The following is a 55,941-nucleotide window of genomic DNA, read 5'->3' on the forward strand; positions in this document are numbered from 1 at the left end:
TTTCCTTTTCCATGGCAGAGTCGCACCTCTGCCCTGCCCCAACTCAGGGCTAACGCCCTGATGAGGGGCTGTTTTTATTTAAGACTTTCTACAGAGCCCAATATAAAACAAACTCAAATAATGGCTTGCTGAAATTTTCAGGCATTCTTATCTGTCTCCTTTTCCGCATATTTTGAATTTACGCGCCCAACTATCATTTCATAGCCATCACGAATGCATGCACATTTTAAAATAAAAATACCTTCTTTGTAATAATCAGCTAACCTATGCACCCGTCTCCTGAAAATAAATTTAAAGCATAACGCGCCCAACAAAACCGGCGTAAAAATAGTCACTAATACAATAAACACCAGGTACAACATAATGCCCTCTGGTAAACTGAAAATCCTACTGATAATATGAGAAATAGCCAGCGAGCCTAGTATGGCAAAAACAATTGCAAGTGAAATCAATATGAAAAACTTCAGTTGAAACCCTGAGTTATCTTCCTGGATTTTTTCCATCTGTTTCATCTAAGTCAAATTATCACTGTACGACTCAAAAAAATGTAAATGGGCCCGACCAGATTTGAACTGGTGACCTTCTCCGTTCTCAGCCTTGCGATGCCGGGAACCCCGCTTCGCCGTGCTTGTAAAGGAGACGTCATACCGGACTAGACCACGGGCCCATGCACCCATGAAACTCCGACCTTTTATTAATATTTGCTTGCAACAGCAGCATAACCCACATCAGCTATTCCTCCTAAAGTATTCTGGACAGCGATATTGTCCGAGGCATTCACGGCTATCCAATTGGGGATGCCTGAATACAAAAATGAGTCCATGTTAAACCTCCACCAATTTTTCCTAATGTGGGGAAACATTCCTGAAAAAACTTCCCTCCTATCATGAATGATATTCCTAACTGCATTTGAGATGGTATTGTGCCTGTCTTTGAGATGCCTAATCCCAAGATAGATGGTGTTGTACAGCCAGGTATAGACTGGGTTGAACAGCACCCCTTTCCAAACTTTTTGCAGAAATGTGCTGCCTGGCAGGCTGTTAATGTACGACAGCGCGCCATAATCAAGGAAGCCAAGCAGGTTTCCAATGTTATAGTATGACAGGAATTCACGGAATTTTGTTGATGCGCCTTTTCTCGCATTTCTTATCCACCTTGCCATGGCTATCATGCTTCCGTATCCGATCCCTGTAAAGCCAATTGTGGCATAAGTCAACACGCTGGAGCCTAAAGTAAACAAGGCGCTTCTCCCTGCCGAAACAATTTTCTGCGCCAACCCTTCTTCTGCATAGTTCTCTGTCCTGCTCACAGCTTCGTCGAGTGTCATTTTCCAGCCTGACCTTCATTTTGCCCTCTGGTGGGGTTTCATTTTACGGCTTTAAGAACTTTATTCAATATTTTTACTTATAATACGCAATATTTATATAATCTATACGTTTAATATGTATAATATGGCGGAATTTAAGCTTGATAAAAAGGACAGGGCAATCATAAGGGCTTTGGAGGAAAACGGCCGTGCCATGATAAAGGACATATCCAAAAAAACAGGAATCCCGCGGGACAGCGTGAATTACAGGATTAGAAAACTGGTGGGCCAAAAAGTCATCAAGGGGTTTGTCCCTGTCTGCGACACCCTGAAGATGGGATACCCTATCTATTCATGGGTGACCATGCAGCTCCAGAATTTCAATGAGGAAACTGAAAAAAAATTCAGGAATTACCTGCACCATAACAGGAATGTAATCTATATCGCGAGGGTGACCGGCGATTTTCACTACATAATCACCGTTGCTGCAAAATCCATCCCGGAATTTGACATCGTGCTCAGGGAATTGCTGGCAAAGTTTCCAAATCTCATCAAATCCTACACAACTTCCCTCCTGATTGAGGAAGCGCAGTATGACACCTTTTACAGGCTGATAGAGTGATAATTTATAAGGCAGCAAACTGACACAGCCTTATAGCAGGCAAGGCAAATGCAGGACAAAATACTTGAAATTATCTTTGACAAGGATGATGTTACGTGGCAGACCATGATCTATGAGCTTGTCAAGACAGAGCAGATGGACCCCTGGGATATTGACCTGTCAGTTATATCAGAAAAATTCCTGGAAATGGTCAGGCAGCTCAAGGAGATGGACTTCAGGATTTCCGGAAAGGTTATCCTTGCTGCAGCTGTCCTGCTGAAAATCAAGGCAGTAAGGCTGGTCAGGGACGACCTCAGCGAATTTGACAAGCTTCTGATTGCCACTGAGGAAATGTCAGAGGAGCAGTTCTATGGCGATTTGGAAGAGGAGCAAAAGCAAAAGCAGCAGCTGCCTGAGGGCGAGGAGTTCAAGCTCATTCCCAGGACTCCGCAGCCCAGGAAACGTAAGGTTTCTGTCTATGACCTTGTAAATGCCCTGCAAAAAGCCCTGGAAGTGAAGCACAGGAGGGTCATGCGGGAAATTCCGGAAATAAAAGTGCACCTTCCTGAATATCACGTAGACATCAGCGTAATCATAACAAAACTATTTGACAGGATTGACAATTATTTCAAGAAAAAGGGCAAGGACAGGCTGAATTTCAACCAATTGGTGCCATCTGATGAAAGGCTTGACAGGGTTATGACCTTCATACCATTGCTTCATCTTACCAGCCAGCGGAAAATTGACCTCGAGCAAAAGGAGCATTTCGGGGAAATATGGATCACTTTGCCTATGGCCAGGCCGACAGATATTGAGCTGGAAGAAGAGGAAGAAGAAAAAACCGGGAAAAGGAAAGGCAAAAATGCGCAGCCAGCGGAAAGCAATGGCAATAAAAAGCCAACAAGAAAAAAAGGTCCATCAAAAAAACAGGCAGGGTATGATACGACCAAAGAGCCACAGGAGACAGAGCCAACAAAAATTGAATCCACTGGTGAACCAGAAAGCCCGCTGAAAATGGGCAAAATTGATGAGCCCGGTACAAATCCTGAGCCAGAATCCAGAGGTCAGGATATATAAAGCTATATAAATGACCCATTTTTCTAATGTTTCACCTATACGGGCACTGAAGCTGATAATCATGCAGCCAGAGTCAATGCAGCAGCATCGGCAAGGCATTTGTTTAGCAAAATAATTTGAGCAAAAAAGGCAGCTTCATCTGCCGGGCAGCGGGGTGTTAAAAATCCATGAACTGAAAATTTTTTCGGGAAATGCCCATCCTGAGTTGGCTTCTGAGATTGCCACATACCTTGGCGAGCCAATGGGCAAGCTAACGGTCAAGCCCTTTGCCGACGGGGAAATTTATGTCAAAATCGACGAAAGCGTCAGGGGCTGCGATATTTTTGTTGTCCAGCCAACCTGCAAGTCTGTCAACCATAACCTGGTTGAACTGGCAATCATGATTGATGCATTTCGCAGGGCATCTGCCGGAAGAATTACCGCAGTAATCCCCTACTATGGCTATGCCAGGCAGGACAGAAAAGCCTATCCCAGGGAGCCTATCACTGCAAAGCTTGTGGCAAACCTGTTGGTTGCAGCTGGCGTCCAGCGTGTTCTCACACTTGATTTGCACAGCGGGCAGGTACAGGGCTTCTTTGACATTCCAGTGGACCATCTTTATGCATTGCCTCTCATTGTGACTCATTTCAGGAGGCTGAAACTCACAGACCTGGTCGTTGTCAGCCCGGATGCAGGCGGAGTGAAAAGGGCAAGCAGGCTGGCACAGGAGCTTCAGGTCCCGCTGGTCATACTTGACAAAAGGAGGCCTACGCATAACACCGCTGAAATTACAAATGTGATTGGCGAGATAAAGGGCAGGAATGCAATTATTATCGATGACATGATTGACACTGCGGGAACAATTTGTGAGGCCGCCAAGGCAATAAAAAAAGCTGGCGCAAAAGACGTATTCCTGACAGCCACCCATGCCTTGCTGTCTCCTCCATCGATAGACAGGCTTAAGGCCGCCCCTGTGAAGGAGGTTGTTGTCACCAACACAATCCCAATTCCAGAGGAATCGCGATTTGAGAATCTTACAGTGCTTTCAGTGGCTTCACTTATCGGGGAAGCAATCAAGAATATCCACACTGAGGGGTCTGTGAGCCACATATCTGAAAAGCAGCTAACACTTAATACAAAGGATTACTGACTGGCAGGACATGGGCCCGGCATGCCTTAAGAGTTGATCAGAGCCATGGAAAAAAACAAACAAATGCTTCAGGAAAAATACCTGGAATTTCAGACTCAGGAGCAGAAAATCAAGCAATTGCAGGCAAGCCTGCAGAACATTGATTCGCAAATACTTGAGCTTAAATCCATGCAGGATGCCATAACTGACCTGCAGAAAGTCAAGGACGGCTCTGAAGTCCTCATGCCTGTCACCCCCGGGATGTTTGTAAAAGGGACTATCACTGACAGCAAGAAAATATTGGTCAATGTGGGCAGCAATGTTGTTGTTGACAAGACAATCAAGGAAACCCTGGGGCTCCTGGATAAGCAGAGCAGGGAGGTTGAAAGCATCCGCCAGCAATTCATCGGTGAGATGCAGAAGGTCACAGATCGCATGCAAGCCCTTGAAATGGAGCTTCAATCCCTGGTATCAGGGGAAGAATAGGCAAAATGTTCAATTTCTTAAAAGACAAGCTGAAGAACGCCATCTCCAAATTTAAGAAAACCATAGAAGGCGAGCCCAGGGAAGAAATAAAACCTGAGCCGAAGCAAGAAAAAAAGCCAGCTGAAAAAAAGCCCGCAGATGCAAAAAAACAGGCTGAGGCAAAAAAGCCCGCTGAAAAGAAAAAAATTGCCGAGCCAAAGCCAAAACAGATTCCTTCTAAAAAACCTGAACCAAAACCGGTTGAGTATAGGGCAAAGCCTGCCAAGCAGGAAATCGAGCCGGGAATAAATCAGGAGATAAAAAGAGAGACAAAACAGGAGATTAAACCGGCCCGGCCTGAAGAGGGGCCGGCTGAAAAAAAATCATTTTTCTCCCGCATAAAAGAAACTTTTACTGGCAGGAAGGAACCGGAAAAAGAAGAAAAAATCGCAGAAAAGGAAGAAAAGGTTGCCGAGCCAGCACCAAAAAAGCATGAAGAAAAACCGGAGGCAAAAAAGCCAGAAGAGGCTGAGCTGGAAGAAAGGAAAGAAATAGAAACCAAGGAAGAAGAAAAGGAAGAGGCCAAGGAAGAGCCCGAACCAGAGGCCATAACTGATAAAGCTGTCAAAGAAATCGAGCCTGAACCAGAACCTGAACCAGAATCTGAGCCAGAGCCTGCTACTGAAAAAAAAGGATTCTTTGAGAAAATTGCCGAGGCTGTGACCACAAAGCCGCTTTCAGATGAAAAATTCGAGGAATTGTTCTGGGAGCTGGAGGTTGGCATGCTCGAAGCAAATGTGGCAGTTGAGGTTATCGAGAAAATCAAGGACGACCTGCGAAAAAACCTCGTCAACACAAAAATTAAGTTCGGCAAGGCAGGGGATATAATCGTTTCATCCCTTGAAAAGTCAGTTGACGAATTATTCAATGTTGAGAACATCGATTTGCTTTCCAGGATAAAGGCAAAAAAGCCTTACATCGTGTGTTTTTTCGGAGTCAATGGCTCCGGCAAGACGACTTCAATAGCCAAACTATGCCATGTCCTGCAGAAAAATAATGTATCAGTTGTTATTGCTGCTGCTGACACTTTCAGGGCAGCAGCCATCCATCAGCTTGAGGAGCATGCAAAAAAACTGGATGTCAAGCTGATCAAGCATGACTATGGCGCAGACCCTGCTGCTGTTGCGTTTGATGCTGTTGAACATGCAAAATCCAAAGGCAAGGATGTCGTACTGATTGACACGGCCGGAAGGCAGCATTCCAACACAAACCTTGTGGATGAAATGAAGAAGATTATCCGCGTTGTCAAGCCTGACCTAAAGATTTTCGTGGGTGATTCCCTGACAGGCAATGATGTGGTAGAGCAATCCAAAACATTTGACCAGGCTGTCGGGATCGACGCAATTATCCTGACCAAGGCAGATGTTGATGAGAAGGGAGGGGCAGCCCTTTCGGTTTCTTTTGTTACCGGCAAGCCCATAATATACATTGGCATGGGCCAAGCCTATGATGACCTCAAGCCATTTGATAAGACAATTGTTATCAAAAGCCTGGGCCTTGAAGCATAGCACATTCAGGGATGGAATCAAACCCTGGCCCATGTCCGCCTATTAAGTCTGCACAATGCATTCCATTGGTGGTCATTATGAAAATTGTGTCATTGGCGCCGTCGAATACTGAAATCCTGTTCGCATTAGGCATGGGGAAGTACATAGAGGCAGTAACAAGATTCTGCGATTACCCGGATGATGCGAAGTTCAAGAAGAAAGTGGGAGGTTGGCTTGACATCAGGACGGAAATAGTGGAAAAGGCCAGGCCCGACCTTGTCTTCACAAGCAACTACCTGCAATCTGAAATTGTGGAAAGGCTGCACAAGGCTAAATTAAAAGTCATTCATGTCGATCCGAGATCCCTGGATGAGGTTTATGAAAGCATATTGACCATCGGGGATGCAGTTGGCAAAAGCGAACGGGCAGCGGGGCTTGTAGATGAAATGAAACGGCGGCTGAATTCGATTGCAGAAAAATCCAGAAAACGCCAAAAATTGAGGGTCTACTGCGAGGAATGGCACAAGCCACCCACAGTTTCGGGAAATTGGGTGCCTGAACTCCTTGAGATTTCAGGCGCTGTATCATATTGTGCCAAGGGGAAAAAAAGCTATGAGGTTGAAGTCGACCAAATTGCAAAGTTCAATCCGCATCTGGCAATTATCTCATGGTGCGGGTTTGGAAGGAGGATGGACCTGAAAAAAGTCGCCATGCGCCCTTTGTGGAATAAGATACCCGCCTTCAAGAATAACAGGATATTTGCAATTGATGACTCCTTCCTGAACAGGCCAGGCCCGAGGCTGGTGGAGGGCGCGCGCCAAATCTCAGCCATACTTGACAAAATAAGCAGTTCGCATAATAATGCTTAGCCGGGGGATTAAATATGAGCACGAGCAAGAAAATAAACATGGACATTGATTTTACAGGGAAAGGCACGGGGAAAGGAACAGCCTTGAAAGGAAAGGTTGCATTGGTCACTGGCAGCGGAAAGGGCATTGGGGCGGCAATAGCCGCGAAGCTGGCAGGCATGGGTGCCTCGGTGATTCTGCATTACAACACTAGCAGCGACTCGGCCAATAAACTATTCCAGTCAATAAAACGAATATCCCCGAAATCAATCGTGATGCGAGCTGACCTAATGATACGCGAAGAGGCTGAAGAATTGTTTGAGGCGATAAGGAATAATTATGGCAGGCTCGACATCTTAGTCAATACAGCCGGTGACTTTATCTGGAAAAAAATCGATGAGACAGATGAGAAGGAAGTGGATCATGTGCTCCACAACAACATCCTTACAGCCTATCTATGCATGCAACTGGCCTTTCCCCTAATGAAAAAGAACAAATATGGCAGGATAGTGAACTTTGGGACAGTTGGTTGCGAGAGAATAATGGTGCGTGAAATGACCGCGCCATATTATGCTGCCAAGACGGGCCTGCTGATCCTTTCAAAATCACTTGCAACATCCTATGCAAAGTATGGGATAACAATCAACATGATATCCCCTGGCATGCTTCCAACTAGTGTCTCTTTGCCGCCCAAAAAAGAGATGCCAATGGGAAAATATGCAGGCTATGATGACATCATCAATGCCCTGCTTTTTATCCTTTCGGACTCTTCATCTTACATAACCGGGGCAAACATCGAGGTTGCAGGCGGATGGTTTCCGGGAGTAAATTTTTCCACAAAAAAATGAAATCCGCAAATTCCAAGAAAATCGCAGGCCACCTGAAAAATGCAGAAAGATTCACGAAAATTATTCGAAAGCTCGAAAGCAATTATCCTAGGGCGAAAATTGCGCTGAATTATTCCAGCCCTCTGCAGCTTCTTGTGGCAGTGATTCTTTCCGCACAATGCACTGACAAAAGGGTGAATATGGTGACTCCCTCGTTATTCAGGGAATTTCCTGATGCTGAAGCATTTGCAAATGCAGACATAAGGGAATTAGAACAAGCCGTAAGGTCAACTGGATTTTACAGGAACAAGGCAAAGAACATCAGGAATGCATGCAAGATGATAATCTCGGATTTCAATGGAAAAGTACCTGATACCATGGAACAAATCCTCCAGCTCCCTGGCGTGGCAAGAAAGACAGCCAATGTTGTGCTTGGCAATGCATTCGGGATTATTGATGGGATTGCTGTTGACACCCATGTGGCCAGGCTGTCCAAAAGGATGGGGGTTACAAAAAATGCCAATCCTGTCAAAATTGAGCAGGACCTCATGAGAATAATCCCCAGAAGCAGGTGGCTGGATACAGCATATTTACTGATTGAGCACGGCAGGGCTGTTTGCAAAGCACCCACACCCCTATGCAGCAAATGCCCTATTCTGCAGGATTGCCCGAGAACAGGGGTGAATAAGTCCAGATGATATACACTTGGCCATTTTAGAAAAAGGTTAAAAAGCCCTTATTCTACCTATCTAGCATGGGAAAATTCAAATTGGAGCATGACAGGCCAAACTGCATTGGCTGTGCGGCATGCGCAGCAGTGGCCCCGGATTTCTGGGAAATGAATGATGACGGCAAGTCAGACATAATTGATGCCCCTGTTCGGGAGGATGCCTGGCAGGAAAAGGAAATTGATGAGAAAGATTTCCAGGCGAACAAGGAAGCAGCGGACGCATGCCCGGTGAATGTCATACACATCACGGACAAGGAGAGCAAAAAGAAGATAATCTAATTGGATACTATGGATATTGTAGTTAGATACAGCATTTAATTAATGCATGAAATCCATTGAAATCTGTTCTACATAAAATATTTTATATATATGGTAAGATGGTATACTATGCATGGATCCAAACCTAATAAGCATTGAACCTATCCAGCAAAAGCCTCCATGGCTCAAAATACGGCCACCCAGCTCCGGTACTTTTGGGCACATCAAGGATATTGTCGCGCAAAGCGGGGTTGCAACTGTATGCCAGGAAGCGCATTGCCCCAATATGTCTGAATGCTGGAGCGGCGGGACTGCAACATTCATGGTAATGGGCGATACCTGCACAAGGGCATGCAAGTTTTGCGCTGTCAAAACAGCGTTTCCTGCGCCTCCACTGAACATAAACGAACCAAGGAACCTTGCGCTGGCAATTTCAAAAATGAACCTTGATTATGTTGTTGTAACATCTGTTGACCGCGACGACATCAAGGACCAGGGCGCATCCCACTTTGCCGAGTGCATCAGGCAGTTGCGCGAGCATGCGCCAGGAGTTCTCGTTGAAGTCCTAATCCCTGATTTCAGGGGCAAGGATGAATTGATACAGATGATTGTGGACGCAAAGCCAGACGTAATAGCGCACAACATCGAGACAGTCAAGTCGCTTCAGCGAAAAGTCAGGGATCCAAGGGCGAATTATGAGCAAAGCCTGCATGTCCTGGACTATGTCAAAAAAGCGGACCTGTCGATCCATACAAAATCATCCATAATGCTTGGCCTGGGCGAGCAGGAAGATGAGGTCATTGATGCCATGCACGACCTGAAGGCAATAGGGGTTTCCATTGTGACATTTGGACAATACCTTAGGCCAAGCAGCTGGCACATTCCCGTGGCAGAATATGTAAAGCCAGAGCAATTTGAGCTTTTCAGGCAGAAAGGCGAAGAAATTGGCTTTGCCTTTGTCGCATCAGGACCCTTTGTGCGCAGCAGCTACCGCGCCGGGGAGCTATTCATCAAGAATATTTTGCAAAAGCAGAAAGCTTAAATAATAAATGTTCATAATTTTTGACAGGTGTTAAAATGCCAAAAAAGGTGACACATACATTTGACATCGAGTATCTGCAGATAATGGATGAAAATGGCAATGTAGACACAGAGCTAATGCCAAACATACCTGACGCTGACCTGAAAAAATTCTATGAGCAAATGCACACTATCAGGGCTTTTGACAAGAAATGCCTGGCATTGCAGCGGCAGGGAAAGCTTGGGACTTATGCAATGGTCCACGGGCAGGAAGCATCCCAGGTCGGGACAGCATCCCTGCTGCATAAGGAAGACTGGATGTTCCCGAGCTACAGGGAAAGCGGGGCCATGATTGTGCGCGGCATGCCATTAGCCACGCTCCTGCAATACTGGGCAGGAGATGAAAGAGGGCAGCATATTCCTGAAGGCGAAAATGACTTTACTGTGGCCATTCCCATTGCCAGCCAGATACCACATGCAGTAGGGGCAGCATGGGCTTTCAAGTATAAGGGCACAAAGCAGGCCAGCATGGTCTATTTCGGGGACGGCTCAACTTCCAAGGGCGATTTCCACGAGGCCATGAACTTTGCGGCAGTGTTCCAGCTTCCTGTGATTTTCATATGCCAGAACAACCAGTTTGCCATTTCTCTTTCACGAAACAAGCAGACCATGTCAGCCACAATTGCGCAAAAAGGCATTGCGTACAATGTCCCATCAATCCAGGTTGACGGCAATGACATCTTTGCGGTCTTATCAGCAACTGCAGAAGCCCTGGAAAGGGCACGGGCAGGGAATGGCCCAACATTTATCGAATGCGTGACCTACAGGATTTCCGACCATACTACATCTGATGACGCGTCACGCTACCGCTCAAAAGAGGAAGTGGAGGAATGGACAAAAAAAGACCCGATTGACAGGCTTAAGAAATACATGGAATCCAAGGGAATCTGGAACCAGGAATATCAAAATACTGTTGAAGCCAATGCATCAAAAAAGGTTGAAGACGCAGTGAAACAGATGGAAAGCGTGACCCCTCAAACAGTGGACGACCTTTTCAGTTATGTGTTTGCTGAAATGCCTCCTCAACTCAAGGAACAGCTTGCATACTTAAAGCAAATGGAGTCACAGAAGGAGACACAAAAGGAATCACAAAAGAAGTGACTTGGCACTTAATGCAAAACAGGCCAAAAACTGGAGAAAATAGTAAACAATGGCAACCCAAACAATGAACATGGTACAGGCGATTAACCTGACCCTGAAAAAGGAGCTGGCACGAGACAACAGCGTTATTCTCATTGGCGAAGACATTGGCAGGAATGGCGGCGTTTTCCGCGTGACAGATGGCCTGCAAAAGGAATTCGGTGAAAAAAGGGTTGTTGACACTCCTCTGGCCGAGCTGGGCATAATCAGCATTGCATTTGGCATGGCCGTTGCCGGCCTGAAGCCTGTTGCTGAAATCCAGTTTGGAGGATTTGTTTATTCAGGCATGGACCACATTATTGACCATATCTCAAGAATCAGAAACAGGACCAGGGGGAGGTTTACCTGCCCAATGGTCATCAGGACCCCTTACAGCGCCGGGATAAGGGCATTGGAGCATCATTCAGAAAGCATGGAAAGCATTTTTGTGCACACTCCTGGCCTGAAGGTTGTTATCCCCTCATCGCCATATGAAGCCAAAGGCCTTTTGACGTCAGCCATCCGCGACCCAGACCCTGTTATTTTCTTTGAACCTTCAAGGGTTTACAGGGCAATCAAGGAAGAAGTGCCGGAAGAGGATTATACAATCCCGCTCGGCAAGGCAAATGTTGCACACGAAGGCTCAGACATCACAGTCATCAGCTATGGGGCCATGATGAAAACAGTCCTGCAGGCTTTCGAGCTGCTTAAATCAAAATACAGCATTGAGGTAATTGACCTGCGCACCCTGTCCCCACTTGATGAGGATACTATCATCAATTCAGTCAAGAAAACAGGAAGGTGCGTTGTTGTGCATGAGGCCCCGAAAACACTTGGAATGGGCGCTGAAATCACAGCATTAATAAATGAAAAGGCCATGCTTAATCTGGAGGCGCCTGTGGAGAGGGTTGCCTCTTTTGATATCCCAGTCCCATTTTTGCAGATGGAGACCCATTATTTTCCTGACATAAACCGGGTTGTGGCGGGCATAGAAAAAGTCATGAACTTTTAAGCCACATGTATATGGCATATATGACCTATATGACACATATGACATGAATATCCGTTTGCCAGCACAGAGCTGGAAAATTGTGCCACATTTCTCGGGAGCACAGGGTGTATCTTTTAATGGCATATGAATTCAAGTTTCCGGATGTGGGAGAGGGCATTACTGAAGGCAAGCTTGTAGCCTGGAAAGTAAAAGAGGGCGAATCTGTAAAGCAGGACCAGCCCTTGGCAGAAGTCGAGACTGACAAGGCCATTGTGGAAATTCCGGCGCCTAAGCCAGGCAAAGTTTCCAAGCTCCATGCCAAGGAAGGAGAGACAATCCTGGTGGGCAATGTTCTGGTGACCTTTGATGACGGAACAGGGCCGGCTGCTCCAGCCACTGCAGAGTCCAGGCAGGCCGCGCCTGCAAGACAGGAGCAGCCTCCTAAACAAGAGGCGCGCGAGCCACAGCATGAGCAAACAGCTGCTGAAAAAGCAGGGTCAGTAGTTGGCTTTCTCGAAGAGGCAAAAGATGTTTCACCAAGGCCAGCAGGGCCTGAAAAAGCAGCCCAGGCAAGGAAGGCAGTCATTGCAACGCTGGCTGTCAAGAAACTTGCCAAGGACCTCAATGTCCATATCGAGGAAATCCAGGGAACAGGGCCAGGCGGCAGGATTACATCAGAGGATATCAGGGCAGCTGCCGGCGAACCCAGCCAGCCTAAAGCATTTTCAACAGAAAAGGCACTGCCTGATGAGTTGAGGAAGTACGACTTCTATGGCTTTATCGAGCCAACCCCGATGAGCAGCATAAGGAAGGCTATTGCCCATAAGATGGTTGAATCATCTTTTACAGCTCCACAAGTGACGCACATGGACGAGGCCGATATAACAGTCTTGCATGAAATCCGTGAAAAGGAAAAAAAGAACGCACAGGAAAAGGGAGTGAAGCTTACATACCTGCCGTTTATAATCAAGGCTGCAATTTCAGCCCTGAAGATGCACCCTCTTTTGAATTCAGAGCTCAACGAAGAAAAAGAGGAAATCATAATCAAAAAATATTACAACATTGGAATAGCTGTTGACACGCCGGACGGGCTTCTGGTTGCTGTACTAAAGAAGGCAGATACAAAGCCCATATTGGAGCTTGCTTCTGAGATTGTCCAGCTGGCAACTTTGGCAAAAGACAGGAAATTGGGATTAAGTGACATGAAAGGCAGCAGCTTTACCATAACAAATGTGGGCGCTATTGGAGGAACACATTTTACGCCAATCCTGAACCATCCTGAGGCAGCTATTCTCGGCCTTGGGAAAATGATGGACAAGCCCCTGGCAATTGACGGGAAAGTGGAAATAAGGAAAGTGCTTCCCCTGTCCCTGACTTTCGACCACAGGGTGGTTGACGGGGCTGAAGCCGCAAGATTCATGAACGACATAATAAGGCATCTGGAAGACCCTGACCTGATACTGGTGGAGGGCTCATGATGTTCTGTGCCTCAAATAGACTGTTGGAATTGCAGTGATTAAAATGACAGCCAAAAAAAGTTGCGATGTTCTTGTTATCGGCGGCGGGCCAGGCGGCTATGTTGCAGCGATCAGGCTTGCACAGCTCGGAAAAAAAGTTATCCTGATTGAAAAGCAATGGCTTGGAGGCACATGCCTGAACATTGGCTGCATACCTTCAAAGGCATTGATACATGCAGCAGATTTCTACCACAAAATAAAAGATGCCGGCAAAATGGGAATAGGTGTCGGGTCTGTAAACCTTGACCTCTCAAAAGTCCAGGCATGGAAAAACAGCGTTGTGGCAAAACTGAGAAATGGCGTGGAATACCTTTGCAAAGTGCATAACATTGAGGTCATCCAGGGAACAGGCTCACTGCTTTCTGCTAATTCAGCAATGGCCAAGATGACTAATGAGGAAATTGAAATTGATTTCCAGCAGGCAATCCTGGCAACTGGCTCAACGCCGATTGCCTTTCCGGGAATAGACTTTGACGGTGAAAAAATAATATCATCCAACCATGCCCTGGAACTGCAGGAGGCCCCAAAAAATGTTGTTGTTATTGGCGGAGGCTACATCGGGATAGAGATTGGAACTTTTTTTGCCAAGGCAGGAAGCAAGGTGACAATTGTTGAGAGGTACCCTGACCTGCTGATGCAGACTGACAGGGATATTGTTGATGTGGTCAAGCACAGGAAGTCAATGCTTGGGATAACTGTCATTCCCAACACGGCTGTGCAGGGCATGGACAAAACCGGGCCAAATGTCAAGCTGAGGCTCAAGGATTTGGCCAGCAATAATGAATCTGAAGTGGAGGCTGACAAAGTCTTCATTGCAATAGGGAGGAAGCCCCTCACTCATGGCATTGGCCTGGAATCGGTCAAAGTTGAGCTTGACCAAAAAGGGTTTATCAAGGTAAATGAAAGGTTCCAGACAACGGAAAGCAGCATTTATGCAATCGGGGACCTGATAGGCAATCCAATGCTGGCGCACAAGGCATTTATGGAAGGAAAAATGTGCGCGGAGATTGTGGCTGGCGCCAGAAAGGAAAAAGAAACCGTTACCATCCCTGCTGTCATATTCTCAGATCCTGAAATTGCAATGGTTGGCCTATCTGAAACAGATGCCAAGACGCAGGGAATAGAAGTCAAGGTTTCAAAATTCCCGTTCAGTGCACTAGGCAGGGCATTTACCATGAATGACACAGCCGGATTTGTCAAGATTGTGGCTGATGCGAAAACGAGCAAGATACTGGGATTTCACATTGTCGGGCCCGAAGCCTCCAACCTGATAGGAGAATCATCCCTGGCATTGAGGCTGGGCGCAGGGCTTGAGGAAATCAGCTCTACAGTGCACCCGCATCCGACCCTGTCTGAAGCGCTCGGCCAGGCAGCAGACTTAATGCTCGGCAAATGCGTGGATTTTGTGGAAAAGAAGAAGTAATGGTTTTGCTTGGCTGAGTTTCTTTGGGGCATTTTGCTAGGCCAGGGGGAGCGGGAGTGCAAGGGCCGTGGGGGCAGGGGGATAACTTCTTTTTCTTGGCAAGAAAAAGAAGCAAAAAGAACTATCTCATAAAATTCCACTCTTCTGTCTTGTATCTCGACTCGGCAAGCAGTGAAGCTTGAATCATCTCCTCTTCGGTCAGCCCGGCAAAATCAAAGTCCTTGCCATCGCCAAAGCCATGCACAAGAGCATCATACAGCTCTTCAATGGGAATATTCTTTTGCTGCAGGACCGAGGTGACCCTCTGCTTCACATCAGCAATCATCTTGTCGGAAATCTTTTCCTGGCCGACCTTAAGCATGGAAAACATCTTTTCCACATCAAGGTCATATAAAATTGTTCCATGCTGGAGCAAAATGCCGTCCCTTCGCGTCTGTGCATTGCCTGAGATTTTCTTAAAGTCAGTTATAATGTCATTTATCGGCTTGAATTCGCTTTTTATTCCCAACAAGTCCAGGGATTTAACAATCCATCCGCAAATAAGGTGATAGGATTCAGTGATGCCCTTTGGCATCATCTTTTCAGGCGCAATTACGCTGTAGGTTATTTCTCCACTGGAATCATGGTATACAGCGCCTCCGCCTGTCCTGCGCCTGACAACATCCACTCCAAGCTCCCTGCACTTATTGAGGTTGACCTCTTCATGAATACCCTGGAAAAAGCCTATGCTCACAGCACTTGGCTCCCAGGTGTAAAATCTAATGGTTGGCACGGATTTGCTCTCAGCAACGGACTTGGAGATAGCCTCATCCAAAGCCATGTTAATAAAAGCATCATTTGCCTGAAGCCTAAGCATTCTCCATTTTGCCATACTAAAACCCCCCTATGAATTACCCTGGTATTTTACTTTGGTGAATTATCCTGTCTCAACTGTTTTCCTTTTTCTTTTTTTCTGCCTCATCCTGCATGCTCTTTTCTGTGCCTGCTGCAATTGCATCCTTGGCAATTTTAACAATATATTCTGGCGTGATTCCCACAAGCTTCATGTCATGCTTTTCAACAATGCCCTCAAGAAGCTTGAGCATGTCTGCTTTTTCGAAGAAAATGCTTTTTCCAATGAAAATTTCCTCCAGCTCATTGATTTTATCTTCAGGATGTATGAAGAAATCCCCTGTTATTGCAGCTGAGAATATTTTGCCATTGTCAAAATTAAGCTTTACCCTAACCAATTTTCCGCCCGGGACCTTTTCGCTTGCCGTGCCTATCATAAGTCAAAATCCCCCCTATAATATCACAATATCCTACTACTAACTACTTCTGGCGGCTGATATTATAATAAGCTTTGCACTGGCCTGCCTCTTTATTATGCATCCCTGGCCATGCTGCTTAAGCCCAGTTGAAAATCTCGCTCACAAAGTTCGCTCGGTCAGCATCGGCTTCGTGCTTTATGATTTATGAATGATGTCGTATCCCCGCAACGGTTTCGCCCCTTGACGACGAAATTAGCCTTGAGGGGATTTTCGTTACACTCAATCCCCTGAACTCCATGCTGATTAAAATGCGGTTCGGGAGACTTCCAAAGGAATGTCTCCCCGGCTTCCGTGCGAACTGAGGCCGGCTTAGGGACGACCCCCTCCGGCATTGACATGCCTATGCGAGGAGCACTGCGCAACTTGATGCTGACACTATTTTCAACTGAGCACATGCTGCTTAATAACCAATAAAAACATTTATAATGCTGAATGTTAAATACCTTCTTATAGATATTTGTATACAACATAAAGGGAAAAAGAGGCCACATGCCAGTCTTTGAAATAACCAAGGCAGATTTCAGCAGGTTCTTGCAGGATATTATGAAAAACTATGAGCTTATAGCCCCTGTTAAGACTGACCTTGTAAGATTTCAGCCAATAAAGGACATCTCTCTCATCCACCTTGCAGAAAATTCATTTTTTCCAGTCAAAGAATTTTTTTTCAGGAAGCAGGAAACACTGTTCACTTTTAATGGCGGGAAAATTGAAGTAAAGCTTGATGCTCCAAAGAAAAGGGCTTTTTTTGGGCTGAGAAGATGCGACCTGAACGCCATAATGCACCAGGACAGGGCATTCCTGTCAAATACCCCTGACCCATATTACAAAGCGCAGCGCGATGGAGCCCTGCTTTTAGGCTATCACTGCAACGAAGCGCCAAGCATCTACTGCTTCTGCGGCAGCATGGACCTAAAGGATTTCTTTGACATCATGTTCTTTGACAGGGGGCGCTGCTACCTGGCCGAGACTGGCAGTGAAAAAGGCGAAGCAGTGATTGCGAAGTCAAAAAAAATGTTCAAGCCAAGCAATTACAGCATTACCGAGTCTGACAAGAAAATTGAGGGCACGGACCGGCTGCTCAACAAGGATATTTCTGAACTGTACGACCACCCGGACTGGAAAAAGGGAGTGGACATGTGCATAAGCTGCGGAGCATGCACAAGCCTTTGCCCGACCTGCTACTGCTTTGAGGTGCACGACCAGACGGAGTTAAAAGACCCAAAAAAATCAAAGCGGGAAAGAACATGGTCATCATGCCAGGTGAAGGAATTTACCAAGGTTGCAGGCGGCCATGTATTCAGGGACAAGCGGGAGGACAGGTTTAAGCACCGCATCTATCACCAGCTGGAGTATTTCAGGGAACAGCACGGCATTGACTTATGCGTTGGCTGCGGAAGATGCATAACAGCATGCCCGACCAAGATTGATTTTGTAAAAATAATCAATGAGATGAAATGACATTTTAATTGCATATAACTGCATACTAATAAAACCCATTTTGAATGGCCAGACCAAAAAAGACCCCTAAGAATGGCACCAAAAAACCAGCAAAGCCGGACTGAGCAATTCACAACAGCAATAAATGAAAACCCTTACATCCCGATTGCTGCCAAAGTAGCTGAAACCTTCAGGGAATCCCACGACAATTTCACATTGACACTTGACATTAAGATTCGGCATGGCCCCGGGCAGTTTGTCCAAATAAGCCTGCCCGGCATCGGGGAATGTCCCATCTCCATTTGCTCCCATGAAGGAGAGGACTTGAAGCTCAATGTCCGCGAAGTCGGCAACATGACAAGGGCATTGGCTAAATTGCAGGCAGGAGACCGGGTGTTTATCAGGGGGCCTTATGGCACGGGATATCCCATGAAATTGCTGGAAGGCAATAGCATCCTTCTGGTCGGCGGCGGGTGTGGCGTTGCACCTCTGAAAGGGATTATTGAATATCTTGAGCATAACCGGAAAAGCTACAAGGATGTGCATTTGGTATTTGGCTTCAGGAGCCCCGATGATATTCTTTTCAAAAGGGAATCGGCCAAGTGGGCAAGCAAGTATAACGTGGTTGTAAGTGTTGACAATGACCCGTACAAAGGCGATGTCGCAGCATGCTATACCGGGCCTGTTGGCTTTGTGACTGATGTGCTGAAAAAGCAGGATGTATCCCCCAATCAGACTGTTGCCTTCATCTGCGGCCCGCCAATCATGATGAAGTTCGTTATTGACATCCTCAAGTCAAAGGGCTTCCATGACGACCAGATTTTCATATCCGCAGAGCGCCTGATGTACTGCGCAATTGGCAAGTGCTGCCATTGCATGATCCGCGGCAAATTCACCTGCATGGACGGGCCGGTTTTCAGGTATGACCGGGTAAATAAATTTACAAATGACTAGGCAAAATGCCTGCTGAGCGAAACCATGAAAAAAGAAAATAATCCAAAGCAAAAATTGAAAATAGGATTTTATGGAATTACCAGCTGCGCAGGATGCCAGCTCAGCGTGCTTTTCAATGAGGATGAAATCCTGGACCTGTTCGAGATAATTGATGTGACTGCCTTTCCATTTGTCAGGGAAAAGAACATAGACCAGGAGTTTGACTTTGTGTTTCTGGAGGGACTTGTAGCGTCAGTTGCAGACCTGGAAGTGGCCAAGAAGCTCAGGGAAAGGGCAAAATGCCTTGTTGCCCTGGGGGCATGCGCACATACGGGCTGTGTCCCTGCCTACAGAAATTTCACCCTCAAGGAAAACTATGAGCACCTTCTTTATACCAAAAACAAAAGCATTGAAGACCTGGACCCTTCGCCGGTTGACGCGCATGTCAAAGTGGATTACACCATACCCGGCTGTCCGCCGGACAAGAAGGAGATATTGACTTTCATAAAGGACATTGTTGCAGGCAAGGAGCCAAAGGCATACAACAACCCCGTTTGCATTGAATGCAGGCGAAACAACAACCTTTGCCTCCTGGAAATTGGGAGGCCATGCCTTGGCCCAATCACGCGCGGCGGATGCAATGCAGTCTGCATAAATGGAGGCTTTGAATGCTGGGGATGCAGGGGCCACACCGATGATGCAAACATCCCGACAATGGTAAAGCTATTGGAAAGCAAAGGATTTGACAAGAAATTTATCCACAACAGGATGAGGAGCTTTGTAGGCTTGAAAATTTCAAAGGAAACAGAGGCGCTGCTGAATGACGGAAACCATTAGCCTTAACCATCTGACAAAAATCGAGGGCCATGCAACATTGGCGCTTCAAATCGATGGCATGCAAATCAAGAAATGCGAGCTGAGCTCAGTCGAAGGCTCGCGCTATTTTGAGGGAATTCTGAAAGGGCATTACTATTATGAGGCCAGCGAGATTTCCTCGCGGATCTGCGGAATATGCAGCTGCGCCCATACAGTGGCTGCCATAATTGCGATCGAAAGGGCACTTGACGTGACCCCGAGCCCACAAACTGTGGCGCTGCGAAAGCTTTTGACAATAGGGGAGCGCATCAGAAGCCATGCCACGCACCTTTATTTTCTTGCCCTGCCTGATTACCTTGGCTATGAATCAGCGCTCTCGATGCTGCCAAAGTACAAAAAAGAAATCCAGCGCGCTCTGAAAATGATGAAAGTCGGCAATGAAATCATCAAGGTTGTCGGTGGCCGCGACCTGCATCCGGTCAGCGCAACAGTCGGCGGATTCCTGAAATTCCCACCGCCTGAGCAAATTCTGGACCTCAAGACAAAGCTTGGCTCAATTGCAGGAGACGTGGAAGAGACAGCCAAATTCATAGGCTCCCTGAAAAATCCGGATTATTCGCACAAGACTGAGTATTTTTCACTTTATAACGGCAGGACATACTCAATCTTCATGGGACACATCAGGTCAAAAAGCAATGATTTCACGCAGAAGGAATACCACAAGTACATAAAGGAATACCATGAGCCATATTCAACTGCCAACTTTGTGGTAAAAGAAGGCAAAAGCTACATGGTCGGGGCGCTGGCAAGGCTGAACAACAACCACAGCCACCTGAATCAGCCGGCAAAAAAACTGGTAAAAAGCCTTGGATTAAAATTCCCCGTCACCAACCCGTTCATGAACAACCTGGCGCAGGCAATAGAGCTGGTGCATTATGTTGACCGGGGCATGGAGATTTGTGCCAGCCTGAAGAATGTGGCGTCCGAGCCATTGAAAAAGATCCAGGTGAAGGAAGGGCACGGCATATCAGCAATAGAAGTCCCGCGCGGGACGCTCTGGCACGAATATGTGCTCGACAAAGAGGGCAAAATCACTTATGCAAATATTGTCACACCGACTGCGCAAAACCTCAGGAACATGCAGGATGACATAAGGGACCTGCTGCCGGGCATACTCCATCTGCCCAACAACCAGCTTGTTGTGGAAATTGAGAAGCTGATAAGGAGTTATGACCCATGCTTTTCATGCTCAACTCATTTTCTGAAAGTAAAGTGGCTCAAGGGCAGCAAGAACAGGAAGATTCCAAGCCAAAAAAGTAATAAATAAAAAAAATAATATTCTTATGCCAGCTTCCTGTAAACATCGCCGTACAGGGAATAGCTGAACACTCCAACCACAAAAAACATCACTGCCAGGCCTATGAACAGCACCAGGTTGAGCAAGGCGGCAATTATGGCTGAGCATATCAGCACAATTATCCATGTCAGGAAATAGTCTCCAGAAAAGGCCATGCCGAGCACTTTCCTGAACTGGAACGCGCTGCCAAATTTATTGGTTGCAACGTAGTTCAGGACAGCCATCGGCAACATGTACCATGCCAAAAGCGCAAACAGGAATGCCAGCAACAGGATTGGCGCAAATGCCATTACCGCAGGAACTGCCTGGTACCAATTTTGCCTCAGGATAGCTTCAAGCGCCGCAGCATCGCCACCACCGGCAGCGAACTCCTTAACCATGTCAATCGGCACAATTGTCCCAACATAGGTCCTGAAAAGCGAAACCAGGAAGGTTGCCGAGCCAATCATTGCGATGATCAATGCGGGAAGCATGTAAATTACAGTAATAACTGTTGAGGCAAGCCCCTTCACAAACATTTCACCCCAGTTTTCCCATTCCTGCAATTTGGCCGATGCCTTAACTTTTCCAACACCTGATGATTCCAGGATGTAACCCTTTGTAAACCATTTAACAATTGGTATGAGGCTCAGGAGAACCCCTATAATGAACGCTTTCCAATTTGTAAATGGCTTCTTTATAGCTTTCGCAAAATCTACCATCTTTTCACCACCCACCTCTTTATTATCCGAATTTTATAGCCAACATGGCTATTCCTATGTGCATGCCAGGGATTTTACACTTTAAATAATTAACTATTTTATAGTAGTTCAAGCTTGAGGCGCTTTTCCAGCTTATCCATGGGATATTTGGCCGGTACAGCAATAAGCCTGACTTTGGACTTTGTGTTGAGCTTTTTCAGCAGCTTAAGGAAAAAAGCAAGGTCAAAGTCATGCAGGCTGACCATTTTGGAGGATTCAAGCTGTGCAAGATCGCTTATCACCTGAGCCTCCTTGATTCCCGTGGCCACATCAAGGATGGCAAAATCCTTGTCCATGTAGAACATAATCTCTTCCGGGGAGTTGCAGCTGACCATCTCAATCCCGTCCAGCTTGAGCCTTTTGGCTGTCTGCTGGGCAAGACTGTCATCCTTAACATAAGGGTTTCCGAAACATAAGACATATTTCATGGCTGAATGGCTTCAAATGTGATAAAATATATAAATAATGCCCTGCTTTTGGATGGCATGAAAAAAGAGATGGCACTGGCTTCTGTTCTGGCTACAGCTGTTATCAGCGGCTTTGCCATATTTGCCAATAAATTTGGAGTTACAGGAATCAATAGTTCAGTTTATACCTTTGCCAGGCTAATCATTGTGGCTGCCTTTATGTTTGCAACCATCTTTTTTTTGGGCAATTTCTCACAATTGAAAAAGCTTTCACGTAAGCAATGGCTGTCATTGGCCGCGGTCGGGCTGGTCGGCGGGTCCATCCCATTTTTACTGTTCTTTCGCGGGCTTCAGCTTGTATCAGGCCCTGCAGGGTCGTTTATCCAGAAGACAATGTTCATTTTTGTGGCAATTGTTGCAGTGGCATTCCTCAAGGAAAAATTAAACCTTGGTATGATAGTCGGCGGGATTCTGCTTCTCGCTGGCAATTTCATCTTCCTGCAATTATGGACACAGGATTTTGCATGGGGCACAGGCCACACCTTGGTCCTGATTGCCACTCTGTTCTGGGCAGTCGAGAACACCTATTCAAAGTATTTGCTCAGAAACATGCCTGGCAATGTGCTTGCATTCGGGCGAATGTCCTTTGGCTCACTATTCATATTGGTTTATCTGGCCTTTACTGGCGAGATTGCCCTTATGGCATCCTTAACCCAAGACCAAATGTTGTGGATTCTTGCAACTTCAGTCATATTGTTTGGCTATGTCCTAACCTGGTACAATGGATTAAAAGACCTAAGCGTCACAGCCGCGACCAGCATACTATTGCTGGGCTCGCCAATCACAACAGCACTAAATCATTTTTTTTCAGATGCAGCTATTATTCCCGCACAAATCCTGGGCACGGTCATGATCCTGGCAGGGATTATTATAATGCTGGTCATTGCGGAAAAAATCACTCTGCCATTTCAACAGCAAAGCCGTGATGTATCCTGACCTTGTCGCCTTTCTTGGCGCCAGGCACATAGAATGAACCTACAACCCTTGTTTTTCCCCTGCCGTATTTCACAATGAAGAAATCATCCCTTTTCTCGATTATCTCTGCCGTGTGCACCTTGCACAGTTCCCTGAAAACATTTGGCGCGATTGCATAAGAGCCATCGCCCGCTTCAATCATGGCGTTGTGCCTGTTGTGAAAATATTCTCTGATTACCTTCAAATCCCAATGGCTCCTGATGCCCATGCTTTCAGCCACGCGATCCATCCTTTCAAATGCCTTCCTATATGTGCTTTCCAGAAGCTTCCTTCCAACTTTTCTGTTGTGCATGGCAGCGTTTTCCAGCGCCCTGAATGTCCTGTCATTTATCTCCCCGCGCTGCTTAATAACATAGGTGCACGGGAATGCGTACCTAAGAAAATAGCTTTCAACTGACACTGCCTTGGGCAGCTTAGCAGGCTTTGCCACTATGGATCATCTCCAGCCATCTCTCAGCTGCTTTTTTGTTGACTTTCTCAATCACGATTCGGCCCTGCACAATAACATAATCGCCTGGCCTGTATTTCCTCTCCACAATTTTTGCCTTTCTTTTTTCAGTGTCGTAATCTATGGTTGCCATGTCTTTGCTGATCTTCAGGATTTTTCCAGGATAGGCCAGGCACATCAGTTTTTCACCTTTTTTGCTTTTTTTACGGTTACCTGCCTTATCCTTATATCCCCACCTTCATAAAGTTTTGGGACTTTTCCGCATTTTTCGCAGACATAAAGGCAGAATTCATGCCCCCTTTCAAGCACTTTTGGATGGCCTGAATGGCCACAGTTGCATTTTGCCTTTGCTTTTATCTCCTTTATCTTTATTTTCCACTTTGTAAGCGTTTCAAGAATTTCCCTTAGTTCATGGTCATGTATCGGGCCAAGTTCTCCAACGTCGAGGATGATTGACTCTATTTCCCCACCTTTTCCGGCTTTTTTCTGCGCATCATCAATTATTCTTCTTGCAATGACAGTTTCGTGCATTTTCTTTTGCCTCTTTTTATATTATCTCTTTACTTGATTTTAATTGTAACGTGCCAACGATGAGAATGAGTTGTTGCCAATTTCTAAGCTCTTTTGGAATGACAAGTTCTTTTCCAATTGTTGATTTATCAATCTTATTTAATAAGCCTAATCTTCTAGTTTCTAAATCTAGCTCTTTTTCTGTTTTAGCTTTCCTAACTCTATCTGCAGTTTCTATCCTGCCATGAGAAACCTTTGTTTTTGTAACAGAGTCACTTAGGTTTTTGTCTTTGATGTATTTCTGTTCATTTGACATGATTCACTCTCCACTGGACATGTCGTCGTGAAGTATTTAAAGCTTTTCTCTCTATATTTGTCAAAAAGAGAACACGCAAAACTGCCAAATTAATCTTTTCGATTTCATCGAAAATCTTTTACGCAGTTTCGCTATACATTCCTTTTTTTCAGGCTCCAAAGTTTAAAAAAATGAAAACTTTGGAGGTGTAAAAGTGCCAACAACAAACGAAATAGTGAAAATTTATACAAAAATACACTCTATTAGGGCAGTTTCCCGGCAGACTCACATTTCGAGGACAAAAATTAGGAAAATTCTTATTGAAACCGGAATCAGAATTCCAGATAGCAGAACGGCCCAACTGGCTGTAGGTTATATCCAAGAAAAGAAGAAGTTCTGCCTTTCTCCTCAAGAAAAAGCCTATTTATACGGGTTAGTGATGGGTGATCTAACTCCTATCCTGAAATCTAAATATACTTTAAAACTTATCACAACTTCTACTCATAAAACTTTCATGGAAATGCTATGTAAAACTTTTAAAAAATACGGGATAACTAATCATAAGGAAACTAAAAATAAAAATACGTTTAGGTTTCAAAGTCACATTGATCTGGAAAGTTTTTTATTTCTATTGGATACAAAAAACAAATGTATGCCTACTTGGATAAAGGCTCATAACTTTTACAATTTCCTTGGCGGGTTTATAGACTCTGATGGCAGTATTATTGTTAGGAAATCTGGCAATTACTTTCAATATGTTATTAGATTTTTTAGTCAGAATCTGGACCTTCTGCTTGAAATAAAAAGTAAACTGAAATCCATTGGATATCATCTTTCCATACACAAAAGTCATTCTAAGGGCCACATTAGTTATCATAAAAACGTAAAGTTTCAATACAACAGGAATTATTATACTCTTGAAACCTACAAAAAGGAAGAAACTTTAGATTTACTGGGAAAGATACCTATTAGACACCCCGAAAAAATTGCAAAAAAGAACCTGATATTTGATATTTATCGTCGAAAACTTGTATTGTGGAAAGATATTGAAAATCAAGTCAAAGAATTAAGAGAAAAAATAAGACAATCAGTAATACAAAGAAAGGCACTATCATCCCCAATATGTTAACGGTGCCTTTAATATTCCCAATCGGCTTCAACCCAACTACAGCCTTGGAAATCCCGCTTTCTTCAACTGCCTCAACAACATCAGAAATATTCTTGTAGGCGAATCCTGCTTCCTCGGCCAGGCCTGACATTGAGGCAGCCTTAACATAAATCCCCCTTGCTTCCATGTCTTTCTGCAGCTTGTCTCCGCGGATGTCATGCTTTGCCTTTGCCCTGGACATTGTCCTGCCTGACCCGTGGCATGTGCTGCCGAAAGTCTCTTCCATTGCCTTGTCGGTCCCGACAAGAAGGTATGAGCCTGTTTCCATGCTTCCTCCTATGATGACGGGCTGGCCTACTTTCCTGTAAGCAGGAATCAGTTCGGCATTTCCCGGCCCGAAGCTCCTGGTCGAGCCTTTCCTGTGTATAACCAACTTTTTCTTTTTTCCATCAACCTTGTATTCCTCAACTTTTGCAATGTTATGCGCGACATCATAGACAAGGTTCATTCCCATTTCCTCGTCTGACCTTCCAAAAACCTGGGAAAACCCCTTCCTGACCTGGTGCATTATTATCTGCCTGTTCGCAAACGCCATGTTTGCTGCGCAAGTCATGGCTGCAAAATAATCCTTGCCTTCCTTGCTGTTGAATGGCGCGCATGCAAGCTGCCTGTCCTTGACGGTTATATCATATTTTTTCATTGCATCCTCAAAAGTGTGCAAATAATCTGTCGCAACCTGATGCCCAAATCCCCTGCTGCCGCAATGAATCATTATCACAACCTGGCCATCCTGGTCAATGCCAAAAGCCTTGGCTGTTTTTAAGTCGTAGATGCTGTTCTTATATGCCACCTGGATTTCCAGGTAATGGTTGCCGCTCCCCAATGTGCCAAGCTGGTTCATTCCTCTTGAATATGCCTTATCGCTGATTTTAGCCGGGTCAGCGCCCTTAATCGCGCCCTTCTCCTCTATCCTGTCTGTGTCCTCTTTCCAGCCGTAGCCATTGTCGACGCACCATTTTGCGCCGTCCACAATGACTTCCTTGAACTGCTGCTTGTTCAATCTCAAAAAACCCTTGCCGCCCACTCCCACTGGAACGATTTTGAACAATGTATCAACCAGCAGCTTTAATTTTGGCTTGACTTCATCATATGTCAAATTCGTGCGGATTAAGCGCATGCCACAATTTATGTCAAAGCCAATCCCTCCCGGGGATATTATCCCCTCATCCAGGTCAAATGCCGCAACACCGCCTATCGGGAAGCCATAGCCCCAGTGGCCGTCAGGCATGCACAAAGCAGCTTTCTGTATTCCTGGAAGGCATGCAACATTTGTAATCTGGTCATACACTCCCTCATCCATGCCTTTCATCAATTTGTCTGTCGCATAGATCCGGGCAGGAACATTCATGCCCTCTTTGTATGTTACCGGTATTTCCCAGACGCCCTTTCCAATGTTTTTAATGCCAGTTGCCATCTTGTATTTTCATTTCCTCAAAATCGTATCCTAAAAATTTTATTCCATCAAATATCCAAGACAAATTTGGCTTCCCAGCCATTTTTCTTCTTCTGGAGCCTGAACATGTGCAGGGTAACTGCCTTTACATCCAGCTTTAATTTATGCTTTTTTGGGTCGATGTTTTCCCCGAGAAGCTGTGCGCGCAAAATCATGGCATGGCCCTGCGCCAGGCTGATTTCAACAGATGAAAACACCATGTTATCAGCGTCCTTGATGTAGACAATCTCCTCCAGAAATTTCAAGAGCAGCTTTTCCGGGTCTGTTTCTTCCAAATACAGTTCTTTTACAATGGTTTTTCCCACGCTTTTTGTTTCTACAAGTGTATTGAAGACTGCTTTGGCAGAAGTCTGGAAAATATCCTTGAGATTCTTCTCCTGGACCACAAATGCAACATCTGCAGTTGCCTCGTCCTTTAGTATCATGTATGGCATGTGAATAAGGCAGAATATCCCATTTATAACATTTATTGTACGAAATGCCCCCGCAGCCAGGCGTAGCTGAAGCTAAGCATCAAACTCTATTTCGCCGTCAAGGTAAACCCCTTTATGCAGCTTGACCGGGCGCCAGTCATCCTCAACAAGCTGTGCGCCGAGCCATTCAGCAAGCTCCTTTGGATTGCCTATTGTCGCGGACAGGCCGACAATCTGGACATTTTTCAAGATCTCCTTCAGCAATGTGATTATTATTTCAAGAGTGGGCCCTCTTCCGGGGTCATTGAGAAGGTGGATTTCGTCTATGATCACTACCCTGACATATTTCAGCCAGGGCGCATGATGCCTCATAAGGGAATCCAATTTTTCGCTAGTGGTTATAATAAAGTCATAATCCAGGAGGTATTCATCTGCTGAATCCATGTCGCCAATTGAAATTGCAATCTTGAAAAGCTTGCCATACTTGCGCCTGAATTCCTTGTGTTTTTCGCTGGCCAATGCCTTGAGGGGCACAATATAGATAACCTTGCCTTTCCCTTCCATGATGGATTTTACTCCTGCAAGCTCTGCTATCAGGGTTTTCCCTGAAGCAGTGGGGGTGCAAACCAGCAGGCTTTTACCGTCGAGAAGTCCCTTTTTTATAGCTTTTTCCTGGGCAGGCCTTAACTCCCTGATCTCCTCCCTTTGCAATACTTCAAAAAAATCCTTGGGCAGGTTTTTTTCAAGGGCTTCCAGCTTCATAGGGTTGAGATTGGGCAACATAATTTAAATGTTTACAATAAGCCCTTTGCGGTCCATTTCTTTTGGCTTTTTAATGCTGAGAAGCCTGAGGATTGTAGGCGCTATGTCTGAAAGAATGCCGTTTCTCAGCTGATAATTGCCACTTGCAGCAAGAATAAACGGGACCTGGCTTGTTGTGTGGGCGGTGTTCGGGCTTCCGTTCTTTTCCTTCATTTTTTCGCAATTTCCATGGTCTGCAGTTATGATTAATGCGGCGCCAGCGGACTGAGCTGCCCTGTAAACGCTGCCAATGCATTTGTCAACGTGCTCGCATGCCTGTATGCCTGCCTTGAATACTCCTGTGTGGCCTACCATGTCGCCATTTGCAAAATTCGCCACAATAAGCCCATATTTTGTTGTGTCCAGTTTTTCAATAACCTTTTTTGCAATCTCATAGGCTCTCATCCTCGGCGCCAAATCATAAGTGGCAACCTTTAGGGATGGGATAAGAATCCTGTCTTCACCCCTGTTTGGCTTCTCCTGCAGGCCGTTGAAGAAATATGTCACATGGGCGTATTTTTCAGTCTCGGCAACCCTCAACTGCTTCATCCCGTGCCTGCTTATGACTTCACCCAAGGTATTTTTCAATTTCAGCGGCTGGAAAGCAATCCTTGCGCGCATGCCTTTGTAGTAATCAGTCATGCCCACAAAAAATATTTCCTTCATTTTTCTTTTGAATCCAGCAAAGCCCGGCTCAACCATTGCCATTGTTATCTGCCTTGCCCTGTCATACCTGAAGTTGTAGAATATTACCGCATCATTGTTTTTCAGTCCTTCATAACTGCCAATGGCAGTCGGCAGGATGAATTCATCTGTCTCATCTCTTCCATACGCCTGAGATACGGCGCTGTCTATGCTTTTTGCCCTCAATCCCTTTCCATTGGCAATGCACTCATATGCCTTTCTTGTCCGGTGCCACCTTTTGTCGCGGTCCATTGAATAGTACCTTCCGGACAATGTGGCAATATTCCCAAGGCCAAGTTTCCTTATTTGCCTCTTCAGCGCAGAAATATATCGCATGCAAGATTTTGGCAGGGTGTCCCTTCCGTCGGAAAAGACATGTATTGCGACATCTTTGAATCTCCTCATTTTGCAGAGCCTCATCAGGGCGAAAAGGTGCTCCTGGCTTGCATGGACTCCCTGGTCCTGCAGCAGGCCCATGAGGTGCAAAGTGCGCCTGTATTTCTTGCAGTGGTCTATTGCACTTACTAATCCCTTTATCCTAAAGAAAGATTTGTCCTTGAGGCTCTTGTTAATCCTGACAAGCGACTGGTCAACAATCCTGCCTGCGCCGATATTGAGGTGGCCGACCTCGCTTGTTCCCTGGTTGCCCGGCGGAAGGCCGACTGCCTCGCCAGCAGCCCTCAGGATTGCATGCGGATATCTTTTGCTGAGAAAATCAAGATTCGGCGTTTTTGCATTGGCAATTGCATTCCCTTTTTTCCCCTTAGCAATCCCCCACCCGTCAAGAATCAGCAGTACCACAGCTTGCCTTTGAAATCTTTTTCTGCTGGTATTTTTCATATTATCTTTCCCTGGTATATTGCCCTGCTGCCAAGCTCCTCTTCAATCCTCAAAAGCTGGTTGTATTTTGCGGTCCTTTCCCCTCTTGCAGGCGCGCCTGTTTTTATCTGCCCGCAGCCAAGCGCAACAGCCAAATCAGCAATAAAGCTGTCTTCAGTCTCCCCGCTTCTGTGGCTTACCATCACATTCCATCCGCTTTTCATGGCAAGATTTGCCGCATTAATTGCTTCTGTTACTGTCCCAATTTGGTTTACTTTTAGCAGGAGGCAGCTGCAGGATGATTTTTCAATTGCTGTGGCTATCCTTCTGGCATTCGTAACAAGCAAATCATCGCCGACAACCTGTGCCTTTCCCCTTAACCCAGCGTTTAGGCTTGCAAATGCTTCAAACTCTTCCTGATTAAATGGATCTTCGATTGACACAAAATTGTGTTTGTCAACCAGATCTTGGTAAATCTCTATCAATCCTTTTTTGCTGACCTCTTTTCCTGCTAGCCTGTACGAAAAATTATTGTAAAATTCGCTTGCAGCGCAATCAATGCCCAATTGCACCTTATCACTGTATCCGGAATCACGCAGCGCTTCCTCAATCAGGGAAACAGCCTCGGATATTTTTTTCAATGGAGGGGCAAATCCACCCTCATCCCCTACATTAGTGGCATTCTTGCCATATTTTCCCTTTATCACATCCTTGAGCACATGGTATGTTTCAGCGCCAATCTGGACTGCCTCAGAAAAACTTGCAGCTCCAGTCGGCATTATCAAGAATTCCTGGACATCCAGGCTGTTGCCGGCATGCCTGCCGCCATTGATGATATTCATGCACGGGACAGGCATGACCAGCTTCTTGGATTTCGATAGCTTTTGAAGGTACCTGTACAACGGGATTCCTTCAGAAACTGCCGCGGCGCGGCTTATAGCCATGCTCACGCCCAGAATTGCATTGGCGCCGAGCCTTGACTTGTCTGGCGTGCCATCAAGATTCAGCATTTCTGAGTCAATTTTTTCCTGGTCAGTCACCTTTTTGCCAGCCAATTTTTTTGCAATTACATCATTCACGTTTTTCACTGCATTAAGGACGCCCTTGCCGCCAAATCTAGCGCCGCCATCCCTCAATTCAAGCGCCTCATGGGCCCCTGTGCTCGCACCGCTCGGGACACTTGCCCTGCCAATGCCAGAATGCGTTTCAACATCAACCTCAATAGTTGGATTGCCACGTGAATCCAGAACTTCCCTGGCCCTGATCCTTCTTATCCTTGACATTGCCAGCCTCTTTTCCAAATTGCAATGGCACCCGGGCCATTATTTATCTCAGATTATGCACAATCATCCAATATAGCTTGTTTCCTTTTTTGTGAAGCTTTTCATTTTCCTGGATGCCTTCTCCAGTTCACCGCCTTTCATTATATCGGATTCCATGTCCTTGATGTCCCTCTCCAGCTTCTTTACATCAACGCCAAGCTTCAGCTTCCTGTCAAGGACCTTGATAATTTCCTTTGCCCCCCTGATCCCAAGATACATAGGGTGGGCAAGGGTTTCAGCGAGCATTGCAATCCCGCTTATCTTCTGCCTTTCGGCCAGCCCCACAAGCAGGCCTGAAACGCCGACGATTGGCCCGACAACTCCATAGAGCTTGGGGCTTGCACCTGTGCCATCTGTGTATTTCCTGACAATTTCCTTGCTGTTTCCGGTGCAATAGACCTTTGGCGTCTTGGATATTGTTGAAAGGCCTATGCCTCCAAGAGTTATGATTTCCCTGCATTTCATCTGCCTGCACATCCCAATAACAGTCTCGCAGAATTCATATGATGATTCCTCATTGGTTGGCTGAATGTCTCCGGCAAGCAAAAGCAGATCCCTTTTGCCTTTCCCCATTTTTTTATAATAGAGCTCTATAGTCGGAAGCTCAATAAGGCTTTCCTCATTGACAAATACAGAATTTGGAAGCCCATGGGAAAAAAACCTGCAAATTTTCACAGTCTTGGACTCTGCAATAACAAAATCAACAGCAACTTTGCCGACATTCCCTATGCCGGGCAGTCCTTCAACCAGTATTGGGTTGTTTAGGACAGGGAATTTTTTCACAAATTTTTCGATTTTCCAGGCCATGCAATGCAAAAAGTCATGGGCATTTAAATAACTTATTATCCCAGGATTCCACAATTCCCTCTGGCCCCAAATCCAGATGATATTAATTCGAATCCCGGCACAGAATTAAAGCAGCCCTTCAGACTGCCACTTTTCCAGCTTGGCCTTTCTCCTGTATTCGCCATAATGGTCGTCGGGAGAGTATTTTGCAGGCTTTGGGTTTGCTGTTGGCACGGGCGCATGGCCGTTGCTGCAAGCATCTTCCATGGAATAATTTCCACATTCAGGGCATTTCAGGATGTGCCTCATTTTTCATCCCTAAAAAATTCACCGATTCCGCCTTTTTTCTGCATCCCTTCAACAGCTGTCTCAATTGCCTTGCCCAGTATCCTTTCAGCAGTCTTGTAATCAGGCGCCTTTACAACCAGATTGTACTTTCCGCCCCCGGCATAGCTCATGGTAATCCTATCAATATCAGTGTTTCTTGTCTCAATCAGGACTTTTTTTACAATTTCAATGCCGTTGCCTTCGAAGCTGGCCAGGCTGAGCTTTCCGCTTATCTGGACTTCAGATGGCTTTATCCTTGTTTTTACGGTTTCCACCAAGGCCAGCGCAACATCTGCCGGCAGCTCAAAAGCCCTTACAAGGCTTTCATTTTCCGAGAGATCCTCCAAAAACGCATAAAGGTTAGCGTATTTGAGGAGTATTTTCTTGCTGATAAAATCATACAGGTCCTCTGTTTTCTTGCCAAGCCGCTTTGCAACATGCTCAACGATTTTCTCTGCCTTCTGCATCTGCTTTATCTGGTTTATCTTTGCCCTTTTTTGCGTCTCTGTAACCCTTCGCAGGGACAAGTCAATGTTTCCCCGCTCAAGATAAACCCTGAGAACCTTGCAGACTACAACCTTGCCTTCCTTGACATAGTCCCTTATATTCCTAATCCTTCCGGGCGATACTTCAGAAATATGGATCATTCCGGTCTTGCCGTATTCATCCAAATTTGCAAATACAGAATGGTGCTGAACACTGGTAACAGTGCAAAGGACAAGTTCGTCCTCCTGCGGGTAACCCTGCTTCTTGTACAGCATTTACTCAAGGACCTCCAGAATTCTGGCGTCAATCGAAGCCTTGCCTCCTGTTGGCCTGGCCAAAACCTTGCCACAGACCAGGCATTTTACTTCCATTGACGCTTTTCCAAACACCACTTGCTCGTTCTTGCACTTGGTGCACCTGACCTTGATGAATTTTGAGTAATGCTCCTTGATTTTCATTTTGGCACCTTCATATTTTTTTGTTTTGTCCGGCGGCGGGATGGTCGCTTCCACTGGATTTACTTGAACTCAACCCTTTTGGCCCTAATCCCATACCTTTGGTTGTGCATCTTGTTGCACTTAGTGCACGTGTATCTCAAATCTGTCTTCTTTGTGACTTTTTTCCCAGTCATTTTCCAGCTTGTAACTGCCGGCTTTGAATACCTTCCGAGGTTGCCAGTGCCCCTGGCCCTTCCCCTCAACCTGGCCCTCACCTTGGAGCCATAGCTCATGCTTCTCGGGCTTTTTTTCTTTGTCAGGGTTATTTTATGCTCGGTATGCTTCTTGCAATACGGGCAGTATTTTTTCCTGGTCTTGGGCAATTTCATGCCCCTATGGAAAAGATGCCCATTTAAAAGCCTTTTCTTTGCTTATGCAGGGCGGAAGCCCCCCGCGGGCTGCTGTTAGAATGACTAGCTATTGGACTCTATGTTCTCTGCCCTGCCTTTCCTGACAAGAATATCAGCAATTGCCTTTGGCAGGTGGGCAATATCCTCTGGCTCAAAAGGGCCATAAACTTCAAGCTCCTTTCCCACAAACTTGGGCACATGGCTTGTGAACCTGATTGTGGCCTTGATGCTTTCTATAAGCATTGCATCATTTGCCTGGCCCGGCTTTGAAATTTCAACAACATGGGTGGCTTTTATGGCTGTTTCATTAGCCTCTGCTTTGGGCATAGCTTCTTTCCTCTCGCTGGCCATTTCCTGGCCGCCCTTGCTTGCAGCCCGGGATTCAGATTGCTTTTCCACAGCAGCCGCCCTGGTCATGACCGGATAGCTCAGGCTCAGCACATTGTTCAAAACCCCGTTCCTGAACATGTTGAACTCGCCTACCAATGAGTCAAAAAGCAGTCTTTCCTCTTTCAGCACATTTGCGGTGTTTATCAGGCTTGACCCTGTCCTGGACTTGAACATGGACATTTCGACCAGCTTTCTTTCCCGCCTTTCGTACAATTCCTTGATTATTTTCCTGACATTTTCCAGCTGGGACTTTGTCTTATCCTTTTCATCTGAGAAAAACACATTGCCGTCATCCGGCTTTTTCATGATTGCTTCCTTTTCGCGCAGGTAATTCACAATGTCCTGGTAGAAAGTCTCCTGCAACGGCTGAAGCTCTTCCCTGTTCTTTTCCCGCCTGAGAAGCTCAAAAAGCGTGTCATATGTAATATTAATTTCCTTGTCAGCCATTCCATAACCCCCTGATTCGAATAAACCCCTGATATATTTAAATCTTAGCTAGATGCAGGCAGCATGCCTGCCGCAATTGAATTCGCGCCCTGATTTGCCCATGTCAAATCAGGGTTTATTTTTCTCCCCCTCAGCTAGAGCATGGGAGAAAAATAAAGTCGTTGGAACAACGACCGCGAATTGCCCCAGGAATTGTCATGGCAAACTCCCATAATCCTATCTTTTGTCGGAAAAACTAACCTTTTTAATTGCACCTAGCCTTGTGCAACACATGGCAGAATTAAGCTTTGAAACATTGACATTCAGCGGGTCAGGGGAAAACATCGAATGCACATTCCTCAAGCTATTTTCATTTGAAATTGCCAAAGACGATTTGAAAAGGATAGGGGATTTTTCCTTAACATCCAGCAGGTCCATCTTATTTCCCAAAACAAGCCAGGAACAGGCTGACCGAAAATTCGGGCTATTGCTGTCTGCAGGGTTTTCCAGGCTTAGGAACAAGCTTTCCAAAAAGCCGGCTGTTTACCTGCACCGGAATTCAGGCATTCCGCTGATCGGGAGCTTATTTATTGGAATATCTGACAAGAATGTGTCAACAATAGAAGTCAAGCCAATCACAAGCTGCAACACTGACTGCATTTTCTGTTCTGTTGACCTCACAAGGAGGGCTACAGATTTCGTGGTTGAAAAGGAATACATGCTGCAGGAAGTCAAAAAGCTGGTGGATTACAAAGGGAGTGATTATATCGAGATAAATGTCAATCCCCATGGCGAGCCAACATTGTATGCTGACTTACCGGGCCTTGTCAAGGGCCTTCGCGCAATCCCTCAAATAAAGGACGTTTCCATGAATACCAATGCCACCCTGCTTACACAAAAGCTGATGGACGACCTAATTGATGCCGGCATGACGCGGTTCAATGTGTCTTTGCACTCCCTTAACCCTGAAAAGAGCAAATTCCTGTTCAATTCCAAGACCTATAACATCGAAAGGGTAAAGGAAAGCTGCAAATACCTTGCCAGGAGAGGCGTTTTACTATTGGCGCCAGTCTGGGTGCCCGGCCACAATGACGCAGACATGGATGAGCTTATTGAGTTTGCCAAGGTAATAAATGCGCCCATAAGGATCCAGAACTACCAAATCCACACGTTGGGGAAAAAGGTCAAAAAGACCAAGGAAAAGCACTGGGACCAGTTTTTTGAGGAAATCAAGGCCATGGAGCAAAAGCACGGGGTTTCAATCAGCGGAGTCTTTCCTGGATTTGTCCTGAAGCCAACGAAGAAGCTTGAAATGCCGTTCAAGCTCGGGGACATTGCCACGGCAAGGCTGGCGTGCCCGGCTGAATTTAAGGGCGATATGCTGGCGGTCTGCAAGGACAGGGTCATATCTGTCCAAGGCTGCGGAAGGGCGTCAGGCACGGTTAAATTAAGGATTACAAGGGCAAAGAACAATACTTTTTTCGGTGAGCTCGTCAAATAGATTTCTAAATAAGCTGTTTAGAATCGAGAAGAATAAGATAAAAAAAATAAAAAATAAAGGAAATTTCATTCCCTTATTTATGCGGTCTCCGTCTCGTCAACCATTGTTGTGTCTTCAGCAACAGCTTCAGGCATAGCAACAGTTGGAGTGCTGGTGACTGTTGTCACAACTACCTCTGCTCCCTTCAGGTCAGCAGCATAGTCCTTGTAATTTGCGACTACCTGTGATGCCCTTCTGGTATCAACTGCAGTTGCTCCAGCTACAACCATTGCAACCTTGCCAGGTGCATGCTCGTAAAGCTTAATCATTGCTTTACCGGGTTCGAAGCCTTCAGCGCAATTCGCTGATGTGACTCCCATGACCTGCCTGGCCGCGCTGTTTGCGCATGGCCCACCAACCAAGATCAAATTGCTTGCGCTTGGCGTGGTGATTTCGGATGCAAGCTTAACTGCACCGACGTCGATTTTCTGTACGACTTCTGTTACGAGGCCGCCAGAGCTTCCTTCGGTGGAGGTTGTTGCTCCGCTTGTTATGTAGACCAACACTTCAGCCTGGTTGTCCGGATATGTGAACTCGAAGGTAGGCTGGTCTGAGTTTGTGTAGTCATACTGACCCCAAACACCAAAGTAAGACCATCCTTCATAGATGTCCTTACCATCCAGCTTCTCCATGTTCGTATCCAAACTGCCAAACCTGACACCTGCTGTAATTGTGTCCAACCCATTTGTGGTCGGGGAGTTCAATTTCAGCTTATCGTTGGCTGCATCCCAAGTCAGGGTCCAGTTGATTGACTCCTGCCATGTGTTGGCACTTGATCCAGGCGGCATATTCTCTGACTTCTCTGTTACGAAGTTTGAGAAGTTTGCTGACTGGTTCACTGTTGTGCCGTTTGGCTGAAGTTGGAGATATCCATCTGAACCAGAATATCTGGTATAGATCCTGTTGGCAACATCTGTGCTTGTGGCAAGTGCTGACGCGGAATCTCCGTCTCCATTCAAGTCTGCCCTCATTGTGGCAGTTGAACCTGACCCGACGAAATACATTGTGTATGCAGTTCCGTCAATGGTGACCTGTGTAGCGTTGTTGATCTCCCATGTGCTGCCGCCTGACATCATGTCCTTGACTTTCAGGGTGTTATCGTTTGTGTTAACACTCTTGAACTGCATGATGTGCGTCTTCTGCGTTGCTGATGGGCTTAACAAGAAGTAATCCTCGTCAGCAATTGTTTCTGACTCGTTGACGTGCAGCTGCTTGTAGGTTGATCCGTCCCAGTCGCCCAATAAGACATTTGGTGCTGTGTCTGACATCGCACTCCAGATTGGTATGTTATAAGCGTCACCATTCCTGTTGGTGAATCTTAAGTTGTACCTTGTTGTGCTGTCTGGCTCAACTTTCAATGTCTCTGTGGTGCCTGTTGACAGTCCCTTGAACTCAAGGTCAAAGCCATTGAAGATCACGTTTCCAGTTTCGCCTTCCTCTTCATCAGCGCTTGCTGAGAGAGAACCGCCCACTGGCACGTAAAGGTTGCTTGATGGCTCGTACTTGAACCTCAATTCACTGACCTTTACGGTTGTGTCTCCTGTTGCAATGATGTCTGCATTGACGTTGTTCAGGTCCTCATTTCCAACCTGGACTGTTGCTCCCCAGTTTGAAGTTGTTGCAGATGCATCCACAATCTTCACTTTCTGTGCACCGAGTGAGAACTGGACCTTGTCGCCTCCAGTTGTTTCTCCTGCATAGTTCTGTGACAGGATGTCCCTTACACCAACCTCTGTTCCATCGGCAAGCCTGTAGGTTTCGCCTTCCAGGAGCTTGTCTGTGGTTTCACCATTTACGGTGAAGAGGGCTTCAGTTGTTGAAATGTATGTCACAGTGACATCATAGTCCTTACCCTTGATGGTGTAGGTCTTTGAAGAACCTTCAGCAAGGATGTCTGTGACTGCGCCAGAGAACAGTGTCAAGGTTATTCCCGCGCTTCCGTTTGTGGCGGTTACAATGGAATAGTCCTTGCCAAACAGCTGTATGGCTTTGTCCCTGAAGTCTTTTAGATTGTTGCTTGAGTCGTGCTCGCTTTCCATTCCAGGTGTGAATGAAACCCTGTATGTATAGGCAGGCTGGCCGCTGAAAAATTTCAGATAAAGGGCCGGATCCTCTGACTGGTCGCTGTCCTTGTAATATACAATGGATGCGTTGTCAGCCAAGTCTACGCTCTGCGTATATGTAAAGGTTCCTCTGCTGTTCTGGAATGATCCGTCTGCCAGAGCTGCCAAATCACCGGAATCGACTGTTGTCATTCCTGCGTCATTCAGGCCTTCTCCGAACTCCAAGAAGTTGGATGATGTGCCAATCTTCTTAGCATCGCCTTCGACATCGACTACTACGCCGCCTGTCTCAACGACCTTTTTCTTGACGGATGCTGCCTGCAGGCTGGTTGCAATATTGGTAATACCAATAATGTCCTCTGCGGCTGCATTGTCGCCGACACCCAACACACCATCAAATACGCCGTCCTTGATGAACAACGGACTTGGGTAGTTAGCCAAATCGGCGGCTGCCATGGCTCCGAACATTGTAGCGCCCAACATTGCAGCGCCTGTGCTCAAGGCCATGATTCGCTTTATTGCCTTTCTTACTTTCATTTGCATAACACCTCCGTGTTATATCTCTTAGGCTATCCTTTTTTAGGCTATTTTTCTTATTTGGGTAGCGAACCTCTGTTCGTTCCAAATCATGTCTTTCATTCGTTACTGCTTCAGCTCTATTGTTATCTCTAGTGACATAGCTACGTTTAGCTACGTCTTAGCACATAAATCAGATTGGGTTTATAAATGTTTCGACCGGCCATGCGTTGAATTGGCAATCCCATGTGTAGAATTGGCAAGCTGGCGCCTCCCTGGCTCAATCATGGCGCCTATCACTCCTAAATAATAAATCCAGCTATGGCATTTCTTCATATATCCCCTTCTTGTTTTTATGTATGAATATTAAGTTATATGGCAATCCAGCCCATTTGAATACTGTTTCCATATATGCTTATTGGGCATCTTTGGGCCCTTCCCCACACCTCAACAGGAAAAGCCTGTCTGTTGCCAGCTGTTTTGCAAAATAGCTGGGCAGGTAATATTCAAAGTTCTCAAGGATTGTGCAATTGGCAGCATCCAGGTAATCTGCACCCGCCTGGTTGTTAAGCATGAACTCATTGCTTTTCCGCAATACAATATATACTACACCGGCCTCTTTAAGCGCTTGCATTTCCTTGGCCATTTCTATATTACCTGTTTCAAACCTCAATGGATTGGTATCAACATTGTTTCCTACGATGCGGCTGCCTTGCCGCAAGGCCAGAATGGGGGCAAAAAGGTAATCCCCATATATTGCATCTTCTGATGAAACATGCTGTTCAAGCCTGGCCAGATCCCCCTGCCCCTTTCCGCCAAATGTATTATCCATGGACCAATTATATTGGGATGCTGCAAACGCAATGTTTGCCAGAAACAGGATAGCCATTGCCCAAAATGCAATTTTCATGCCAGCCTTAAGCCTACTGGCAATAGCCGCAATTCCTGCCGCGCCCAGCAGTGCAAGGAACGGGAATGCACCAAAGAAGTAATATGGGAACCAGCGCTTGAGCAAAAGCAAGTAAACGGCATATACGGCAATGAGGGTTACATATGGAAACAATCCTCTGTTTTGACTTGAGTCTGCTGATGTTTTTCTATCCCTTATGGCAATCCCCAGAGCCGCACCTATGAAAACCAGGAAGTTGAACTTTGCCATCATCCAAAACAAGCCGAGCTTAATCCCGCTTACAGGAGCAGCTGCTTTCTGCAGGTGATAGGCAATTACCTGGTCATAGTATGAGCTTCCTGGCATTGCCAGGAAAAGCAATGAAATAAGCCCGAAAGTCGCAAGGAACCCGATTAAATAAAAGGCAAATCTCCTGACTTTCAACCTTAATTTTGAAAAAGAAATTTCTATCATGGCAACCACTGCCAGGCCAATTGCCACTGGAATGGCATGCATTGTGAAAAGAGCTGCAAGCCCAGCCAGAATCCCGGAAAGCAATGCCATATAATTGTTGCCATCAATTTTTCCCTGCAGCAGATAGTATAATCCTGCAACGCTTAGCATAACTGTCCAGGCCATGCCAATATTTCCAGCAGAAATCCTAAGGGTCTCATATGTCATCAGGAACAGGCCAGAACCCAATAGGCCAATGCCATCTCCAATATGCTTTTCCCCTATTTTGTAGATGTACCATGCACTGGCAAGCACAGCAAATAACGATAACAGCTTGAATGCCCATAACCTGAACCCAAATATGGCATAAATCAATGCATCAAGATAAACTTCGCCAGGCGGATGCGAAAAGAAAAAATCCCTGTAAGGCATGCTGCCTTCTGTTATTAAGCGCCCCATATAAATATATATGTTCTGGTCGCTGAACTCAAGGCCAAAACCATTGATGGAAACAATAGAAAATATAAGCCCGAACACTATGAATATGTAGAATGCCAATTGATTGCCAGCCTTTCTGCCATTCCCTTTTGCCATTGCCGCGCCTAGCTGAATTCGATCTCATCCTTATACTTTGGATTGAGCTTGATGGCTGTTGCAAAGCACAAAGCTGCTTCTTCCTTCCTGTCAAGCTTGTCCAGGGTCAGGCCTAAATTCTTGTAAGCAGCAGCATAATCCTGCTTGAGCTCTATGGCTTTCATAAAAAGCAATATTGCATCCTCATGCTTCCCAAGCTTCCCATATATCACGCCCAGGTTATTGAAAGCATCGCAGCTTTGCGTGTTGAGGTTCACTGCCTTGGACAAAAACTTCTTGGCTTCAGCTGCCCTGCCAAGGTTTAAGAACAATGTCCCGAGGTCTGCATAAGCATCTGCATAGTCTGGCCTGGCCTTGATTGCCTGGGCAAAGCTTTCAATTGCCTTCTCATACTGCCTGTTCTGCACAAGCTGCTTCCCCAGCTCATAATGCGCTTTTGCATCTCCTTTCTTTATTTTAGCCTTGCCCAATTTTTCGTAAAGCTCAGCCTTGCCTTGTTTTCTGTCTGACCTTTCCATGCCATAATGGTGTATTGGGATTTTTGAAGGCCTGACTTTGCCCTTTATCTTTTCAATGCTGGGAAGCACTGTCTCATGCACCTCGCCTTCAAATGCAATGCCCCTGTTGTTCCTGAACATCCTGATTATTTGGGCAGGAACCCAGCCGGAATAGCCTTTTGTTTCCTTGGTGCTTTTCTTTACTGGCGTCCAGTCCTTTAGCTTTGAATCATTTGTGTAAGTCTGCTGGGTGAAAATATACGCATCTGTTTCGCTGTCATCAGCAAGCTTCCTGAGCTTCTCCAGGTCAGGCTCTGCAATCGCCTCATCTGCGTCAAGGATTAAAATCCAGTCACCTGCAGCATGCTTAATTGACTCATTTCTTGCTTTTGAGAAATCATCCTGCCATTTTACATCTATAACTTTGGCGCCAAGCTCTTCTGCCAGCTTTTTTGTGTTGTCTTTTGAGCCGGTGTCAGCTACAATGGCGTCGTCAACTGCCCCAAGAACGCTGGAAATTGCTGACTCTATATATTTTTCTTCATCCTTGGCTATCATGCATAAAGATATTGATGCCATGCTGCAAAAAGATTTTACTGATATTTATAACAGTTTGCGTTGAATTTATATATGCCCAAATCATGCAATTGTAATAATTAGTCACTATAGAGTAATAAAAATACTAAGATTTATAAATGGGTCTTTGGTATATCCCCAATATGGGAGAACAACGATTAGGGAATGCACTCGATGCCGGATTTCTAAAATTTGCCGAGCTAGTTGATTCCCTGGCAGTGGATCTCACCGGAAAAAGAAAAATTGTCCAAATTAAAACAGGAAAAAGCCTCAGGGAAATAGTAGGTGAGTATTTCGAGGGAACTGACAGGAACTTTGGGCCTCTGGAACTGGATCCCAATGAATACAGGACTCTACTGGATGAACTTACCAAAACAGCAGCGCACCCATTAAATGTTGTTCAAAAATCAAAAGGCAATTTTCAGGCATGGATGGCATATGAGGATAAGCATAGAGAAAAATCTGAAATGCTCAGAAGGGGAACGAAAAGAGTTGCCAAAATTACAGATGCTGTGATGGGGGGCGTTAATGCAATACAGGCAGTTTACACACTTGAATCATCTCACGGGGTAGAATTTGCGGCACCTCTTGCAATATCTGCGTATCTTCATGCCCGTGATTTTTTTAATAACCAAGGAAAGTTGTCTACAGCGGAAAGAAATTTAGGACTATTCTTTGCATCCCTGCCAGCTCTCGGGCAGGGAGTATATTATATGATAACTGGAGATCAGCAATTCGGTGATTCTGCTCTTTTATACTCTGCCGCGCCGGTAATGATGTTGATTAATGGCACACTTATTCCATTCTTTAAGAGAAATGAATTACTCCCGGATCATTTGTACAACAAATCAAAAAGAATAGCAAGGGCATTGATGATGCCAAAGGATATCAGGGTTCAGTCAAAGAAGTTAGAGAATGTGCTCAAGGAAATTGAAAATTTCAGAGGCATTGAAGAAATCAATTCTGTAATTTATCAGGATCATGTGGCTGATTTTGAAGCCGAGGTAATAAAATACCTGGAAGGTCGATCAGGAATTTCGGATGTCAGGAGGGTTGCAGAAAATATTCACGATGAAAAGACCATTAAGCGAATTAACGCTGCAAGAGGGCACTTTGAATACGCGGTTGCGGAACCAGAGCCAGTGGAAAAAAAGCCAGAAGTGATTATGCATCCAGCTACCTACCAGCTTGCTTTAAATCTCGGTGCTGATGAACAACTTGCCAGAAAAATTGGAAATTCTATTCAGCAGGAAAATGCAGAGCTAACTCGCAACAAATTGCAGGGAATTGTACAATCAAGTTATGAGGCTGTGCTGCAGGCAAATCCAGCTATTCTTCTGCTGAGCGGCAAAGACAGAAAAGCATATTTCAGCTTGCTTTCTGACACATTAGGGAGGGTTCGTTCAGAATTTGGGGATTCTCCATTGGGCATATTTACCCCGGAACAAAATCCAACTGCATTTTCTACTATTGCAGGACTGGGATATCTGAATTCAAGACTAGATGACGTCAAAAGAGAAGGGCGCAGCGATGCAATTGCATCCCCTCCTGACGCAGAATGGATACAAAAACTTGCCAATGATGGCTATACAAACTTTGAATTGGTCAAGGCAATACTGACAGAAGGGTTCAGGCTTGGGCAAAGCAGGCCGAGGATTGGGATGCAGTATTCTGACTTCATCACAATTCGCAGGCAAACAGCCAAGGCAGTAAGTTCAAGGGATATGCAAGAATACAATAATTATTTCAGAAGGTTGATATCTGATGGCGTCATTCTCATGGACAAAGATTACAAGAGTGGCGGCGGGAAGTTCGGTGCATGCCACAGCCTTAATCCGCAGGTCAATGAAATCTTAAGGCCCGGACTGAGGGAATATGTTGCACAGCAGCTTTATGCCAAGGGCACGGCTGCATAATGCACGGGATGGATTAAGTTTTTATAGTGGCTGAATCTTTTTGCTTCTATCAATCTCGAATTGTCCCAGTTCGTACGATTGAGTGAGCTCACTGCATTCGCGGAGGTGCCGGAGCGGCCAAACGGGATGGGCTTAGGACCCATTGGCTTAGTGCCTACGCAGGTTCGAATCCTGTCCTCCGCATTCTTAATTCTCAGTTTATAGACGAGAAAATCCAAAAGTCAGACATTAATTGACAAAGCTTTTTAAACTTTGAAGTAGTTACTTTACCGATGAACCAACCTAAGTTTATTTACAAATTTGAAAATCATTTCTCACCAGTTCATCTTATCGATAGTCATGAAACTAAAATGAGATTTGACATATTTGGTTTAAGTGGCATCTGGGATTCAACGGAGTTAAGTAACTTTATTATGGTTGATACGCCAGGACAATCAAGTCATATTGAACCTGCAAGTTTAGAATTGATTGGTTCGGTTTACCTTGGCCCAAGAAAATTTATTATGAAACGAGCGGCCGAATATGGTAATCGGGAAGTTGTTCAGATTTCAGATTATCGTGAGATTTTATCAGAACTTATCAATGAAACATCAGAAATAGCTACAAATGGCAATTATGCTTATTACAGTTTAATGACCACTACTCAAAGATTAGGTAAAACATCAGAACAGGAAAGTCAGTTTCTTTTGCACCCTACAGCGCAGTTATATATTCAAAAAACCAATTCTTGATTTCATGGAGATTTCAATTCCCTTTCAGAAACATTTAAATATCAAGCTGCCTAAGAGAATAATATGTCAGACACAATAACAATACCAAGAACTGAATATGACAATCTCAGGAAGAAGGCCGAAATAGCAGATGATATTATCTTGCAGCTTGAAAGCAGTTTAAGAGACGCTGAAGCCGGAAGAGTAAAAAGAGTTGCCTAAACAGATTCAATTATTTTTCTGTATCTATCTTTATTGGCAATTATATGATTAATAATCTGCTGCTGTTCCTTCTTTGAGCCGAAAGAGACAAGCAAGATTTTGGAGATATCTGTGTATATCAGGTAATACATTCTTTTGTTTCCAAATTTCTTCTCCCTAAACCAGTCAAACCTGAGAGGCTTCCCAGTTTTTGGATTTTCAATCAGCTGCTGCTTGATTTTATCAACCCACTCCTGCTCAGCAGTTTCCATGGCTTCATATAGCTTGGAGAAAGTCTCTGTTTCGAATATCTGATGTGCCATAAGCAAATTGTGTAAAAGGAGGTTTATTAAATTATTCATTCGCCTCTCCTTGGAGGTTACCAAACATTTTATACTCACTATCTACTGAGTTAAGCATAAAGCTAACACAAAGTGTGTGCATAAATGAAACAACGAGTTAGGGATTGCTCCTAACTTTGATTTTGTTTCTTAATGGATGACTGAAAGGTAGAACATCATAAGGGGGTAGCATATCTTGAGCATCAAATCCACATTCAGGACAAATCATGTATGCCTTTTCATCGTCTGCTTTTTGTTCCCAGCCACACTTTGGGCAAAATTGATTTGTCATATGCCGTAATAAAAAGATGTCTTATTTAACTTTTTGCCCAAAAAGTCCTCATCCTGCCCAAATAGTCGGACTTTTTATAGATTTCTTGGGCAAAGCCTATTTTTAGATAAAAAGTAACTGTATACCAACAGTGTACGCAATTGAAGAAAACAGTCAATGACAAGCTAACCATAAACCTATACGACTTGGATTGATGCATTCAATCCTTCTGACGCTTATGCTCTTCGCCCTTTTCTTCCTTTTGTTTCCTTTTCCTTGATTTTCTCCTGTAAATCAGATAGCCAATGCCTGCGAGAATGGCAATCAGGATGACCCAGTCCCATGGGATTGGGTGGGTTGTAAAGAATGAAAGCCCTTCAGGCGGGACCAGCTCTTTTTCATACGGGGCTTCGACCACGCTTGGCGTTGCCGCGAAATCAAGCGTTGCATAAAGCTTCTGCATCTCTGACTTTCCCTCAGCCAGTCTGCTTATCGGGCCGTACATTGTAAGAAGATAAGTGTGGTCCTTGTACGGGTAGCGGCTGAAAATGAAAAAGACTTCTTTGTTCGCAATGACTGCCTCCTCAATATCGCCAATCTTTCCAGTGCTTTCAATCTTGCCTTCGATCGACAGGGCGAATTCCTCAGTCCCAACCAATTGGCTCTGGCTGGCCTTTATATCCAGATACAAGTCATTTCCTTTCACAAATTGCTGGCTCGCGCTGTTCTGCTCATAGATATCCCAGCCCGGCAGCTCAAAAATAAGGTACGCCTGCTGGTAGGCTGAGGCAGGCGCCATCAGCATAACCATTGCAATTATCAGGATGTGTATTTTGCAACCCATTTTCCCACCCACAGGAGCAAGTTTTCCTTTAGTCCCCCGCTCACCTCTATCTTGCCGTTGTTCCAGGCTTCCTTCAATCTCATCTCGCCTGAAGCGAGCTTAAGGAATGTTTCCTTGTCAATTGTGACTTTGTATGTCGCAGGCTTTGCTGTGCCGATATTCACGTCTGTCAAAGCGTAGCTTTCCAATGCGAAGTATGCCTTAAAGTCTGTATCCTTGTCATTGTAATTTCCAAGGCCCGGCACGATTATCTGCACTGTATTATATTTTCCATCAATCAATTTATCGAAAAAAACATATGCCCCCCTGCCCCGCAGGTCCTGCAGAAGGGTGGATATCCAACCCTCATCCTTTGCCTCCTTTTCATTTTCCGCTTTGATTGCCTGGCCGTATGCTTCCGACTGGCCAACGGCGATATCAGCGCTCATCTGCTCAGCGCTCTTCAGGTTTTCAATGGCTATTGATTTGATTGCCTTGAGCCACTCGCCGTCCCTCTTGTCATGGTTTATCTCTTCCACAATTGCCATGAGCTTGTCCATTGTCTCAGGCTGGCTGGCCATGTCCATGTGGCCATAATTCACAGATTCTGTGCTTGTTGCCCTGTCCCATTGGAAGCCTTTCTTGTGCACGGTCTCGTCGCCTTCAAGGGAATCGACCCTGACAAATCTCCTGGCAGTGAACTGGAATGGAAAGGCCAATGGCATGCTTAATCCATCAGGCCCTGTTATCATCTGGTCGGTGTCATAAGTCTCGTAAGATGTGAAAATCTCGTCCTTGACAACAAACTGCTGGGTCGTATTCTTATTGTCGCCATGAATTATCGCAATCCTTATGGAATCATCAACCTTAAGATTGTCGAATTTCTGGCGAAATGCCTTTGTCTGTGCATAGATTCCCTTGCTCAGCCCTGAATATTTTTGCTCGAGGAATTTTGTGACCTCCCCCTGGCTTGTTATTCCTGCATCCCTCATCTCAGCAAAATCCTGGCTCGGTATGTGCCTTGCCTGCTGGTAATTTATCCCTTTAAGGAATGTTTCATCAAGCGAGACCAGGCTGCCGTCTTTTGTTGTGAACTCGTGGTTAGGCGAAAGATGGAACACACCTGGCCAGTTGTGGCCAATTTCCCAGACATGGTTGATTGTAATTAATGCCGTTGCATCGAAATTATACCCCTCTGTCAATGACTGGAAGCCGCGGGGCGCGCCATTAAGCGGGCTTGACAGGAAAATAACACCTGCAACCTTGTCGGGATTTTCAGCTGCATACATCTTTGCCTGCAGCCCCCCCATGCTGTGCGCAACAAGAATCACCTTGTCTGATTTTGTCTCCTTCAATACCTCCTTCACTTTTTTATCAAGGCTTTTTTCAATCTTGTAGAGCTGGTCATCAGTAGGGAGCCTGAAATCATAGGGGTGGTCAAAATATGCCTTGCCCTGGTAGGTCAGGCCGCCCACGTAGCCGTTGAAAGTGTAGGGGGTCTTGGTGTTCATGTAATCGTAGAATCCTGTATAAATTTTTTTGAAGCCCCAAACAGTCCTCAGGACATACTTGGGCTCAATGTCAGAGCCCTCTATCACTGGCGTTTTCCCATCATCCTTCAATGCCAGCTCCATCCTGTCTTCCTGGGGATTTCCTGGCCAGAGATTGTCTGCCATGGTCCAGCGGTTGTTGTCATCCAGTGCTGACCCCATAATGCCAGGAACGAAAATTATCGGGGAATGGTAAGGAGCTTTTGCCTCATAGCCAAAGCCCTGCACATAGAGTGCACTGGCTCCTTGCACCATAAGAAGAAATAACACAACTAAAATTATCCCCCTCATTTCAAAATCCTATACCTAATCCTATTTAAATATTGGTTTTTCAAGAAGAGGATTTACATATATTTTGAAACATCCCCAGAAATTCTATTTCTGCCTGCTCCTGATTGACTTTCCTGTCTGCCAGCCCCAGCTTCTTACCCTGGCCGAATTCCCATAGCCGCAGCTTGCGCAGGTCTTCCTGTTCACATGGTAGGAATGCCTTCCGCATCTCCTGCAGCGTATATGGCTGCCAGACTTGTTGTGCTTACCCTTTGAAGGCGTTCCTTTCATGCTTCATCACATCACGCGTAGCAGGCTGCATTTTTATAACGGCTGCTTAATCGGAAGATATCACTGTTATTGTGTCTCCCCTTAAGAAGACTGAGTTGAGCTTGCGTTTTATCTCGCCGTCAATTCTCTCTTCACAATCCTCAAGAACCACATTGATATGGATGTCAAAAGCTTTTAGCTTCCCAACATACTGCCTGCCGTTCTTCAATTCAACCAATACTCTTTTGTCTCTCGCTCTGTTCAATGTGTCCAAAGGCCTTGATAATTCTGGCATATAAAACACCCCTCATCAAATCAAAAATTTTGAATATTTCCAAGTTATTATATTTGCTTTATAAAGTTTAGCTTTCAATATTCTTCGGATTCAGGCGGACGCCCGGTGCCTCCAATCACAAACCTTTAAAAATACCCTATTTTTCCAATAGGCTATGGTTATTACACAGACAAAAAGCAGGAGAACGCCGAGCGGCGGAATCTATCAAAATTATCGAAAGCTGCGGCAGTATGAAACAGGCAGCATGCCGACCCTGACCAAGATTGGAAAGACAAAGCTCAAGCAGGAAAAGACAACTGGCGGGAATGTCAGGACAAAACTGCTGACAGCAGACATTGCGAATGTCCTCGACCCAAAGACAAAGAAATTCCACAAGGCAAAGATTGAGACTGTGGTTGAGAACCCGGCGAACAGGCATTACGTCAGGCGAAACATAATCACCAAAGGCACAATTATCCAGACAGACAAGGGCAAGGCAAGGGTCACATCAAGGCCTGGCCAGACCGGGACTGTAAATGCTGTTCTTATGCAATAGCCGTTCTTATGCATAAATAGGGGGCTGGGCATTCTATCAATTTTCTATAATTTTTTCTCGACATAAGCCTGATTTCCATTCAATCCCCCCATAACTTTTGTCACTTTGGAATAGCTATTTAAATCAGGAACCATGGCTACTGCCCGTGGAAGACACTCTGACCAGAAGCCATATCAGGAACTTAATTAACGGCGATAGTTTCAGGCCCATACCCATTTTTCCCATCAGCCCGCGCTATTATGCAATGGTGTTCCCGAATCGTGCTTACCTGCTTCTATCCCATGAACTCATTTCAGATTGGCAAATTCAGTTCCCAAGCGAAAAAAAACGGCGCATTGGGCAATGGTCGCGGGGCATGACTGAGCAGGAGCATGAGCCGCTTTTCCCAATACCTGATGAGCATCTGGAAATTTTGGGCAGCCCAAAAGCCCTTGAGGAGAAAATCAGGCAGGGAATAAGGAATATGCACGGCAGCTACAAGATGTGGGACAATGCCTGGCACCAGGTTGTTTCCGAAGCCACCATCAATGGGCCCAATGTCTACGGCGTGGTGGATTCCAAGAGAAGCAGGAGCATGCGAGCAAGGAAGGAAATGAGGGGGCATATGCATGACCCTGGGTTTGCCAACGCATTCATCGAGCATGGAAAATTTCCTGACAACCTCAAGTCATTCTCAACTTCGCCTGATTTCGCATTTACAACCAGGAAAACAGGCACGACCCTGGATTACAAGGATGCCACCCTATGCACGCTCCTGCATTATGTTGAAAAAGTGACGCAGGGCGATCCGCGCGATTATGCCCGGAACGGATTGCTGATTTCGCATCCCCCTCCAAAAAATTCAGAGCTGGCCATACTTTATGACAACCAGAATCCTGGCAATTCTGCCTTGGCGCAGGAAGCCATTTATGCCCGGTTTGGACTCGACAAATCATTGTACGCCCTGGACAGGAGACTGTTCAGGCACAGGGAAGCGCTGAGGGCATGGGCGCAACACTATCTGGATAACGACCCAAGCATTCATTTTGCTGTTGTCCGGCAGGCGCTGAAGGAGCGCGATGCTGTTGCACTGGCCAGGCCAGACGCAGCCAAAAAAATAGCAGAAAGGAAATACGCCTCAAGGCTGATCCACCAGCACCTTTCGGGCATGGACATGAGAAAAGTCGGCAATGTTGTGATGTTTGCCGGCACGCCGTATGAAACAGTGGGGGTAAGGTTTGAAAACAGGCTTGAATATGCAGAAGTGGCCCTTCTTGGCGCAATGGAGGACGATGTGTACCTTGTTGTCCAGGGGCAAAGGACATTTGCCAGGAGAAATCTCACTGATGACGGCCATGAGGTGTATGACGGGAAGCATCCAATTGCCTTCCTCTCCACCAGGAATTCCGATATGCCGCTCAATATCATGAATGACAGCACAAAAACAAGGTCGCCGGCGCGCATCCAGATCGTCGGCAATTTCAACTATACCACGGAACATAAAAGAATGTACAGGCAGCTTCTTGAGAAGCATGCAGGCGACAGGAAGGAACGGCTGATTAGGGATTTAAGGCTTTGAAACAGCATTTTCTTTGGCTGAATTATTTTTCTCATCCATCATTTCCTTGAGCCTGACCTCGCCAAGCGGCTCATCATCCCTGGCAATCCTGAAGCTGGCTTTCATCTCCGGCCAAAACTCCCTGTTGTAAACCATATTTATTATTGCAATGGTCACCATCGCAATCAAGGCGCCTATGCCTGCAGCAAGCATATCCTTTTGCGCATCCCAGATGTCGCCCTGCGCGCCCAGAAACGCAATGCCTGCTGCTGAGCCAACGCTTGACGCTGCAAGCCATTCCACGATTTCATAAATCGCTGAGAATGAAAGGGTAAGGTCAAGCGGCAGATAATACCCCCAAAATCCCCTTGCCCTTGCCAGCCTCACAAAAACTTCACGGACTGGATAGGCCAGCAGAAAACCAAATGAGAAATGCACAAGGCGGTCATACATGTTTCTTGTTGCGCCAAACCAATTTTGCAGGACATAGCCAAAGGGCACTTCAGCATAGGTGTAATGCGAGCCAATGACGTGCAAAACCATGAAGACAGTAATCACTGTGTAGGAAACATTGGAGAGCCTGAAATATATCCCAGTAAGGATGATTATCGGCACAAAAAAGAAAACAAGGTAATTTTCAAGGAGCCAGTCATCCGGATAAATAGGGTTGACAGCTGCCCACAGCCAAAAGCCAAAGAATACGACAAAAAGAAATATCCTGTAGATTGTCCCTTTTTTCATGCCAGCAGCCTTGCCGTGGAATTTGCATAGATTATTATAAATATTTTGTTATTTACGCTCATGAGGAGCAAAAGTGGCAAAATCATTGCACTATACAACTCTTTGCTGAAAAGGCATGGCAGGCAGGGCTGGTGGCCAATCAATGGAAAATACCATCCAAATAATTATTCTCAGCCGCGAAATGAACAGGAAAGGCTGGAAATTTGCGTCGGTGCAATACTCACGCAAAATACTTCATGGAAAAATGTGGAAAAGGCGCTGAATGAGCTCAGAAAAAATAAGATTTTGTCAAGAAAGGGAATTTTGAAAGCCCCGACCAGGAAACTCGCGAAAATAATCAGGTCATCAGGATACCACAACCAAAAAGCCAGGAAATTGAAAATTTTTGCGGCATACATTGGTAGCATTAACAGGGAGAATCTTCTTTCACTGTGGGGAATTGGCCCGGAAACTGCTGATTCAATCCTGCTCTACGCATACAAGAAGCCTTTCTTTGTGATTGACAGCTACACAAAAAGGGTCATGGCTGCGCGTGGCCTGTGCAACCCGCATGCAACGTACGATGAGATGCAGAAAATATTCCACGCCAGCCTGCCAAAGGACTACAAACTCTACAATGAGTTCCATGCATTGATTGTGGAGGAAGCGAAACTGGCAAAAAAGGCAGGCATAAAGGATTAGTCTGAAACATAAGCATAAACCACAAGCAAAAAACATAAATAGCCAGGATTCGCCGTAATCCTATGACAATTATCTTTAAATTTTTCAAATCCCCCCGCAGGAAATTAGTGATCGAAGTTGAAAAGAAATTGATAAGCCTCGAGACTCTGCTGCACACCATTTCTGAGGAGGAGGAAGAACTCTTTAGCCTTCGGATAATGTCTGAGCTCCCCGAGCATAACCTGAGAAAAAGAAGCCTGATTTTTCACAGGGTTCAGGCGCTGTCAAATGAAATAATAGCCTCCATCTCAAAATTGCTGATAGTGGAAACTGAATTCAAGGAAGCATTGCGGGACGAAATCAAAAAAAGCGTGTACCAGCCGTCGACCATGGAAAAATGCGAGGAGGTCTTAAGAAAGCTCTTCTTGAAGCTGCACCGGCTTAATGATATCCTAATCAAGCAGAATGAGGATCTTGGGGCGGAGGCCAAAAATTCAAAAGGCAAAAAATCACCAATAATGCCTTCTTTTCAGCTTGCGGGGAAGGATGAGCAGGGGGAATTGTACAAAGACCTGCAGGACACCTTCGAGAAAATACTTCTGAGGATAGTAATCCTGAAATCCCTCGAGGTGGAACACGAGCGCCTCATGGAAACCTGGGACTTGATCAAGAATGGGCATAAGGATGTGAAATGTTCGGCTGAGTTCAGGGCATGCCGCCTGGTCAATCATAACAATGAAAGGGAAATTGAAAAACTGCTCATAAGGGCAAGCAACAACCTGAATGACGCAAGCACCATGGGGGAATTTTTGGTATACCCTGCCAAATTAGGGGGCTATAATGCAGTTTATTATGTGGATAGAAAAATTGTGCATTTTTGTGACATTTTTCACCATAGTGACAACTGGACAATTGCCCTGGCAATGCAGCGGGGAGACAAGCTTAGGAGGAATTACCACGATTTCAACCAGCTTAGGCTGCCCTTAGTTGAATTGTAGGAAAATAAGCTGAATAAGTTCCATGCCAATCATTATCCACTTAATTTTGTATGATCTTAGAAATCCTGTTCTGCATCTTAAGCATCAAGTCCTTTGTGTCGGCCTCAAGATTCAGCCTCAGCAGCGGCTCTGTGTTTGACGGCCTGACATTGAACCACCAGTCACCATACTCAATCTTGATCCCGTCAAGGCGGCTAACATTCCCGTCGTAAAAAATCTTCTCCAGCTCCTTCATCTTGGCTTCCTTGTCCTTGACCTTGAAATTGATTTCGTCTGTCTTGTGGTATTTCCTGAGCGGCGCAACAAGCTCGGAGAGCTTTTTGCCGGACTCTGACATCATCTTCATAATAATCAATGTAGACATGATGGAGCTTTCGCAATACGAATTTTCCCTGTAGTAGAAATGGGCGCTGACTTCGCCTGCAAAGATGGCATTCTCCTTTCTCATCCTTTCCTTGATGTAGGAATGCCCAACCCTGCTCATGATTGCCCTGCCGCCTTCTGCCTCGATGACCTCCTTGACAACCCTGGATGCCCGCAGGTCGTAAAGCACTGCGCTTTTGGGATTGTCCTTGATAAGCCGTTGCGCTATGAGGGCAGTGATAAGGTCGCCTGGCACAGTATTGCCTTTCTCGTCAAGGAACATGCACCTGTCAGCATCGCCGTCCGGCGCAACGCCCAGGTCTGCCTTCTTGATGATAACCTCATCCCTCAAATCCTTCAGGTTTTGCGGAATAAGGGGGTTTGCCTCATGATTTGGAAAATTGCCGTCAAGCTCAGGGTAAAGGCACTGAAAATCACAGTTAATCCTGGAAAAAACAGCGGGAAAGGTAAGGCCGCCCATGCCATTGGCAGTGTCTGCAACAACCTTGAGCCTTTTGAGGCCTTTTGCATATTTTAAGTTAAATTCAATGAAAGCGTCCATAAAGTCCTTTTTGACAATCCTCCCTTTTTTTGCAGAAGGCTTGGCGAAATTATTCTTGGCCACCATCTCGCCCATTTTCTCCAGGCCATTTTCATAGGTGATTGGGCTGGCATTCCTGCCGCAGCATTTCATGCCATTGTATACTCCTGGATTGTGGGAGGCGGTTACCATAAGGGCTGCAGGGTAATCCTTTGCGCAGAAATAAAACATCGGCGTGTCTACAAGGCCGGCATGGACCACATCCGCGCCTTCGTCTGTTATGCCTTTTGCAACTGACTCAAAGAGCGACGGGGAGCTGCTGCGCATGTCGTTCCCCACAAGAACTTCCTTTGCCTTGAGCAGCTTCACAAAGGCACGGCCTATTTTATAGGCAGTTTCCTCATTAAGCTCATTTGGATATATTCCCCTGATGTCATAAGCCTTGAAAATCCCCATGATTAAGCCTCACCCAATATCTTTCCATTCCTTCAGGGCTCTTTCATACCTTTCGATATTGCCAGTATCAAACCATTGCCCAGAAAACGGGTAGCCGTACAATTTTCCCTTTTGCGCCAATTTTGGAAACACATCCTTTTCCAGCATTGTAAAGCCCCTCTTGATCATGCTGATAACCTCTGGCTCAATAATGTAAAATCCTGAGTTGATAAGGTTGCTCGGCGCCTCGTGCTTTTTTGGCTTCTCCACAAACTCAAGAATCCTGGAGCCTGACAATTTCGCCACCCCGTACTGGGTGGGGTCAACCACTGTTGTCAGCGCTATTGTCACCAATGCCTTGTTCTCCTTGTGCACCTTGTACATCTCTTCGATGTTAAGGTCCTTGAGCTCATCGCCATTAGAGACAATAAACGATTCATTGAGGAGATTTTTTGCCAGCCTCAATGGCCCTGCTGTCCCCAGCGGCCTGGTTTCCTCGACATAAGTCAGCCTTATTCCGAATTTCGAGCCGTCGCCATAATGGCTCTTGATCTTGTCCCTCATATGGCCAACTGCCATAACAATGTCCCTGATGTCATATTTCTTGAACAAGTCAAAAAGATGCTCAGTCAGCGTCTTGTTGTGCACCGGAATCAGGGCTTTCGGGATTTCATAAGTTATGGGCCTTAGCCTTGTTCCCTGGCCGCCAGCCAGTATAACCGCCCTGCGCGGGACATTTGCCTTCAGCGCCTTGAGTATCAAAAGCTCCACTGCATGGCTCCTGTTTTTTATCTCAAAGCCATCAACTTTTGCGTCCACATCCTTGAGGACATTCTTGTCCAGGGTAAGCGTGACTCTTTCCTTCATTTTCCTGGCGTTTCAAGAAAGCCGGGTGATATATAAAGATTTCCATTTGTATGATGATGTATGATAATGGAAAGGTATTTAAAGAAGTATCATATTTCGTGTGATATTTTGCATAGTGCCTGGAATTTAAAATGGACAGAAATCTCGCGCTGGAATTTGTAAGGGTGACTGAGGAGGCTGCAATAGCCGCAGCAAGGTGGGTCGGCAAGGGCGACAAGCATTCTGCAGACCAGGCAGCGGTCAACCTGATGAGAAAAAGGTTTGATGGCATTGACATCTCGGGCAAGGTGGTCATTGGCGAAGGGGAAAGGGACGAGGCGCCTATGCTTTTTATCGGGGAGAAAGTCGGCACGGGAAATGGCCCCGGATTTGACATTGCCGTTGACCCGCTTGAATGCACGAACAGCGTTGCGTACGGAAGGCCGAATGCGATTTCAGTCCTGGCCGCAGCGCCGTCTGGAAACCTTCTTGGCGCGCCTGACACCTACATGAACAAGATCGCAGTCGGGCCGCTGGCTGCGGGGAAAGTTGACCTGGATGCAAGGCCGTCAGAAAATATACAGGCGGTTGCCGATGCTCTTGGAAAAGATGCTGATGAGGTGACAGTTGTTGTACTGGACCGCGAAAGGCATGAAAAATTAATCAAGGACATACGCGAGACAGGGGCAAGGATTATCCTGATCCCAGATGGGGACATCAGCGGGGCAATAGCGCCGAGCCTTGAAACGAACAATGCTGACCTTCTGCTTGGCACAGGAGCCGCGCCTGAAGGCGTGATTGCAGCTGCAGCAATAAAATGCCTTGGCGGGGAAATCCAGGGGCGGCTTTCCTTCAGGAACGAGGATGAAAAGAGGCGCGCAAAGGAAATGGGCATCAAGGACCTGGAAAAAAAGTATTCAACAAATGAGCTGGTAAGGGGCGACAATGTCATATTTTCAGCAACGGGCATCTTATCCGGGCTGCTGCTGGACGGGGTTCAATTCACGAGCACCGGAGTCATAACGCATAGCCTTGTCACGCGCTCCAAGTCCGGGACCATAAGATTCATTAAGGCAAACCACAGGATGGACCACAAGGAGCACAAGAAAATAGCAATGCCCAGGTAAAATTATTATACTCCCTCAAAAACTTATTGTCAGGTGATGATAATGGAGAAACCTACACTTGCAAGAAACGAAATAAATGTGCCAGCTGATGTTCCGGCAAAAAGCAAAAAGACATATGTGGACAATTATTATAATGCGACGCACGGCACCGGAAGGCTGATGCTGTTTGCGGGCGACCAAAAAATCGAGCACCTGAATGATGATTTCTACGGTACAGCCGATACTGGCCAGATTCCCCCGGACGACGCGGACCCAGAGCACCTTTTCAGGATAGCA

Annotated in this window: 63 protein-coding genes and 2 tRNA genes (1 of these 65 only partly in view); 31 read left to right on the forward strand and 34 right to left on the reverse strand. The window is 45.7% G+C overall.

What is annotated here, in order from left to right; all coding sequences use genetic code 11:
* Nucleotides 1-137: 137 nt before the first annotated feature.
* The 3 genes from J4227_03825 to J4227_03835 form a co-directional block, all read right to left on the reverse strand.
* Entirely contained in the window at nucleotides 138-512 is a 375-nt protein-coding gene (locus J4227_03825; GenBank protein MBS3109631.1) for a hypothetical protein, read from the reverse strand.
* A gap of 40 nt (nucleotides 513-552) precedes the next feature.
* Nucleotides 553-667 (reverse strand) — tRNA-Val (locus J4227_03830).
* Between the two features lie 27 nt (nucleotides 668-694).
* Complete coding sequence (locus tag J4227_03835) at nucleotides 695-1,327, reverse strand: hypothetical protein (protein ID MBS3109632.1); 633 nt, start codon at nucleotides 1,325-1,327, stop codon at nucleotides 695-697.
* Nucleotides 1,328-1,451: 124 nt separating this feature from the next.
* On the opposite strand from J4227_03835, the gene J4227_03840 reads away from it, so the two are divergent.
* From J4227_03840 to lpdA, 14 genes are all read left to right on the forward strand, one after another.
* Nucleotides 1,452-1,928, forward strand: coding sequence for an Lrp/AsnC family transcriptional regulator (locus tag J4227_03840; GenBank protein MBS3109633.1), 477 nt, complete (start codon nucleotides 1,452-1,454; stop codon nucleotides 1,926-1,928).
* A 48-nt stretch (nucleotides 1,929-1,976) separates the two neighbouring features.
* Nucleotides 1,977-2,984 carry a segregation/condensation protein A gene (locus J4227_03845; protein ID MBS3109634.1) on the forward strand — a complete coding sequence of 336 codons (1,008 nt, stop codon included), beginning with the start codon at nucleotides 1,977-1,979 and terminating at the stop codon, nucleotides 2,982-2,984.
* 154 nt (nucleotides 2,985-3,138) lie between these two features.
* Nucleotides 3,139-4,113: a ribose-phosphate pyrophosphokinase gene (locus J4227_03850; GenBank protein ID MBS3109635.1), complete on the forward strand. Its 975-nt coding sequence runs from the start codon at nucleotides 3,139-3,141 to the stop codon at nucleotides 4,111-4,113.
* 45 nt (nucleotides 4,114-4,158) lie between these two features.
* The gene (gene pfdA / locus J4227_03855) at nucleotides 4,159-4,578 is read left to right on the forward strand and encodes a prefoldin subunit alpha (GenBank protein ID MBS3109636.1); all 420 of its coding nucleotides are present in this window, start codon (nucleotides 4,159-4,161) and stop codon (nucleotides 4,576-4,578) included.
* 5 nt (nucleotides 4,579-4,583) lie between these two features.
* Nucleotides 4,584-6,125, forward strand: coding sequence for a signal recognition particle-docking protein FtsY (ftsY, locus tag J4227_03860; GenBank protein MBS3109637.1), 1,542 nt, complete (start codon nucleotides 4,584-4,586; stop codon nucleotides 6,123-6,125).
* A gap of 77 nt (nucleotides 6,126-6,202) precedes the next feature.
* Entirely contained in the window at nucleotides 6,203-6,973 is a 771-nt protein-coding gene (locus J4227_03865; protein ID MBS3109638.1) for a cobalamin-binding protein, read from the forward strand.
* Between the two features lie 14 nt (nucleotides 6,974-6,987).
* A complete protein-coding gene (locus J4227_03870) occupies nucleotides 6,988-7,800 on the forward strand; it encodes an SDR family oxidoreductase (GenBank protein MBS3109639.1) in 813 nt (270 codons plus the stop codon).
* Complete coding sequence (gene nth / locus J4227_03875) at nucleotides 7,797-8,477, forward strand: endonuclease III (GenBank protein ID MBS3109640.1); 681 nt, start codon at nucleotides 7,797-7,799, stop codon at nucleotides 8,475-8,477. Before J4227_03870 ends, nth begins: the two co-directional genes overlap by 4 nt.
* Before the next feature lie 56 nt (nucleotides 8,478-8,533).
* Complete coding sequence (locus J4227_03880; protein MBS3109641.1) at nucleotides 8,534-8,788, forward strand: ferredoxin; 255 nt, start codon at nucleotides 8,534-8,536, stop codon at nucleotides 8,786-8,788.
* Nucleotides 8,789-8,900: 112 nt separating this feature from the next.
* Nucleotides 8,901-9,809 (forward strand): lipoyl synthase, encoded by a 909-nt coding sequence (lipA, locus tag J4227_03885; protein ID MBS3109642.1) that lies wholly within the window; start codon nucleotides 8,901-8,903, stop codon nucleotides 9,807-9,809.
* Nucleotides 9,810-9,844: 35 nt separating this feature from the next.
* The gene (gene pdhA / locus J4227_03890) at nucleotides 9,845-10,948 is read left to right on the forward strand and encodes a pyruvate dehydrogenase (acetyl-transferring) E1 component subunit alpha (protein MBS3109643.1); all 1,104 of its coding nucleotides are present in this window, start codon (nucleotides 9,845-9,847) and stop codon (nucleotides 10,946-10,948) included.
* Between the two features lie 49 nt (nucleotides 10,949-10,997).
* Entirely contained in the window at nucleotides 10,998-11,978 is a 981-nt protein-coding gene (locus J4227_03895) for an alpha-ketoacid dehydrogenase subunit beta (protein MBS3109644.1), read from the forward strand.
* Nucleotides 11,979-12,094: 116 nt separating this feature from the next.
* Nucleotides 12,095-13,435: a 2-oxo acid dehydrogenase subunit E2 gene (locus tag J4227_03900; GenBank protein ID MBS3109645.1), complete on the forward strand. Its 1,341-nt coding sequence runs from the start codon at nucleotides 12,095-12,097 to the stop codon at nucleotides 13,433-13,435.
* A gap of 43 nt (nucleotides 13,436-13,478) precedes the next feature.
* Entirely contained in the window at nucleotides 13,479-14,897 is a 1,419-nt protein-coding gene (gene lpdA / locus J4227_03905) for a dihydrolipoyl dehydrogenase (protein ID MBS3109646.1), read from the forward strand.
* 121 nt (nucleotides 14,898-15,018) lie between these two features.
* Here lpdA and J4227_03910 read toward each other — a convergent pair whose 3' ends face one another.
* Both J4227_03910 and J4227_03915 read right to left on the reverse strand, forming a co-directional pair.
* Complete coding sequence (locus J4227_03910) at nucleotides 15,019-15,768, reverse strand: lipoate--protein ligase family protein (protein MBS3109647.1); 750 nt, start codon at nucleotides 15,766-15,768, stop codon at nucleotides 15,019-15,021.
* 55 nt (nucleotides 15,769-15,823) lie between these two features.
* Nucleotides 15,824-16,165, reverse strand: coding sequence for a hypothetical protein (locus J4227_03915; GenBank protein MBS3109648.1), 342 nt, complete (start codon nucleotides 16,163-16,165; stop codon nucleotides 15,824-15,826).
* Nucleotides 16,166-16,696: 531 nt separating this feature from the next.
* On the opposite strand from J4227_03915, the gene J4227_03920 reads away from it, so the two are divergent.
* From J4227_03920 to J4227_03935, 4 genes are all read left to right on the forward strand, one after another.
* Complete coding sequence (locus J4227_03920) at nucleotides 16,697-17,665, forward strand: 4Fe-4S dicluster domain-containing protein (protein ID MBS3109649.1); 969 nt, start codon at nucleotides 16,697-16,699, stop codon at nucleotides 17,663-17,665.
* 72 nt (nucleotides 17,666-17,737) lie between these two features.
* A complete protein-coding gene (locus J4227_03925) occupies nucleotides 17,738-18,598 on the forward strand; it encodes an FAD/NAD(P)-binding protein (protein ID MBS3109650.1) in 861 nt (286 codons plus the stop codon).
* 24 nt (nucleotides 18,599-18,622) lie between these two features.
* The gene (locus tag J4227_03930) at nucleotides 18,623-19,414 is read left to right on the forward strand and encodes a sulfhydrogenase 1 subunit delta (GenBank protein ID MBS3109651.1); all 792 of its coding nucleotides are present in this window, start codon (nucleotides 18,623-18,625) and stop codon (nucleotides 19,412-19,414) included.
* The gene (locus J4227_03935) at nucleotides 19,398-20,720 is read left to right on the forward strand and encodes a Ni/Fe hydrogenase subunit alpha (GenBank protein MBS3109652.1); all 1,323 of its coding nucleotides are present in this window, start codon (nucleotides 19,398-19,400) and stop codon (nucleotides 20,718-20,720) included. Before J4227_03930 ends, J4227_03935 begins: the two co-directional genes overlap by 17 nt.
* 14 nt (nucleotides 20,721-20,734) lie before the next feature.
* On the opposite strand, the gene J4227_03940 is transcribed toward J4227_03935, so the two are convergent.
* Nucleotides 20,735-21,451: a DUF4013 domain-containing protein gene (locus J4227_03940; protein ID MBS3109653.1), complete on the reverse strand. Its 717-nt coding sequence runs from the start codon at nucleotides 21,449-21,451 to the stop codon at nucleotides 20,735-20,737.
* A gap of 98 nt (nucleotides 21,452-21,549) precedes the next feature.
* The gene (locus J4227_03945) at nucleotides 21,550-21,918 is read right to left on the reverse strand and encodes a hypothetical protein (GenBank protein ID MBS3109654.1); all 369 of its coding nucleotides are present in this window, start codon (nucleotides 21,916-21,918) and stop codon (nucleotides 21,550-21,552) included.
* Between the two features lie 57 nt (nucleotides 21,919-21,975).
* Between J4227_03945 and J4227_03950 the strand changes: the two genes are divergently transcribed.
* Entirely contained in the window at nucleotides 21,976-22,893 is a 918-nt protein-coding gene (locus J4227_03950; protein MBS3109655.1) for a DMT family transporter, read from the forward strand.
* Here J4227_03950 and J4227_03955 read toward each other — a convergent pair.
* Genes J4227_03955 through J4227_03970 form a run of 4 tightly spaced genes read right to left on the reverse strand, consistent with a single transcriptional unit; the run spans nucleotide 22,853 to nucleotide 24,206 of the window.
* Nucleotides 22,853-23,362 carry a hypothetical protein gene (locus tag J4227_03955; protein MBS3109656.1) on the reverse strand — a complete coding sequence of 170 codons (510 nt, stop codon included), beginning with the start codon at nucleotides 23,360-23,362 and terminating at the stop codon, nucleotides 22,853-22,855. The genes J4227_03950 and J4227_03955 overlap by 41 nt on opposite strands.
* Nucleotides 23,346-23,558: a HypC/HybG/HupF family hydrogenase formation chaperone gene (locus J4227_03960; protein ID MBS3109657.1), complete on the reverse strand. Its 213-nt coding sequence runs from the start codon at nucleotides 23,556-23,558 to the stop codon at nucleotides 23,346-23,348. The genes J4227_03955 and J4227_03960 overlap by 17 nt, the downstream gene beginning before the upstream one ends.
* On the reverse strand, nucleotides 23,558-23,911 hold the full coding sequence (locus J4227_03965; GenBank protein MBS3109658.1) for a hydrogenase maturation nickel metallochaperone HypA: 354 nt from the start codon (nucleotides 23,909-23,911) through the stop codon (nucleotides 23,558-23,560). The genes J4227_03960 and J4227_03965 overlap by 1 nt, the downstream gene beginning before the upstream one ends.
* Nucleotides 23,912-23,927: 16 nt before the next feature.
* Nucleotides 23,928-24,206 (reverse strand): hypothetical protein, encoded by a 279-nt coding sequence (locus tag J4227_03970; GenBank protein MBS3109659.1) that lies wholly within the window; start codon nucleotides 24,204-24,206, stop codon nucleotides 23,928-23,930.
* A gap of 193 nt (nucleotides 24,207-24,399) precedes the next feature.
* Between J4227_03970 and J4227_03975 the strand changes: the two genes are divergently transcribed.
* Complete coding sequence (locus J4227_03975) at nucleotides 24,400-25,314, forward strand: hypothetical protein (protein ID MBS3109660.1); 915 nt, start codon at nucleotides 24,400-24,402, stop codon at nucleotides 25,312-25,314.
* On the opposite strand, the gene J4227_03980 is transcribed toward J4227_03975, so the two are convergent.
* The 11 genes from J4227_03980 to J4227_04030 all read right to left on the reverse strand — a co-directional run bounded on the left by J4227_03980 (nucleotide 25,244) and on the right by J4227_04030 (nucleotide 34,128).
* Nucleotides 25,244-26,767, reverse strand: coding sequence for an RtcB family protein (locus J4227_03980; GenBank protein ID MBS3109661.1), 1,524 nt, complete (start codon nucleotides 26,765-26,767; stop codon nucleotides 25,244-25,246). The genes J4227_03975 and J4227_03980 overlap by 71 nt on opposite strands.
* Nucleotides 26,768-26,814: 47 nt before the next feature.
* On the reverse strand, nucleotides 26,815-27,240 hold the full coding sequence (locus J4227_03985; GenBank protein MBS3109662.1) for an archease: 426 nt from the start codon (nucleotides 27,238-27,240) through the stop codon (nucleotides 26,815-26,817).
* Nucleotides 27,241-27,312: 72 nt separating this feature from the next.
* Entirely contained in the window at nucleotides 27,313-27,981 is a 669-nt protein-coding gene (locus J4227_03990) for a DEAD/DEAH box helicase (GenBank protein ID MBS3109663.1), read from the reverse strand.
* A gap of 24 nt (nucleotides 27,982-28,005) precedes the next feature.
* Nucleotides 28,006-29,544 carry a 2,3-bisphosphoglycerate-independent phosphoglycerate mutase gene (gene gpmI / locus J4227_03995; GenBank protein MBS3109664.1) on the reverse strand — a complete coding sequence of 513 codons (1,539 nt, stop codon included), beginning with the start codon at nucleotides 29,542-29,544 and terminating at the stop codon, nucleotides 28,006-28,008.
* On the reverse strand, nucleotides 29,541-30,806 hold the full coding sequence (gene eno / locus J4227_04000; protein MBS3109665.1) for a phosphopyruvate hydratase: 1,266 nt from the start codon (nucleotides 30,804-30,806) through the stop codon (nucleotides 29,541-29,543). The genes gpmI and eno overlap by 4 nt, the downstream gene beginning before the upstream one ends.
* Before the next feature lie 63 nt (nucleotides 30,807-30,869).
* The gene (locus tag J4227_04005; protein MBS3109666.1) at nucleotides 30,870-31,652 is read right to left on the reverse strand and encodes a PAC2 family protein; all 783 of its coding nucleotides are present in this window, start codon (nucleotides 31,650-31,652) and stop codon (nucleotides 30,870-30,872) included.
* Between the two features lie 105 nt (nucleotides 31,653-31,757).
* On the reverse strand, nucleotides 31,758-31,940 hold the full coding sequence (locus J4227_04010) for a ribosome biogenesis protein (GenBank protein ID MBS3109667.1): 183 nt from the start codon (nucleotides 31,938-31,940) through the stop codon (nucleotides 31,758-31,760).
* Entirely contained in the window at nucleotides 31,937-32,719 is a 783-nt protein-coding gene (locus tag J4227_04015) for a translation initiation factor IF-2 subunit alpha (protein MBS3109668.1), read from the reverse strand. The genes J4227_04010 and J4227_04015 overlap by 4 nt, the downstream gene beginning before the upstream one ends.
* Nucleotides 32,720-32,902 (reverse strand): 30S ribosomal protein S27e, encoded by a 183-nt coding sequence (locus tag J4227_04020; GenBank protein ID MBS3109669.1) that lies wholly within the window; start codon nucleotides 32,900-32,902, stop codon nucleotides 32,720-32,722.
* 59 nt (nucleotides 32,903-32,961) lie between these two features.
* Entirely contained in the window at nucleotides 32,962-33,270 is a 309-nt protein-coding gene (gene rpl44e / locus J4227_04025; protein MBS3109670.1) for a 50S ribosomal protein L44e, read from the reverse strand.
* Between the two features lie 84 nt (nucleotides 33,271-33,354).
* Nucleotides 33,355-34,128 carry a hypothetical protein gene (locus J4227_04030; protein MBS3109671.1) on the reverse strand — a complete coding sequence of 258 codons (774 nt, stop codon included), beginning with the start codon at nucleotides 34,126-34,128 and terminating at the stop codon, nucleotides 33,355-33,357.
* A gap of 271 nt (nucleotides 34,129-34,399) precedes the next feature.
* On the opposite strand from J4227_04030, the gene J4227_04035 reads away from it, so the two are divergent.
* Nucleotides 34,400-35,608 (forward strand): radical SAM protein, encoded by a 1,209-nt coding sequence (locus J4227_04035; protein ID MBS3109672.1) that lies wholly within the window; start codon nucleotides 34,400-34,402, stop codon nucleotides 35,606-35,608.
* Between the two features lie 77 nt (nucleotides 35,609-35,685).
* On the opposite strand, the gene J4227_04040 is transcribed toward J4227_04035, so the two are convergent.
* From J4227_04040 to J4227_04050, 3 genes are all read right to left on the reverse strand, one after another.
* Nucleotides 35,686-38,247, reverse strand: a complete 2,562-nt coding sequence (locus tag J4227_04040) for a hypothetical protein (protein MBS3109673.1) — start codon at nucleotides 38,245-38,247, stop codon at nucleotides 35,686-35,688.
* Between the two features lie 394 nt (nucleotides 38,248-38,641).
* The gene (locus J4227_04045; protein MBS3109674.1) at nucleotides 38,642-40,162 is read right to left on the reverse strand and encodes a glycosyltransferase family 39 protein; all 1,521 of its coding nucleotides are present in this window, start codon (nucleotides 40,160-40,162) and stop codon (nucleotides 38,642-38,644) included.
* Nucleotides 40,163-40,170: 8 nt separating this feature from the next.
* A complete protein-coding gene (locus J4227_04050; protein MBS3109675.1) occupies nucleotides 40,171-41,238 on the reverse strand; it encodes a tetratricopeptide repeat protein in 1,068 nt (355 codons plus the stop codon).
* A 140-nt stretch (nucleotides 41,239-41,378) separates the two neighbouring features.
* Between J4227_04050 and J4227_04055 the strand changes: the two genes are divergently transcribed.
* The 4 genes from J4227_04055 to J4227_04070 all read left to right on the forward strand — a co-directional run bounded on the left by J4227_04055 (nucleotide 41,379) and on the right by J4227_04070 (nucleotide 44,083).
* Nucleotides 41,379-43,151 carry a hypothetical protein gene (locus tag J4227_04055; GenBank protein MBS3109676.1) on the forward strand — a complete coding sequence of 591 codons (1,773 nt, stop codon included), beginning with the start codon at nucleotides 41,379-41,381 and terminating at the stop codon, nucleotides 43,149-43,151.
* Between the two features lie 99 nt (nucleotides 43,152-43,250).
* Nucleotides 43,251-43,334: transfer RNA gene (locus tag J4227_04060), tRNA-Leu, on the forward strand.
* Nucleotides 43,335-43,423: 89 nt separating this feature from the next.
* Complete coding sequence (locus tag J4227_04065; protein ID MBS3109677.1) at nucleotides 43,424-43,882, forward strand: hypothetical protein; 459 nt, start codon at nucleotides 43,424-43,426, stop codon at nucleotides 43,880-43,882.
* A 63-nt stretch (nucleotides 43,883-43,945) separates the two neighbouring features.
* Nucleotides 43,946-44,083, forward strand: a complete 138-nt coding sequence (locus tag J4227_04070) for a hypothetical protein (protein MBS3109678.1) — start codon at nucleotides 43,946-43,948, stop codon at nucleotides 44,081-44,083.
* Here J4227_04070 and J4227_04075 read toward each other — a convergent pair.
* From J4227_04075 to J4227_04100, 6 genes are all read right to left on the reverse strand, one after another.
* Nucleotides 44,080-44,385: a hypothetical protein gene (locus tag J4227_04075; protein ID MBS3109679.1), complete on the reverse strand. Its 306-nt coding sequence runs from the start codon at nucleotides 44,383-44,385 to the stop codon at nucleotides 44,080-44,082. The genes J4227_04070 and J4227_04075 overlap by 4 nt on opposite strands.
* A gap of 136 nt (nucleotides 44,386-44,521) precedes the next feature.
* A complete protein-coding gene (locus J4227_04080; GenBank protein ID MBS3109680.1) occupies nucleotides 44,522-44,695 on the reverse strand; it encodes a hypothetical protein in 174 nt (57 codons plus the stop codon).
* Between the two features lie 199 nt (nucleotides 44,696-44,894).
* Nucleotides 44,895-45,518: a hypothetical protein gene (locus tag J4227_04085; protein ID MBS3109681.1), complete on the reverse strand. Its 624-nt coding sequence runs from the start codon at nucleotides 45,516-45,518 to the stop codon at nucleotides 44,895-44,897.
* On the reverse strand, nucleotides 45,494-47,338 hold the full coding sequence (locus J4227_04090) for an alpha/beta fold hydrolase (protein MBS3109682.1): 1,845 nt from the start codon (nucleotides 47,336-47,338) through the stop codon (nucleotides 45,494-45,496). The genes J4227_04085 and J4227_04090 overlap by 25 nt, the downstream gene beginning before the upstream one ends.
* 84 nt (nucleotides 47,339-47,422) lie before the next feature.
* A complete protein-coding gene (locus tag J4227_04095) occupies nucleotides 47,423-47,608 on the reverse strand; it encodes a 50S ribosomal protein L37e (GenBank protein MBS3109683.1) in 186 nt (61 codons plus the stop codon).
* A gap of 46 nt (nucleotides 47,609-47,654) precedes the next feature.
* Nucleotides 47,655-47,882 (reverse strand): small nuclear ribonucleoprotein, encoded by a 228-nt coding sequence (locus tag J4227_04100; GenBank protein ID MBS3109684.1) that lies wholly within the window; start codon nucleotides 47,880-47,882, stop codon nucleotides 47,655-47,657.
* A gap of 154 nt (nucleotides 47,883-48,036) precedes the next feature.
* On the opposite strand from J4227_04100, the gene J4227_04105 reads away from it, so the two are divergent.
* Entirely contained in the window at nucleotides 48,037-48,417 is a 381-nt protein-coding gene (locus J4227_04105) for a 30S ribosomal protein S8e (GenBank protein ID MBS3109685.1), read from the forward strand.
* A 145-nt stretch (nucleotides 48,418-48,562) separates the two neighbouring features.
* The gene (locus J4227_04110) at nucleotides 48,563-49,975 is read left to right on the forward strand and encodes a hypothetical protein (protein ID MBS3109686.1); all 1,413 of its coding nucleotides are present in this window, start codon (nucleotides 48,563-48,565) and stop codon (nucleotides 49,973-49,975) included.
* Here the strand turns inward: J4227_04110 and J4227_04115 are convergent.
* Entirely contained in the window at nucleotides 49,964-50,695 is a 732-nt protein-coding gene (locus tag J4227_04115) for a DUF2238 domain-containing protein (protein ID MBS3109687.1), read from the reverse strand. The two genes, J4227_04110 and J4227_04115, sit on opposite strands and share 12 nt — an antisense overlap.
* A gap of 60 nt (nucleotides 50,696-50,755) precedes the next feature.
* Here J4227_04115 and J4227_04120 point away from each other — a divergent pair, with 60 nt between their 5' ends.
* Together J4227_04120 and J4227_04125 are read left to right on the forward strand one after the other, a co-directional pair.
* Entirely contained in the window at nucleotides 50,756-51,376 is a 621-nt protein-coding gene (locus tag J4227_04120; protein ID MBS3109688.1) for a hypothetical protein, read from the forward strand.
* 62 nt (nucleotides 51,377-51,438) lie between these two features.
* The gene (locus tag J4227_04125) at nucleotides 51,439-52,353 is read left to right on the forward strand and encodes a hypothetical protein (protein ID MBS3109689.1); all 915 of its coding nucleotides are present in this window, start codon (nucleotides 51,439-51,441) and stop codon (nucleotides 52,351-52,353) included.
* Nucleotides 52,354-52,393: 40 nt separating this feature from the next.
* On the opposite strand, the gene J4227_04130 is transcribed toward J4227_04125, so the two are convergent.
* Both J4227_04130 and J4227_04135 read right to left on the reverse strand, forming a co-directional pair.
* Nucleotides 52,394-53,713, reverse strand: coding sequence for a phosphomannomutase/phosphoglucomutase (locus J4227_04130; GenBank protein ID MBS3109690.1), 1,320 nt, complete (start codon nucleotides 53,711-53,713; stop codon nucleotides 52,394-52,396).
* Between the two features lie 9 nt (nucleotides 53,714-53,722).
* Entirely contained in the window at nucleotides 53,723-54,559 is an 837-nt protein-coding gene (locus J4227_04135) for a nucleotidyltransferase family protein (GenBank protein ID MBS3109691.1), read from the reverse strand.
* Between the two features lie 131 nt (nucleotides 54,560-54,690).
* On the opposite strand from J4227_04135, the gene glpX reads away from it, so the two are divergent.
* The gene (glpX, locus tag J4227_04140) at nucleotides 54,691-55,665 is read left to right on the forward strand and encodes a class II fructose-bisphosphatase (GenBank protein ID MBS3109692.1); all 975 of its coding nucleotides are present in this window, start codon (nucleotides 54,691-54,693) and stop codon (nucleotides 55,663-55,665) included.
* Nucleotides 55,666-55,701: 36 nt separating this feature from the next.
* Nucleotides 55,702-55,941 carry the 5' portion of an aldolase gene (locus J4227_04145; GenBank protein MBS3109693.1) on the forward strand. 729 nt of this gene lie beyond the right edge of the window, so the window shows 240 of its 969 coding nt (coding positions 1-240); it begins with the start codon at nucleotides 55,702-55,704; its stop codon lies beyond the right edge, outside the window.

Source organism: Candidatus Woesearchaeota archaeon (assembly GCA_018303405.1).
Lineage (GTDB): Archaea > Nanobdellota > Nanobdellia > Woesearchaeales > JABMPP01 > JAGVYD01.

Bases quoted from the DNA above. Each gene is read 5' to 3' on its own strand.
- eno (MBS3109665.1), bottom strand. From the start codon at position 30,806: ATGTCAAGGATAAGAAGGATCAGGGCCAGGGAAGTTCTGGATTCACGT.
- J4227_03835 (MBS3109632.1), bottom strand. From the start codon at position 1,327: ATGACACTCGACGAAGCTGTGAGCAGGACAGAGAACTATGCAGAAGAA.
- J4227_03880 (MBS3109641.1), top strand. From the start codon at position 8,534: ATGGGAAAATTCAAATTGGAGCATGACAGGCCAAACTGCATTGGCTGT.
- nth (MBS3109640.1), top strand. From the start codon at position 7,797: ATGAAATCCGCAAATTCCAAGAAAATCGCAGGCCACCTGAAAAATGCA.
- J4227_04125 (MBS3109689.1), top strand. From the start codon at position 51,439: ATGACAATTATCTTTAAATTTTTCAAATCCCCCCGCAGGAAATTAGTG.
- gpmI (MBS3109664.1), bottom strand. From the start codon at position 29,544: ATGAAAAATACCAGCAGAAAAAGATTTCAAAGGCAAGCTGTGGTACTG.
- J4227_03865 (MBS3109638.1), top strand. From the start codon at position 6,203: ATGAAAATTGTGTCATTGGCGCCGTCGAATACTGAAATCCTGTTCGCA.
- lipA (MBS3109642.1), top strand. From the start codon at position 8,901: ATGGATCCAAACCTAATAAGCATTGAACCTATCCAGCAAAAGCCTCCA.
- J4227_04045 (MBS3109674.1), bottom strand. From the start codon at position 40,162: ATGGCAAAAGGGAATGGCAGAAAGGCTGGCAATCAATTGGCATTCTAC.
- J4227_03960 (MBS3109657.1), bottom strand. From the start codon at position 23,558: ATGTGCCTGGCCTATCCTGGAAAAATCCTGAAGATCAGCAAAGACATG.
- J4227_03965 (MBS3109658.1), bottom strand. From the start codon at position 23,911: ATGCACGAAACTGTCATTGCAAGAAGAATAATTGATGATGCGCAGAAA.
- pfdA (MBS3109636.1), top strand. From the start codon at position 4,159: ATGGAAAAAAACAAACAAATGCTTCAGGAAAAATACCTGGAATTTCAG.
- J4227_03895 (MBS3109644.1), top strand. From the start codon at position 10,998: ATGGCAACCCAAACAATGAACATGGTACAGGCGATTAACCTGACCCTG.
- J4227_04015 (MBS3109668.1), bottom strand. From the start codon at position 32,719: ATGCTGTACAAGAAGCAGGGTTACCCGCAGGAGGACGAACTTGTCCTT.
- glpX (MBS3109692.1), top strand. From the start codon at position 54,691: ATGGACAGAAATCTCGCGCTGGAATTTGTAAGGGTGACTGAGGAGGCT.
- J4227_03915 (MBS3109648.1), bottom strand. From the start codon at position 16,165: ATGATAGGCACGGCAAGCGAAAAGGTCCCGGGCGGAAAATTGGTTAGG.
- J4227_03870 (MBS3109639.1), top strand. From the start codon at position 6,988: ATGAGCACGAGCAAGAAAATAAACATGGACATTGATTTTACAGGGAAA.
- J4227_03900 (MBS3109645.1), top strand. From the start codon at position 12,095: ATGGCATATGAATTCAAGTTTCCGGATGTGGGAGAGGGCATTACTGAA.
- J4227_04005 (MBS3109666.1), bottom strand. From the start codon at position 31,652: ATGGCCTGGAAAATCGAAAAATTTGTGAAAAAATTCCCTGTCCTAAAC.
- J4227_03985 (MBS3109662.1), bottom strand. From the start codon at position 27,240: ATGCCATACATGATACTAAAGGACGAGGCAACTGCAGATGTTGCATTT.
- J4227_04035 (MBS3109672.1), top strand. From the start codon at position 34,400: ATGGCAGAATTAAGCTTTGAAACATTGACATTCAGCGGGTCAGGGGAA.
- ftsY (MBS3109637.1), top strand. From the start codon at position 4,584: ATGTTCAATTTCTTAAAAGACAAGCTGAAGAACGCCATCTCCAAATTT.
- J4227_04100 (MBS3109684.1), bottom strand. From the start codon at position 47,882: ATGCCAGAATTATCAAGGCCTTTGGACACATTGAACAGAGCGAGAGAC.
- J4227_03910 (MBS3109647.1), bottom strand. From the start codon at position 15,768: ATGGCAAAATGGAGAATGCTTAGGCTTCAGGCAAATGATGCTTTTATT.
- J4227_03935 (MBS3109652.1), top strand. From the start codon at position 19,398: ATGACGGAAACCATTAGCCTTAACCATCTGACAAAAATCGAGGGCCAT.
- J4227_03845 (MBS3109634.1), top strand. From the start codon at position 1,977: ATGCAGGACAAAATACTTGAAATTATCTTTGACAAGGATGATGTTACG.
- J4227_04090 (MBS3109682.1), bottom strand. From the start codon at position 47,338: ATGAGGGGGATAATTTTAGTTGTGTTATTTCTTCTTATGGTGCAAGGA.
- J4227_04040 (MBS3109673.1), bottom strand. From the start codon at position 38,247: ATGAAAGTAAGAAAGGCAATAAAGCGAATCATGGCCTTGAGCACAGGC.
- J4227_04050 (MBS3109675.1), bottom strand. From the start codon at position 41,238: ATGGCATCAATATCTTTATGCATGATAGCCAAGGATGAAGAAAAATAT.
- J4227_03945 (MBS3109654.1), bottom strand. From the start codon at position 21,918: ATGAAATATGTCTTATGTTTCGGAAACCCTTATGTTAAGGATGACAGT.
- J4227_03920 (MBS3109649.1), top strand. From the start codon at position 16,697: ATGCCAGTCTTTGAAATAACCAAGGCAGATTTCAGCAGGTTCTTGCAG.
- J4227_04085 (MBS3109681.1), bottom strand. From the start codon at position 45,518: ATGGGTTGCAAAATACACATCCTGATAATTGCAATGGTTATGCTGATG.
- lpdA (MBS3109646.1), top strand. From the start codon at position 13,479: ATGACAGCCAAAAAAAGTTGCGATGTTCTTGTTATCGGCGGCGGGCCA.
- J4227_03990 (MBS3109663.1), bottom strand. From the start codon at position 27,981: ATGAAGCTGGAAGCCCTTGAAAAAAACCTGCCCAAGGATTTTTTTGAA.
- J4227_04065 (MBS3109677.1), top strand. From the start codon at position 43,424: ATGAACCAACCTAAGTTTATTTACAAATTTGAAAATCATTTCTCACCA.
- J4227_03980 (MBS3109661.1), bottom strand. From the start codon at position 26,767: ATGGCAACTGGCATTAAAAACATTGGAAAGGGCGTCTGGGAAATACCG.
- J4227_04080 (MBS3109680.1), bottom strand. From the start codon at position 44,695: ATGACAAATCAATTTTGCCCAAAGTGTGGCTGGGAACAAAAAGCAGAC.
- J4227_04020 (MBS3109669.1), bottom strand. From the start codon at position 32,902: ATGAAAATCAAGGAGCATTACTCAAAATTCATCAAGGTCAGGTGCACC.
- J4227_04130 (MBS3109690.1), bottom strand. From the start codon at position 53,713: ATGGGGATTTTCAAGGCTTATGACATCAGGGGAATATATCCAAATGAG.
- J4227_04115 (MBS3109687.1), bottom strand. From the start codon at position 50,695: ATGAAAAAAGGGACAATCTACAGGATATTTCTTTTTGTCGTATTCTTT.
- J4227_03840 (MBS3109633.1), top strand. From the start codon at position 1,452: ATGGCGGAATTTAAGCTTGATAAAAAGGACAGGGCAATCATAAGGGCT.
- J4227_03950 (MBS3109655.1), top strand. From the start codon at position 21,976: ATGAAAAAAGAGATGGCACTGGCTTCTGTTCTGGCTACAGCTGTTATC.
- J4227_04135 (MBS3109691.1), bottom strand. From the start codon at position 54,559: ATGAAGGAAAGAGTCACGCTTACCCTGGACAAGAATGTCCTCAAGGAT.
- rpl44e (MBS3109670.1), bottom strand. From the start codon at position 33,270: ATGAAATTGCCCAAGACCAGGAAAAAATACTGCCCGTATTGCAAGAAG.
- J4227_03825 (MBS3109631.1), bottom strand. From the start codon at position 512: ATGAAACAGATGGAAAAAATCCAGGAAGATAACTCAGGGTTTCAACTG.
- J4227_04030 (MBS3109671.1), bottom strand. From the start codon at position 34,128: ATGGCTGACAAGGAAATTAATATTACATATGACACGCTTTTTGAGCTT.
- J4227_04055 (MBS3109676.1), top strand. From the start codon at position 41,379: ATGGGAGAACAACGATTAGGGAATGCACTCGATGCCGGATTTCTAAAA.
- J4227_03925 (MBS3109650.1), top strand. From the start codon at position 17,738: ATGGCACCAAAAAACCAGCAAAGCCGGACTGAGCAATTCACAACAGCA.
- J4227_03940 (MBS3109653.1), bottom strand. From the start codon at position 21,451: ATGGTAGATTTTGCGAAAGCTATAAAGAAGCCATTTACAAATTGGAAA.
- J4227_03930 (MBS3109651.1), top strand. From the start codon at position 18,623: ATGAAAAAAGAAAATAATCCAAAGCAAAAATTGAAAATAGGATTTTAT.
- J4227_03970 (MBS3109659.1), bottom strand. From the start codon at position 24,206: ATGTCAAATGAACAGAAATACATCAAAGACAAAAACCTAAGTGACTCT.
- J4227_04095 (MBS3109683.1), bottom strand. From the start codon at position 47,608: ATGAAAGGAACGCCTTCAAAGGGTAAGCACAACAAGTCTGGCAGCCAT.
- J4227_04070 (MBS3109678.1), top strand. From the start codon at position 43,946: ATGTCAGACACAATAACAATACCAAGAACTGAATATGACAATCTCAGG.
- J4227_04010 (MBS3109667.1), bottom strand. From the start codon at position 31,940: ATGAGGCACATCCTGAAATGCCCTGAATGTGGAAATTATTCCATGGAA.
- J4227_04120 (MBS3109688.1), top strand. From the start codon at position 50,756: ATGAGGAGCAAAAGTGGCAAAATCATTGCACTATACAACTCTTTGCTG.
- J4227_04075 (MBS3109679.1), bottom strand. From the start codon at position 44,385: ATGGCACATCAGATATTCGAAACAGAGACTTTCTCCAAGCTATATGAA.
- pdhA (MBS3109643.1), top strand. From the start codon at position 9,845: ATGCCAAAAAAGGTGACACATACATTTGACATCGAGTATCTGCAGATA.
- J4227_04105 (MBS3109685.1), top strand. From the start codon at position 48,037: ATGGTTATTACACAGACAAAAAGCAGGAGAACGCCGAGCGGCGGAATC.